The following is a 49,129-nucleotide window of genomic DNA, read 5'->3' as shown; positions in this document are numbered from 1 at the left end:
CTGACCACCAGCTCGACGCCCAGTAACCGCGTTACTCAGCACGCGCTGGCACCGCCCACCGACAACAGGGCAAACGTTGCCTGATGCGGCACTAGCAACACCAGGCCGGGGTCTCACCGCAAGATCGAAAGAGCGATCCCGTGGCTATCGAGCACCCTAGCTCTGCCCTGCGTGTCCCCGCCTCCTCGCGCCCGTATCCGATGGCCAATCCCGGCTACGGCAAGCGATCAGCCCCGGACCAACAGCCCCGTTGCGCTGGTGACTTCATGTTGCTGCCGATGCGTGAGCGGCACATCGCCGGGTTCATCGACCAGCTTCCCGACGGCGCGGCCATGGACGTCAAGGGGCTGGCCAAGCAGTTGCCGCTCTACGGGCAGCAGGCGGTCGGTTCGGCCCTGAAAGCCCTGTCCGTCGCCGGGTACCTGCGACGCGTGCGATGCCTGGTGACCGGTGAGGGTGGGCAAGTGCGCTGGGTCTTCCGCACGTTCTGGTCCCGCACCGCCCGCGACAACGAGTGGTGGAGCGCGCTCGTCGGTGCGGAGCGCTCGCAGCCGATGGTTGCCGAGCCCGTTGCCGTCCGGCCGGTGACTGACGTGGTGCCGCAGCAGCGGGCGCCGGAGCCGGTTCCGCCCGTGCTGGAGGGTGACTCGCCCGCGTACGCCGCCCTGGCGCGACTGGGCCGCGTCGATGCCCGTCTGGCACTTTCCGCCGCTGACTGTGCGGTCCTGGAGCCGCTGGCCGCCGCGTGGTTCACGCGCGGCGTGGATGCCGACTACCTCGTGCAGGCGCTCGTTGCCGGGCTACCCGCCGGGGTCGACTCGCCGGTCGGCCTCGTCCGCCGCCGTCTCGCGGACAAGCTACCGCCCCAGGTGGCCGCCGCCCCGGTGCCGCCCGCGCCCGGTGCGACCGTCCGGCGGGTGATGATGGAGTGCACCAAGTGCGGCGTGCCCGGCCGCGCCGAGGCGCTGCCCGACGGCCTCTGCCGCGCCTGTCGGCAGCCTGCCGAGGGGACGCCGGAGGCTTCCGTCGAACTGCCCGCCGAACGGGATGCGCGTACCTACGTCGCCGAGTTGCGTGACCTGCTCAAAGCGCCCTGATCGTCAGGTCAGCTCCTGGCCGCGAATGCGGCGAAGGCCGACCAGGTGGCGGGGGCGACGGTGAGGGTGGGGCCCTCGGGGGCCTTGGAGTCGCGGACGTGGATGGCGGAGGGCTGTGCGGCGACCTCGATGCAGGCGCCGCCCTGCTCGCTGCTGTAGCTCGACTTGAACCACTCAAGTGCGGTGCTCATCGCTCTCCTAGAAGCCGTTCCAGCAAGCCCTGAGATTCCTCGGTGTTGAGGGCCTGTGTTCGCAGCATCGCATATTTGCGCTCCAGGATGCTCACGTCGTCTGGGACCGAGATCAGCTGGCTGCCGCGCTGGGTTTCCGTGTAAGCGAGGCGTTGGTGGTCAGGGGTTTCCACAAGGATGAAAGGTCCCGAGAGGCCTGCGTGCGTGTATCGGCCCAGGGGCATGACCTGGATGGTGATTCCTGTGATCTCGGTGCACTCACGCACGTGTCGGAGGGTCTCCATGTAAACGTCGTCCCCGCCGAGACGGTCCCTGAGGATCGCCTCTGAGATGACGAAACTCGCCGTAGGAGGCTCCTGCTGGTGCAGGATCTCCAGACGTTCCATCCTGGCGGCGACCCGTCTGTCGACCTCCTCATCATCAAGAGCTGGGACGTCGGTGCGGAACACCGCACGTGCGTAGCTCTCCGTCTGAAGCAATCCTGGCAGTACCTGGTTCTCGAACCAGGACAGCGCCAGTGCCTCCCGCTCCAGGTCCATGTACTGCTCCGCCCACGCCGGGATCAGGTCCACCTCCGGCATATTGTCCACCGCCGTCTCCAGCGCCCCCTTCGTGTCCAGCAGCGCGTCCAGGCGCCGGGCCAGGTCGGGGAGGAGGGCGCGGCGGCCCTGTTCGATGGAGGCGATCGTCTCCACCTGTACGGCCGCCCGGTCCGCGAGCTGGGCCTGGGTCAGGCCCGCCGCGACGCGGAACAGGCCGACCAGCTTGCCGACGAGCTTCATGGCCGACGCGTTCCTGCGCTGCCGTTTCCTGGGGTGCATACGGTTCGGCCTCCCCGCCCTGGTGCGTACTCCACGCATCGGAGACCCGTACAACGGATCTGTACGTGCTCACCTACTGCTAACGATAGACACAGAGAGTGACGCTTGTCTCATGAACGAGACGACGCAACTCTCGCTGCTCCGTGAGCGCTTCTGCCGGCGTGAACGTCGCTCGGTGCCTGCGGTACGGGAGTTCGTGCGCGAGGCCGTGACCGACTGGGGGTTCGGGGCGCGGCTCGACGACGTGCTGCTGTGCGTGAGTGAGCTGGCGACCAACGCGCTGCTGCACGGGGTACCGCCGGGGCGCGGGTATCTGGTCCGGCTGCGCTTGGAGGGGGAGGGGCGGGTGCTGTCCGTGGAGGTGCACGACAGCGGGGGCGGGGTGCCTGCGGTGCTGCGGCCGGAGGGGGAGTCGGGGCGTGGGCTGCTGCTCGTCGACGCGCTCGCCGACCGGTGGGGCGTCGGGGAACGGGAGCCCGGCAAGGTCGTGTGGTGTGCGTTCACGCGGCCTCAGCGGCCGGGTGTGACGTCCTGATGGCTCAGGACACCAGGCCCTGGCGGTAGGCGTAGACGACCGCCTGGACGCGGTCGCGGAGGCCGAGCTTGGTGAGGATGCGTGAGACGAAGGTCTTGACCGTCTCCCGGCTGATCACGAGGGACGCGGCGATCTCGTTGTTGGAGAGGCCGTCCGCGATGAGGCGCAGGACCTCCAGCTCGCGGGGGGTCAGCGGGATGCCGGAGCTCTTGTCGTCGGTGGGCCGGATCCGGGCGGCGTACCGGCCGACCAGCTGGCGGGTCACGTCGGGGTCCAGGAGGGCCGCGCCGGCGGCGACGGTCCTGATGCCGTGGAGCAGCCGGTCCGGCGGGGCGTCCTTGAGGAGGAAGCCGCTGGCGCCGGCGCGCAGTGCCTCGTAGACGTACTCGTCGAGGTTGAACGTGGTCACCACGAGCACCTTGACGGGGTGGGGCACTCCGGCGCCGGCCAGCAGGCGGGTGGCCGCGATGCCGTCGAGGACCGGCATGCGGATGTCCATGACCACGACGTCCGGGCGCAGTTCCCCGGCGAGGTCGACAGCGGTCCGCCCGTCCCCGCACTCGCCCGCGACCTCGAGGTCGGGCTGCGCGTCGATGATCGTCGACAGGCCGGTGCGGATCAGGACCTGGTCGTCGCAGATGAGGACACGGATCGGCTCGGTCACGAGGGGCTCCCGGCGGGTATGCGGACCCGGACGGTGAAGCCGCCGTCCTTCTGCTTCTCCGCGCTGAAGTCGCCGCCGAGGACGTCGACCCGTTCGCGGAGGCCGGCCAGGCCGCGCCCGCTCCCGGAGAGTCCGGCCGTCCGCGAGCCGGAGCCGTCCGTGCCGACCTCCACGGTGATTTCCTTCTCGCCATGACGCACTCGGACCGAAGTGCGGCTGCCGTGAGCGTACTTGAGGGCGTTCGTCAGGGACTCCTGCACCACCCGGTAGGCCACGAGGTCGGCGCTGCCGGACGATTCGGCCGGTGTGCCCTCCTCGGTGAACTCCACGGGCTGCCCGGCCCGCCGGGTCTGCTCGACGAGGGTGAGGAGCCGGCCGGCGGCCGGTGTCCTCGGCTCGGTGCCGTGGTCGGGGTTGAGCAGGTCGAGCAGGTGCCGCAGATCGGTGATGGCCCGCCGCCCGGTGTCGGTGACGGCGGTCAGGCTCTGGTCGAGGCGGTCGGGTGCGGCGGTCAGATAGCGTGCCGCCTCGGCCTGGACGACCATGGCCGTCACGTGGTGGGTCACGACGTCGTGGAGTTCGCGGGCGATGCGGGCCCGTTCGGCGGTGCGGGTGTCCTCGGCGACGCGGTTGCGGCGCTCGGCCTCCAGGGCCCGGGTGTCGCGGAGCCATACCCCGACGGCCCAGGCGAGTGCCACGGCCAGGTAGAACGTCACGAACTCGCTCGGCGGGTAGCCAGGGCCGAGCCGGTGGAGTGCGACCGCCAGCGGGACGTACGCCGCGGAGATGGCGAGGGCGGTGGCTCGCCGGTGGTGTTCCAGGAGGGACGCCAGGCTGATCAGCGCGATGGGCAGCGCGGTGCCCGCGAGCGTGTGGTAGCCGCGGAGCTGGTCAAGGGCGAACCCGAGCGCCACCAGGGCGAAGCAGATGACAGGCCACCGCCTGCGCGCGGCGAGCGGGAGGCACTGGAGGGCGATCGCCACGATCGCCAGGGCGTCGAACGGGCGGGACGGGAGGCCGCCGAGCTCCGTGCCGTTGTTGCGGAAGCCCGGCAGGATCGACGCGGCGAGGAGCAGCAGGGCCAGCGGGGCGTACCAGAGTGCGGCGTCCGGCCGGCGCCACAGGTCCTGGATCCGCGCGAGTCCGGTCATCGGGGGAGTGTAGTGGGGGCGGCTTCCTTGGCGGCGCCGCGGCGTCGGGGCACCAGGTTGCCGCGCCGGTGGGCCAGCCACAGGAAGGCGAGGGTGATCAGGAATCCGAACGCCACCGAGTACACGCTGCCTTCGGGGCCGAAGGCGCCGCCGGTGACCCATTCCGGGCCCGACGTGACGGTGTCCAGGAGTCCCTGCGGGGTGTCGTTGCCGGAGACCTCGGTGCTGAAGATGCCGGCCGCCGCGAAGTTCCAGCCGAAGTGCAGGCCGATCGGGACCCACAGGTTGCGGGTCGCGGCGTAGGCGGCGGCGAGCATGCCACCGGCCTCGATCGCGATGGCGAGGGCGCCCCACAGGGTGGCGTCGGGGTTGAGCAGGTGGGAGGCGCCGAACAGCACCGCGGTCAGAGTCAGCGCGATCCAGGTGCCGGTGCGCTCCTCGATGATGCGGAACAGGACGCCGCGGAAGAGCAGTTCCTCCGTCACGGCTGCTGCCGCCATGAAGCCGACCAGCCCTATGGCGCCGGTGACCGAGCCCAGGCCGTTGATCTCGTAGTGCGCGTTGAAGTAGATGTTCGTGATGACGGCGCCGAACATCGCGACGCCGATCAGCAGTCCCCGGGCGATCGCGGCCTCGGCGCCCTTGCGGGCGACCTCGGTGGACGGGCGGTGCTCGGTCCTGCGGACCACCCATCCGTAGACGGGTACGGCGACCACGGCTGTCAGGAGTCCCAGGACGAGTTGGAGCCAGGGGTTGTCCTCCACGGCGGCGACGGCCTGACCGCCGATCATGGCGACCACCACGACGGCCAACAGCTGCCAGACGAACCTCATGAACGCTCCTTCTGCGGGTCCGCGGCCGGAGTGCCGCGGTGCCTCGAACGCTACGGATCCGGCGGTCCGCGATCGTCACCTCACGGTGGACACCTCGGCGTAGCTCGCGCGGGGGACAGGCACCACGAGGCGATCAATTCGGTTGAGGGCGCACCCGGCTACGGGGAGGATCGCCCGCATGTTCTCGCGCAGGAATCGCCGCCCCACGTCCCCCGAACTCGCCGCTGCCTGGGAGTGCCTCGACGGAGGTGATGTCCCCGGTGCGCTGAGCGAGTTGAGGCAGGCCCCGTCGGCGCCGCTGGGGGAGGTCGCCGTCGTCGTCGCTCGGGCCGCCGGGGCGGCGGGTTTCGACGACCTGCGCAAGGCCGCCAAGGAGCTCGCGGAGCACCCGGACCGGGTCCGGTCCCTGTACGACTACGGGTACGCGTGTGTGGAGCGCGGGGTGTCCTACCTGGCGATACCCGCCCTGCGGGAGGCCGTGCGGCTGGCGCCGGACTCGGCGGGGCTGCTGCGCGAGCTGGTCTCGGCGTACGAGCGCGAGGAGTGGCACCGGGAGGCGGTGGACGTGCTGCTCGCGCGCGAGGGCGGTCTCGCCGACTGGCCCGATCGCTACCTCCTGGTCTTCAACGCCGTGCTGGCGGGGGATCTGGAGCTGGCCCGGCTCCACCACGCGCGTCTGCCCGCTCCCGACGACGAGATGTGGCTGGGCGCACGGGACCGGCAGAACCTGGTGCTGGAGCGGGCGGCCGGTGCGGGGGCGGTGAGTCCGCTCGGTGGGACGGATCTGCGGGGCTGGCAGTACGTCATGGGTGGCACGGTGCTGGGCACCCTCTCCCCGTTCGGCTTCGACGCGGGGATGACGGGCCGGTACGCCTGGATCCAGGACAGCCACGAGCAGTGCCTGAACGGCCTGCTGAGGCTGAAGTCGGTGCTGGCGGCCGCCGGGGTCCAGCCGCGTTCGGTGTCGCTGCTGCCGGACCGGGGGAGCCGGATCCTGGGGCTGGCCGCCGCCGAGGTGCTGGGGCTCGTGACGGTGCCGTTCGAGGCAGGCCGGGAGGACACCGTCGTCATCGCCTACGACCTCGACGAGACCGGCCGTACCGAGCAGGGCGCGGAAGCCGTCCAGCAGCTCTTCCACCGGGCCCCGGGTCAGGTCCTGCACGAGCACGCGAGCTGCTGGACCGATCCGCCCGCCGTCACCGCCGACAGTGTCACCTTCCTCCACCAGTCGGTCGTGGCGCCGTGGGGTGAGCGGCTGCTGCCGGGCGCCGACGGCGCGGTGGAGACCGGGGAGCCCGACACGCGGCCGGAGGCGGAGATCGCGGCGGAAATCGTGGCGTCGGACCCGGAGCCGGACGGCGGCGACGGGCAGACGCCGCCCGACCCCGTCGAAGCGCTCACGGAGTTCGCCGCGGGGGTGCGCGGCACGTGGCTGGGGGGTGACCGGGCCCGGCTCCAGTCGTCCGGACCGGTGGGCAGCTCACGGTTCATGTGAGGGGCACCCGTCACGGCCAGCAAGTATGGCTAATGGTGGACAAGTTGCGGCGGAGAGTCGCGACTGCTTACGGTGCCGGCGCGCGCCTGCTTCCTCGCGCCCGTACCCGATGACCGATCCCGGTTACGGCAAGCGATCCGCTCCGGACCAGCAGCCGCGCCGCGCCGACGACTTCGTGTTGCTGCCGTTGCGGGAGCGCAGCATCGCCGGTTCGTCGACGAGCTGCCCGAGGGCGCCGCCATGGACGTCAAGGGTCTGGCCAAGCAGCTCCCGCTCTACGGACAGCAGGCCGTGGCCTCGGCGCTGGACGAGCAGTGTGGGCCCCGTGGTCTCAGGCCTGTTCCACGATCCGCTTGAGCGTCGCGAGGTCGGCGGAGACCGCGGTCTCGTCGCGGCGGAACTCCTCCGCGCTCACACCGGGCCGTCGGCGCAGCGTGAAGACGACCTCGCAGGCGGAGCCGTCCGCGATCACGCGTACCGGGTTGTACACGGTCTCGCCCGAGGGCAGGGTGACGTGGTGGTCGAGGACGCCGAGGTCGTTCCTGGGCGCGAAGTCGACCACGACACGGCCCATGGGGGAGTCGGCGATCCACTGCCCGTCGGTCTCCTCGATCGACGCCCCGAGCCCCGCCGCCCATTCGGGCAGGTGGGACGGCTCCGACGCGTAGGCGTAGACCTGGCCGGCGGGGCGGTCGATGCGGATGCTGATGTGGAGGGTTTCGGCGTCAGATGTGGTCATGGCAGCGACGCTACCCAGCCGGCCGTGCCGTCGTCCTGAACGGATCGGACGTCCGCACTCGGAGGCGCCCGGCCGGGGGCATCCCTCACGGTGGTTCGGGGGCCCGCCCCAATGCGGTGCCGCTCGCCGCTCGTGAGGCTGGACGGGTAGCTGTCCGGCCTCACTCGGGAGAAGCATGACCACCTCCGTACCACCACTGCCGTCCGCCGGGAACCGGTACCGCCGCCGGCTGAGGGCGCCGCTGGCCGCCCTCTGCTGCGCGCTCCTGCTCGGCGGGCCCGCTGCCGCCACCGCCGCCGCTGCCGGGCCGCCCCCTGCCCGTGCGCAGGCGCGGGGCACGCTGGTGTCCGCAGAGAAGCTGTACACGCTCGCCACGCCGGAGGCCGTGGTCGCCGAACTGGCCGCAGCCGGGTTCGGGGGCGACACCGTCCGGCACGGGGTGGTCGCGTACCGGCTGGTCTACCGGACGGTCGACGTGCACGGACGGCCCACGACGGCGAGCGGGCTGTTCGTGCTGCCGCTCGCCTCCGAACGGCGTTTACAGCCCGTCTCCTTCGCCCACGGGACGGGCGTCCACAAGGACGACTCACCGTCCATGCAGCGTGCCAGGTTCGTGTCGGCACCGGTCGTCGCGCACGCGGCGGCGGGTGCCGCCGGGGTGGCGCCCGACTACCTGGGGATGGGTACGGGCCCGGGGCTGCACCCCTGGATGGACATCGGTTCGGAGACCACGGCGTCCCTGGACATGCTGCGCGCCGCCCGCGCCTTCGCGCCCCGCACCGGCCATGCGCTGGAGCGCGACGTCCAGGTCACCGGCTTCTCGCAGGGCGCCTCCGCGGCCCTGGGGCTGGGGCGGGCCCTGGAAGCGGGTGAGGACCGGTGGTTCAGGCTGGGCGCGCTGGCACCGGTCAGCGGCGCGTACGACTTCGGCGGCACGGAGCTGCCCGCGCTGTTCGGGGGCGAATTGCACGCGAAGTCGGGTGTGGTCTACGCGGCGTACACGCTGGTGGCGTTCAACCGGCTCCACCCGGTCTACGACAGCCCCTACGAGGTCTTCGACAAGGACTACGCGCCCGAGGTCGAGGCGCTGTTCGACGGCACCCACACCGGGCAACAGCTCATGGGCGGCCTCCCGGCGACGGTGGACGCTCTGCTGACCGACCATGGCCGTGCCGTGCTGGAGCATCCGACCGGGGCGCTGGCGGGCGCGCTGCGCACCACCGACGCCGTGTGCACCGACTGGGTGCCGGACGCCCCGGTCCGGCTGTACATGGCGACCGGGGACGAGCAGGCCGTCACCGCCAACACCGAGGAATGCCGGTCGGCCCTGCGGCGGAACGGTGTGAGGGCCCCGGTCGTCGATGTCGGCGCAGTCGACCACCAGGAGTCGCGCCACTCGGGATCCAACGTCGCGGCCACGCCTGCGATCATCCGCTGGTTCGGCGCGCTGCGAGGGCGGTGACCGGCGGCACCGGCCGGCGGCGCTGATCGTGCTACGGACGCACCTGTCGGGCGTGGTCTGCCGCCGTCACCGGCGGAGGCCTTCGTCCAGCATGCGGATCAGCTCACCGACGCGTCCGCCGCCGGTCGGTGCCGCCGGATAGCGCGTGAGTACGTCCACGACGCCCGGCGTCGCGTGCCCCACCGCTCGCTCGACGTGGTCGGCGCCCACGGCCGGGTCGTCGTCGGCGAGCAGCTCGGCCGTCCTGGCGGCGTGCGCGGCTGCCCCGAGGATGTGCTTGACCTGGGTGGCCTTGGGCAGTGGATGCAGATAGGCGGCGCCCGCAGCTGCCATCGCCGCCCGCGCCGCCTCACGGCCGGCAGGGGTGTCCGCGCCCTTCGCCGCCTTGAGCGCCGCCCACGCCGTGTCGCGCAGGGCCTTTCCGCGCTTACCGCCCCGCGCGAACTCCCAGGCGGCGCCGATCGCTTCACGAGGGCGTGCATCGTCCGGTCGGTCGGCCTCGAAGACCTCCAGCACCGCCTCCGCGCACGCTGCGGCGAACGCCGTCACCTCGCGGAGGTCCTGCGTGCTCAGCTCGACCTCGACCGCTTCCTCCGCCACGGCTTCGCGGCTCAGCGCCGTGCGGCGTACGCGGCGAAGGACGACCAGGCGGCGGGGGCGACGGTGAAGACCGGGCCGTCGGGGTTCTTGGAGTCGCGGATGTGGATGGCGGTGGGGTGGGCGGCGACTTCGAGGCAGTTTCCGCCGTCGCTGCCGCTGTAGCTGGACTTGCGCCATGCGTAGGCGACTTCGGGGCAGGCACCGCCCTCGTCGCTGCCGTAGGTCGACTTGAACCACTCACGTGCGGTGCTCATTGCTCTCCTGGCAGCCGGTCTTCACGCATGCGCGGCCCGTACAAGAATTCTGTACCGGTTCGCCTACTACCTGAGGGTAGGCACAGAGAGTCACCACGTCACGTGAACGGCGCACCTGACGTCGGCGCGGGCCGTGACGCACCGGCGGGCCCGGCACCGTTGTCCGGTGCCGGGCCCGCCGGGTGGTCATCGCCCGGGTCGGGGTGCCTGGCCGGCACCCCGCCTCAGGGGTCAGGCGTGGGTGCCGGCCTTGCGGCGGCGTACGACGAACACCGCGCCCGCGCCGATCGCCATGGCCGCCCCGCTCGCGAGGGCGAGCTGCGACGTCGCGTCGGAGGAGCCCGTGGCGGCGAGGGTGCCGCCCGCCGGAGTGGCTGACGCGCCGGTCTGCGGCGTGAGGTTCGAGTTGTTCGGCTTGGTCGTGCCGACCGTGGCGTCCGGGGTCTTGCCGGGCTTGCTGCCTGCCGCGGCGATCATGAACTCGTAGCCCTCGAGGTCCGGGCTGCCGCCACAGGTGCCGTTGTCGTTCCAGTAGTCACCGGCGACGAAGGTGACGCCGTTGCCCGCGGGGGCCTTGGCGTCGACGGTCAGGCGCATCTTGATGTCGGCGTGGGCGCCGGCCTTCAGCGGGCTGATGCGGTCGATGTAGTTCTCGTTGTCGACGTTCTTCCACGTCTTGGACGAGCCCGAGGACCACTGCAGACGCACCAGGTCGTCGAGGCCCTTGAGCCCGCTCTTGTCGGTCGCGTGGACGTAGACGAACGGGTACACCTCGTCCATCGTCTTGCCGGTGCCGTTGGTCACCCGGAGCTTGAAGTCGGTCTTCGTGCCGGCGACGACGGTGGACGGCAGGCCGGTGACGACCGTGGTGAGCTTGGGCTCGGGGACGCACGTCTCGTCCTCGCCGCCGCCCTCGGCCTCCTCTTCCTTCGCCTTGGCCAGGGCCTCGTCGGCGGAGTTCTTGTCGGCGAGCGCCTGCTCCAGCGCCTTCCGGGCCTTGTGCAGCTCCTTTGCGGCGGCGACCCGGTAGTCGTCGAGCGCCTTCCCGGCCTTCTCGGCCTCGTCGTCGGCGGCGACCTTGGCGTCGTCAGCGGCCTTGGCGGCGGTCTTCGCCTCGGTGAGCGCGGACTCCGCCGCGCTCCTCTCCTCGTCGGTGGCCGCGTCCGTGAGGTCGTCGACCGCGGCCTGCGCGGCGACGACGGCCTCGTCGGCGGTGGTCTTCGCGGTGGCGGCCTCCGCCGCGGTGTCCCGGGCGGCCTTGGCGGTCACGGCCAGGGGGGCGGTGTCGGACGCGGCCGCTTCCATGGCCGCCTCGGCGGCCTCCTCGGCCGCCACGGCGTCGTCGTACACGGCCTGTGCCGCGGCGGCGGCCTTCTCCAGCTCCGCGACGGACGGCTTGTTCTGCGTCTGCGCCGCCGGCTTGTCGTCTGCGAACGCGGGGGTGACCGACAGCAGGACCACCGGCGTGGTGACTGCGGCGGCAACGGCTGTGGCAAGTATGCGGCGAATCTTCACAAGGGCCCTTCGAGGCACGGAACGAGAACAAGAAGAAGGGGTCGCAGCGGAAATGGGGCACGCAGATGCGACGTGAGGTGATCGTATGACCGGGGCGGCGATCGAGCGTCACGTTTTCTTCACACGTTCCCGCCTCTACCACACCCTCGTGGTGGACAGAGGTGGCGAAAGGGCGCAGTTGCCTTCCCCGTCCGCGCTTTCGCTGTGATCAATGCCACTGGGGGCGGGCCTGCGGCGTGCCTGACGTCCCGTCGCGGCCCTGCCCCCACCTGCGCCGCGCCGGTCAGTACATGAGGGCGTCGTCCATGTCGGTCCGCCAGTACGTCACGGCCAGGGTGCTGTCGACGTAGACCTCCTTGCCGAGCGGGACGTTCACCATCGGGCCCTCGGAACCGCCGTCGCGACCCTGGAGGCCGACGGTCAGTTCCTTGGTCGAGTAGCCGCCCGTGCCGCTGCCGTCGGCGGACGAGGTCCTGACGCCGGTGTACGCGGACTCGCCGGGGGCGAGGACGACGACGGACTGCGGCACGCTGTCCTCGACGACCTGGGGCACGGACTGCGCCTCCCCGAACCGGAGGAACGGGTAGGAGTAGGCGTAGCAGGACTTCGAACCGGTGTTGGTCACCGTGAGCAGCATGTGGTTGACGGGGCGCTGGACGCTCGTCATGGTGAGCTCCGTGTTCGCGCCGGTGCAGGTGGGCAGGGCCCCGTCCTTGGCGCCGCCGCTGCCGCGCTGTGCTCCCGCCGGCTTCGCGGCGGGCTTCGAGGTGGCGGAACCGGAATCCTTTGCGGTGCCCGAACCGGAGCCGGTGGTGCCCGTGTCTTCGGCCGTGGTCCCGGCCTTGTCCGTGGCCTCGTCCTTGCTCCTGTCCGCCACCGGGGCCGCGGAGGTGCCGGCGGCCGACGCCTGGGACTCCGAGCCGCCGGAGCCGTCGGCGGATTCCGGGCCGCCGCTCTGGCAGGCCGTCAGGGACAGGGCGGCGATCAGTGCGGCGGTGCCCAGGGCGGAGGTGCGGGCGGCGTGGCGGAAGCGAAGGTTACGCATGAGTGGATCTCCCCGTTCGAAGGTGGTGAGCGCCCGGAGCGCCGAGTTGGCGCCCTGCGGTGCGGGCGGGTGTACTGAGCGGTGACGCGTGGTCAGAGGCGTTACAGGAGTGCGATGACGACCGCGATGCAGGCGATCAGCACTCCCGTGGCCACCGCGTCGGTCAGGCTGATCTCAGGTCGGTTGCGCACGGCGGCTCCCGGGACGGGTGAGGGTGGGATGTACGGATCGCGGGGAACGCCGCGGTGTGTCCACAACCTTTCCGGCCCCGGAATCCGGCCGCAACGGCTGCCGGGGCATGCGGGACGCCGGAACGCTTTCGCACCCTCTGACCTGCGCGGACATCACCTCCCTGGAACGCCTTCCCGGGATGGAACGGAAGGGGAACGGTCGGGGTGGGCACAGAGATCCAGGACTTCGCGGCGCTGCTCAGGGGGCTGAAGGAGCGGTCCGGGCTCAGTTACGGGGCGCTCGCGCAGAAGCTGCACATGAGCACCTCGACCGTGCACCGGTACTGCAACGGGGACGCCGTCCCTCATGACTACGCGCCCGTCGAACGCTTCGCGCGGGTGTGCCGGGCGTCGGCCGACGAGTTGATGGCACTGCACCGGAAGTGGATCCTCGCCGACGAGGCGAAGCGGCGCGGGGCGAGGAAGCCGGAGGCGGGCGGTACCGGCGGCGATCCTGCCGCCGCCCCGCCCGTCCTCGCCGGCCCTGATCCCGTCGCACCGTCCCCGGCCGGACCCGAGCTGTCCGAGCCGTCGCCCGCCGTCCCGGAGGCGGCCGTGCCGGTGCCCGCCGCCCAGAAGGCCGCGGCACCTGATGGTGCCGAGCCTCATACGGAAGCGAGCCCTGGGGGCGAAGCGGAATCCGTGTCGGAGGACGTGACACCCGAGGGAAGCGATCCGGGGACCGCCCCCGGTCCCCGGCGCCCCACCACCAGGAGACTGAGGGTCCTGCTCACCGCCGTGGCCGTCGTGGCGCTCACCGTGCCGGTGGCCCTCGCCGTACGGGGGATCGGGGGCGACGGGCCGGCCGACGACAAGCAGTCGAACGCGGCGCCCAGTCATGCGCCCGTCGTGCCGAGCGGGCGGGCGAGCGCGAGCGGGAGCGGGAAGCCGAGCAGCAGCGGCAGCCCCTCCGCGACGGCCGGCCGCACCGCTTCCCCGAAGGCCGGCGGGGGCGGCGACAAGCCCACGACCTCGTCCTCGCCGCAGCGGCCGCGGAGCGGGGGCGTGCCCGTGAGCGCCACGATCAGCTCGTACAACTGGGAGTCGCCCTGCGGGCAGTACTACCTGCTCGACCAGGAGCCTGACGACGTCCCCCCACCGCCCCCGCCTCAGGACACCCGTGGCTGGGCGAGAGCGCTCGGGGGTGTGGACGGGGGCGACATGATGCTCGAACTCACCCTTCAGGGGACGACCGGGGAAGCGGTCGTGCTGAACGGGCTGCACGTGCGGGTGCTGGGGCGCGACGCGGCGCTCGCCCGGTCCGCGTACTCGATGGGCAGCGGCTGCGGAAGCGGGATCACGCCGCAGTCCTTCGAGATCGACCTCGACGACAGCCGGCCGCGTTCGAAGCCCGTCGCGGGGACCGACGGGGACACGGTCGTCCCCGCGAAGGACTTCCCCTACCGGGTGAGCTCCACCGACGTCGAGGTCTTCAACCTCGACGCGCACGTGGAGGGGCACGACGTCACCTGGTACCTGGAGCTGGAGTGGACCAGCGGCGGCCGGAGCGGGACCCTGCGCATCGACGACGGCGGTGAACCGTTCCGTACGAGCAGCCTCACCGCCCGGCCGAAGTACCAGTACCGCTCGGACACGGCCCAGTGGGTTCCGGAGGAGTACTGACCGAGTCCGGTACGGCGGGGCAGGGAGCAGCCTCGCAGGCGGACGCCCGTGCGGGACGGTGTCCCGCACGGGCGGTCCCCGTGCTGCGCGCGGACGCCGTGGCGGCGGCCGGGGGCGGAGTCAGAGGCGCTCGGGCGTCCTGATGCCGAGCAGCTTCATGCCCTGGTGCAGGGTGCGGGCGGTGAGCTCGACGAGGAACAGGCGGTTCTCGACGACCTCCGGCGCGTTCTCGTCGCTCAGGACCTGGCACTGGTCGTAGAACGTCGTGAGGTGCGAGGCCAGCTGGTAGAGGTACGCGGCCAGCTTGTGCGGCTCGTAGCCCGTGGCCACCTCCTCCAGGACCGCGCCGAACTGGTCCAGGTGCAGGCCCAGCGCCCGCTCGGCCGGGGCCAGCTCCAGCTCCGGGTGCGCGGCGGGCTTCGCCTCGCCCGCCTTGCGAAGGATGGAGCGGATCCGGGCGTAGGCGTACTGGAGGTACACCGACGTGTCGCCGTTGAGCGACACCATCTGGTCCAGGTCGAACTTGTAGTCCCGCACGGCGGAGGTCGACAGGTCGGCGTACTTCACGGCGCCGACACCGACGTACCGGCCGTTCTCGACGATCTCGTCCTCGGACAGGCCCACCTTCTCGGCCTTCTCCCGGACCACGGCGGTGGCCCGCTCGACGGCCTCGTCGAGGAGGTCCTCCAGCCGGACGGTGGTGCCCTCACGGGTCTTGAAGGGCTTGCCGTCCTTGCCGAGGACCGTGCCGAAGGCGAGCTGGTGCGCCGTGACGCCCTCGTTGAGCCAGCCGGCGCGGCGGGCGGTCTCGAAGACCATCTTGAAGTGCAGGGACTGCCGGGCGTCCACGACGTAGACCAGGGTGTCGGCCTTGAGCTGCTGCACCCGGTCGCGGATGGCGGAGAGGTCGGTGGCCGCGTAGCCGTAGCCGCCGTTGGTCTTCTTGACGATCAGCGGGACCGGGTTGCCGTCCGGACCCTTCACGTCGTCGAAGAACACGCACAGGGCACCTTCGGAGCGGACGGCGACGCCCGTCTCCTCCAGGATCCGGCAGGTCTCCTCGAGCATGTCGTTGTAACCGGACTCGCCGACGATGTCGGGGTCGGAGATGACCATGTCGAGCTTGTCGAAGACGGAGTAGAAGTAGATCTTCGACTCGTCGACGAATCGCTGCCAGTGCGCCAGCGTCTCGGGGTCGCCGGCCTGGAGGGCCACCACCCGGTCGCGGGAGCGGGCCTTGAACTCCTCGTCGGAGTCGAAGAGGACCCGCGACGCCTTGTAGACGCGGTTCAGCGACGACATGGCCGCCTCGCCGTCGGCCTGGTCGCTTTCGTGCTTCAGCTCGTCCGGGTGCTCGAAGAGGTACTGGATGAGCATGCCGAACTGCGTGCCCCAGTCGCCGATGTGGTGGCGCCGGACGACGTTCTCGCCGGTGAACTCGAGGATCTGGACGACCGCGTCACCGATGACCGCCGACCGCAGGTGGCCGACGTGCATCTCCTTGGCCACGTTCGGCTGGGCGTAGTCGACGACGGTCGTGCCCGCGGCGGACTTCAGCGGGACGCCGAGCCGGTCGCCGTCGGCGGCGCGGGCGGCGAGGGTCTCGACGATCGCCCGGTCGGTGAGGGTGATGTTCAGGAAGCCGGGGCCGGAGACCTCGATGTCCTTGATCAGCTCACCGGCCGGAAGGGCCGCCGTGACCTGGGAGGCCAGCTCGCGCGGATTGCCCTTGAGCTTCTTGGCGAGCGCGAGGATGCCGTTGGCCTGGAAGTCGGCCCGGTCGCTTCGGCGCAGCAGCGGGTCCGCGGTGCCGGCATCCGGCAGGGCTGCCGTCAGGGCGTCCGCCAGCTGCTGCTGGAGCGTGGAAGCGAGGGAAGGGACCGAAGCCATGAGCCGGCTGCCGTTTCCGTAGGAGACAAAGGATCACCCCAGTATCCCACGGGGCGTAAAGCCGTTTTCGCGCTGCGGTCGGTACCTGGGAGAATGGGGGTGCCCTTCGTGGGCGTCCCCTACGAGTCCTACACGAGAGAAGGACGTGCCGACCGTGGCTTCGAGTCAGAGCAGCACCGAGACCGACTGGGTCTCCCGCTTCGCGGACGATGTCATCGCCGAATCGGAGCGACGTGCGCCTGGCAAACCGGTCGTCGTCGCGTCCGGCCTGTCCCCGTCGGGCCCGATCCACCTGGGCAACCTCCGCGAGGTCATGACCCCGCACCTCGTCGCCGACGAGATCCGCCGCCGCGGGTACACCGTGCGCCACCTGATCTCCTGGGACGACTACGACCGCTACCGCAAGGTGCCGAACGGCGTCGAGGGCGTCGACGACTCCTGGCAGGCCCACATCGGCAAGCCGCTGACCTCGGTGCCCGCCCCGGCCGGGTCGGCGTACCCGAACTGGGCCGAGCACTTCAAGGCCGCGATGACCCAGGCGCTCGACGAACTGGGTGTCGAGTACGACGGCATCAGCCAGACCGAGCAGTACCTGGCGGGTACGTACCGCGAGCAGGTCCTGCACGCGATGAGGCACCGGGCGGACATCGACGCCGTCCTGGACCGCTACCGCACCAAGAAGGACGGCGCGGCGGGGGCGAAGGGCGGTAAGAAGCCGCAGCAGAAGAAGGCCGACGAGGCCGAGCTGGAAGCGGCCGAGGGCTCGGGCGCGGCGGACGAGGACGACGGCAGCTCCGGCTCCGCCGGCTACTTCCCGTACAAGCCGTACTGCGGCAACTGCGAGAAGGACCTCACCGTCGTCACGTCCTACGACGACGACACGACCGAGCTGAACTACACCTGCTCGGCCTGCGGCTTCGCCGAGACGGTCCGGCTCAACGAGTTCAACCGCGGCAAGCTCGTCTGGAAGGTCGACTGGCCGATGCGCTGGGCCTACGAGGGAGTGATCTTCGAGCCCAGCGGCGTGGACCACTCCTCGCCGGGCTCGTCCTTCGTGGTCGGCGGCCAGATCGTGCGCGAGGTCTTCGACGGCGTCCAGCCGATCGGGCCGATGTACGCGTTCGTCGGGATCTCCGGCATGGCGAAGATGTCCTCCAGCAAGGGCGGTGTGCCGACCCCGGCCGACGCGCTGAAGATCATGGAGGCGCCGCTGCTGCGCTGGCTGTACGCCCGCCGCAGGCCGAACCAGTCCTTCAAGATCGCCTTCGACCAGGAGATCCAGCGGCTCTACGACGAGTGGGACTCGCTGGCCCGCAAGGTGGCCGACGGCACGGTGCTGCCCGCCGACGCCGCCGCCTGGTCACGGGCCATCGGCACGGCCGCCGGGGAGCTGCCCAACACCCCCCGCCCGCTGCCGTACCGCACGCTCGCCTCGGTGGCCGACATCACCGCCGGTGCCGAGGACCAGACGCTGCGCATCCTCAGCGAGCTCGACCCTTCGAGCCCGCTGACCTCGCTCGACGAGGTGCGTCCCCGGCTCGACCGCGCCGAGAACTGGATCACCACCCAGGTCCCGGCCGAGGCCCGCACCATCGTCCGCGACGAGGCGGACAAGGAGCTGCTCGGCTCCCTGGACGAGCAGGGCCGCGAGTCGCTGCGGCTGCTGCTGGAAGGGCTCGACACGCACTGGTCGCTGGACGGCCTGACCACCCTCGTCTACGGGGTGCCGAAGGTGATGGAGGGCCTGGCGCCCGACGCCAAGCCGACGCCCGAGCTGAAGACGGCCCAGCGCTCCTTCTTCGCCCTGCTGTACCGGCTGCTCGTCGGCCGCGACACCGGGCCGCGCCTGCCCACGCTGCTCCTCGCGGTCGGGGCGGACCGGGTGCGGACGCTGCTCGGCGCCTAGCACCACGGAACATGAGGACGGGCGGGCCGCTCAGCGGCCCGCCCGTCCTCATGTTCCTCATGTCCGCCGTCGCCTCTACGCGATGTGGTCGGCGGCCATCTCGTTGTCGAAGCGCTGCTTGAAGCCGGGCAGCAGCTTGCGGAGCAGAGCGGCGCTGTGCGGGTGGCGGACGTTGTGGCCGTCCGAGAGGTGGATGTCGAGGACCTCGGCGCTCGGGTAGTCCTGGTGCTGATGCGTGTACGCCGTGAACACGTCGTACGCGATCTCCCCGAACTCGATCTCGGTCTGGGCCCATTCGGCCGGGTCGGCTTCCTGCTGGGCCGCGTCCTGTCGGACCGGCTCGGGGTGCTCCTGGAGCGGTCCCGCCTCCGGCTCAGCGGCGCGCGGGTGCGGGAAGGTGCCGATCGTGCCCACGTTGCCGAGCGGGCGGGTCCGGCCGGGGCCCGAGGGGATCATCACCGGGCTGGAATCCGTGCCCTCGTCGTACTCGGGGTCGTACCCGCCGTCGTACACCTCGTCCTTGGGCGCCGCGAACCACGGGCTGCCGTGCGCGCCGGGGCCCTCCTGCGGGAACTGCTGCTCGAACTCGTCCTGCTGGACGAACCGGTCCTGCTGGTCGTACTCGTCCTGCGGGTACTGGTGGGCCTGGTCCTGCCGGAGGTCGCGCTCCGGGCCGCCCTGTGTCCGCGGGGCGTACGGGAGTTGGGGGTGCTGCTGCTCGGCCTCCACGGCGGCCGGGGCCGGCGGCAGGAGGGCCGGTTCGATGCCTGCGGCGGCGAGGCCGGCCGGAGCGGTCTCGGCGAGCGGGACACCGTACTTCGCCAGGCGCAGCGGCATCATCGACTCGATGGGGGCCTTGCGGCGCCAGTTGCGGCCGAAGCGGGCCTGGAGGCGGGCCTGGTAGATCAGCCGGTCCTGTTCGAGCTTGATGACCTGCTCGTAACTGCGCAGCTCCCACAGCTTCATCCGGCGCCACAGCTTGAAGGTGGGGACGGGGGAGAGCAGCCAGCGGGTGAGGCGGACGCCTTCCATGTGCTTGTCGGCGGTGATGTCCGCGATCCGGCCCACGGCGTGCCGTGCGGCCTCGACGGCGACGACGAACAGGATGGGGATGACCGCGTGCATGCCGGTGCCCAGCGGGTCCGGCCAGGCGGCGGCGCCGTTGAAGGCGATCGTCGCCGCGGTCAGCAGCCACGCGGTCTGGCGCAGCAGCGGGAAGGGTATGCGCATCCACGTCAGCAGCAGGTCCAGCGCGAGCAGGACGCAGATCCCCGCGTCGATGCCGATCGGGAAGACGAGGGAGAACTTCCCGAAGCCCTTCTCCTCGGCGAGTTCACGTACGGCGGCGTACGAGCCCGCGAAACCGATCGCCGCGATGAGCACGGCGCCGGCGACGACGACCCCGATGAGTACGCGGTGCGTGCGTGTCAACTGCATGGCGGCCACCCGCGATCCCCTCCCGACTTCGACGAACCGGCTCCACTTCGGCATCCGGCGCGGGCACAGCCTGGCACATGCCGGGCGGGCGTGTTACGTGGGGAGGGGCCGAAGCCCGGTACTCGCGGGAGCACCGGGCTTCGTCAAGGCGTCTCTGGGCAGGGCAGTTCGTGCTCCTGCCCGTTCCGGTCACGACTTGGCGTCGGACTAGCCGGCGGTCTTGGCGGTCGCCTTGCGCGTCGTCTTGCTCGTCGTCTTGGTGGACGGCTTGTCAGCCGTCTTCGCCGACGGCTTGGCGGTCGTCTTGGAGGACGACTTGGGGGACGGGGAGACCGTCGACCCCTTCGCGTCGTCGTCGTCGGCGCCGACCGCGGAGACGGCTTCCTCGGCGGCCTTCTGCGCGCCCTTGAGGATGTCGGCGGCGGAGGGCGTCTTGGCTCCCGCGAACCCGGCCCCGTTGTAGGTGACGCTGACGACGACGTTGCCGGTGCGGGCGACGATCCTCGCGTACTCGAAGTCCTCGTCCGACTTGCTGAGGCCGTACGTGACGGAGGTGGCCTGCTCACCGAGTCCGGTGGCGGGCTTGGCGGAGGGCTTCTCGGCACCCTCGGTCGCCTGTGCCTTGGCGACCTGCTTCGTGTACTCGTCCGTCGCGCGCTTGGCGCCGCTGCCCAGGGACTGGTCCGACTCGAAGCGGGTGAAGCCGACGTCGAGCCAGCGGTACTGCGAGCCCTTGACGCCGTTGTCGTCCAGGCCGTTCCAGGCGCAGCCGCCGCGGGACTCGGTGTCGCTGGACTTGTCAGGGGTGCCGCCCTTGGTCTTGGCCTTCGGGACCAGGTCCTCGATCGTCTTCTTGGAGATCGAGGAGCAGGCGTCGGGCAGCGCGGAGAACTTCGCGGGCTCGACGGTCGGCTCGGCCTTCTTCGTGCTCGGCGCGGACGAGGAGCCCGAGTCCTTCGCGTCGCCGGAGTCCGACGAGCAGCCGGCGACGACGAGCATCACCGGTACGGCGGCGCAGGCGAGTATGCGGGACAGTCGCGGGGCTGATCGGTGCATGGTTCCTTCACTCGGACGGCACGGCGGTGTCGGTCGTGCGGGCGGTCGGGACAGCGGGTCGTACGTCGGTCGGGCGGTCGCATCGGTCGGTCGGGACAGCGGGTCGTACGTCGCGGTGCGACACCGTCGTGCATCACCGTCCGGTACGCGGGCCGGGGGACACGGTACGACGGACCGCGGCCGGATGCCGCCTCCGGCCGGTGGCCCGGGGTGTGCCGGGAGGCCCCGCCGAGGGCCGCGGGCGAACGGTTACGCGCTGAGGGTCTCGTCCAGTTTCCGTGCCAGGGCCTGGGCCTTCTCCTGCAGTTCCCTGCTGTCGGGAACGGAGGTGACGAGGGCGGGCTGCGCGGTGTAGACGACGGTCACGATGACGTTCGATGTGCGGAATACCACGCTCACGGTGCGGTGCTGCGCGGTGGAACCCGCCCGGGTGAGCACGTCGTCCAGGAACGCGGCGTCGCCGAGTTCGTCGAGCAGCCGCGGCCGGAGGTCCTCGTCGGGGCCGGAGCCGGTGGCGCCGTCGGAGGGGGCGCCGGAGGACGTGCCGCCGGGTGAGCCGGACGGTGTGCCGCCGGGTGAGCCGGAGGGTGTGCCGCCGGGTGAGCCGGAGGGTGTGCCGTCCGGCGACGCGGAGGACGAGCCGGTGGGCTTCTCGCTGGGGGTGACACCCCCCGACGTCGGGAGGTCGGCGGCCTCCTCCTTCTTCGCGTACACGTCCCTGGCGCGGTCGTCGTCGCTCACCGCGGGGTCGTACGACACGACGCGCTCGAAGTCGATGGACAGGTTCCGGGAGGCGTCAGGGGCGTCCGACTTCCAGCGGCAGCCGACCTTGCGGTCGGTGTCGTAGGTGACGGTCGCCGTGCCCTCGTACACCTTCTCCTGCTGCTCCTCGGGCAGCTCGGCGGCGCCCGGCAGCAGGTCCTTGAGGGTGGAGCGGGGTACGGCACGGCAGGATTCGGGCAGCGTCCGGTACTTCCCGGGAGGCGCGGCCGTGACCGTCGGGCTGCCGGGCTTGCTGTCGGCGGCGGGGTCGTCGGCGTCGGAGCCGGCGCTGCAGCCGGCGACGAGCGCCACGAGAAGCGCGACGCCGGGTACGTACGCCATGTGTCGCACGGTCCCAGGCTCCCTTCGGTACGAAAACGGGTTGCCGCTCGATGGCGGCCGATGGACACAATGTGTATCGCACGCGCCGCTGTGAATGCCGGTCGGCCGACCTTTATGCCGACCTCGGTACCGGTTTTGCGCTTTCAGTGTTTTTCGGGGGAATCGAGGGGTTATGTCGTATGTAGAGGTGCCGGGTGCGCAGGTTCCCATCCGTATGTGGGCGGATCCGGCGTCGGTCGAGCACGGCGCGATGCAGCAGCTGCGGAACGTGTCCACGCTGCCCTGGATCAAGGGTCTCGCCGTCATGCCGGACGTCCACTACGGCAAGGGTGCGACCGTCGGTTCGGTGATCGCGATGCACGGTGCGGTCTGCCCGGCCGCGGTGGGCGTGGACATCGGCTGCGGGATGTCGGCGGTGAAGACGTCGCTCACGGCCAACGACCTGCCGGGGGACCTCTCGCGACTCCGGTCGAAGATCGAGCAGGCCATTCCGGTGGGCCGGGGGATGCACGACGACACGGTCGACCCGGGGAAGCTCCACGGTTTCCCGACCAGCGGCTGGGACGACTTCTGGTCCCGTTTCGACGGGATTGCCGAGGCGGTCAAATTCCGTCAGGAGCGCGCCACGAAGCAGATGGGAACGCTCGGCTCGGGCAACCACTTCATCGAGTTCTGTCTCGATGAGGCCGGGGCGGTATGGCTGATGCTGCACTCCGGGTCCCGGAACATCGGCAAGGAGCTCGCCGACTTCCACATCGGGCAGGCCCAGAAGCTTCCGCACAACCAGGGCCTGGTCGACCGTGACCTGGCGGTCTTCATCGCCGACACCCCGCAGATGGCGGCCTACCGGAACGACTTGTTCTGGGCGCAGGAGTACGCCAAGTACAACCGCTCGATCATGATGGGCCTCTTCCAGGACGTGGTCCGGAAGGAGTTCAAAAAGGCCCGGGTCACCTTCGAGCCCGTCATCTCCTGCCACCACAACTACGTGGCGGAGGAGCGGTACGACGGCATGGACCTGCTGGTCACCCGTAAGGGTGCGATCCGCGCGGGCTCCGGGGAGTTCGGGATCATCCCCGGGTCCATGGGGACCGGCTCGTACATCGTGAAGGGCCTCGGGAACACCAAGTCGTTCAACTCCGCCTCGCACGGCGCGGGCAGGCGGATGAGCCGGAACGCGGCCAAGCGGAAGTTCTCGACGCAGGACCTGGAGGACCAGACGCGGGGCGTGGAGTGCCGCAAGGACTCCGGTGTGGTGGACGAGATCCCGGCGGCGTACAAGCCGATCGAGCAGGTCATCGACCAGCAGCGCGACCTGGTCGAGGTCGTCGCGAAGCTCAAGCAGCTGGTGTGCGTGAAGGGCTGAGGCCCGGCAGCCTCGGGGGAGCGGCAGGCCCTGGACCGATCGCGGTCCGGGGCCTGCGGCTGTGCGGAGGGGCCCCCGGCCGCTCTCAGGAGAGGCCGGAGGCCATGGCGCCGCCGCCGGTGGCGACACCACCGCTCGGCTTGGGGGCGGTGAAGGGCGGGGTGTCCTGCCGGCACGTCGTTCCGGTCGGCGGGAGGACTCCGTCGACGAAGTAACGGCTCTCGTGGTCCTGGACGCAGCTGCTGGGATTGAGCAGCGCGGTGTGTCCGTATCCCTCGTTGGTGAGCAGGCGGGCGTCGGCGAGCTCCTCGACCATGGCCCGCGAGTTCGGGTAGGCGGTGGAGGGGTCGTAGGTGGTGCCGACGACCAGGACGGGGTTCGCGGTCCGTCGGTCCCACGGGCCGGTGTAGCGGTCGGGGGAGGCGGGCCAGGTGGTGCACCCGGCGGTCGCCCAGGTCCAGAAGCGCCCGGCGTCGCCCGCGCGGGCGGCCGAGGCCTCTTCCAGGGAGGGGTAGGCACCAGCGTCACGCGGATTGGGGCTGTCGCCGCAGAGCACGGCCGCCGCCTGCTCCTCGCCCAGGTACGGATTCGGATCGGGGACCGGCGGTGCGGGCGGGAAGGGCGAGGGCTCCGGCGCGCCCCCCTGCCACAGCTCCTGAAGCCGGCCGGCGAGGTCGGCCCACCCGCTGACGAGGTAGAGGCTGTTCACCGTGTCGGCGACCGTACGGGCATACGTCCACGTGTCCACGGGCTCCTTCCGCAGCCGCTCGGTCAGCCGGTCGAACTTGTCCCGGGTCGCCTTCGGGGTACCGGCGGAGAAGCCGCAACGGGCGGTGGTGGTGGAACCGCACAGGTCGAGAAACGTGTCGAGTGTCGCCGCCGCGCTCCGGTCCGAGCCGACGCGGAGGAACGTCGTGAGCCGTGCGTCGTCGGACGCGTGGTTCGTCCAGGCCCGGGGGCCGATGTTGCTGTCGAGGGTCATGGCCCGGACCTTGCCGGGGAAGAGGTTGGCGTAGGTGGCACCCAGGATCGTGCCGTAGGAGATCCCGTAGTAGTTGAGCTGCGGCTCGCCCACCGAGCGGCGGAGCTGATCGAGGTCGCGGGCGGTGTCGGCGGTCGACACGTGACGCAGGAGCTCGGGGTCCTTCTTCTCGCAGCGGCGTACCAGATCCGCGTACGCGGCGGTGAAGTCCTTCTGCTCCTTCTCGCCCACCGGGAAGCCCACGGGCTTGCTCGCGTTCCAGCCGGCGGCTTCCTGCGGGCTCGTGAAGCAGTTCACGGCGGTGCTGCTGCCGATTCCGCGGGGGTCCCAGCTGACGATGTCGAACCGCTCCCGGACCTCGCGGGGGAAGAACTCGTAGTTCTGCGGCATCTGGACCGTCCCGGGCCCACCGGGGCCACCGGGGTTGAAGAACAGGGTTCCGACGCGCTGTCCGGGGCCGGTCGCCTTCCGTCTGACGACGGCCAGATCGATGCTGCGGCCGCCCGGGGCCGCGTAGTCCAGGGGCACCTTCGCGGTGGCGCAGTCGAACGGACTGCCCTGGATGCAGGGTCTCCATTCCAGCTGTGGGGCAGGCACAGCGGGTGTGGGCGCAGCGTCGGCCGCGACCGGTCCCTGCCCGGTCAGTGCGGTCGAGCAGGACATCACCGCGGCGATGACAGCGGCCTGACGCCGTCGGCCCACTATGAATCCGCGCAGGGGGTGTACAGGCATGTTCCGGCCTCTCTCGGTGACTGAGCGGCCGAGCCGGCCGACCACCCGGACCTCGGCACGCACCTGTGTCCACAACACAGCGCTCCACTACGGCGCGCGAGGCATGCGCGGCCGATCGGCCGACGCGGTCCGCCCTGAGAGGCGGCGCCGGGGGGAGAGGCAGCCGGGGCGGCCGTGTCCGCACGCACGCGAGCCCCGGACCCCTGCGGGACGGGATCCGGGGCTCGTCTCAGCCGGGAGCCGGGAGCCGGGAGCCGGGAGTCATTCGGCCGTCGGCTTCAGAGCGTGCGGTGGACCTTGGAGTTGGAGGCCTGGGCCCGCGGGCGGACGACCAGCAGGTCGATGTTGACGTGGCTGGGGCGGGTGACGGCCCAGGTGATCGTGTCGGCCACGTCGTCGGCGGAGAGCGGGGCGTCGACGCCCGCGTAGACCTTGGCGGCCTTTTCGGCGTCGCCGCGGAAGCGGGTGGTGGCGAACTCCTCGGTCTTGACCATGCCGGGCGCGACCTCGATCACGCGGACCGGTGAGCCGACGATCTCCAGCCGGAGGGTCTCCGCGAGGACGTGCTCGCCGTGCTTCGCGGCGACGTAACCGCCCCCGCCCTCGTACGTCGAGAGGCCGGCCGTCGAGGAGAGGATCACGACCGTGCCGTCGCCGCTAGCGGTGAGGGCGGGCAGCAGCGCCTGGGTGACGTTGAGCGTGCCGATGACATTGGTCTCGTACATCTGACGCCAGTCGGCGGGGTCGCCCGTGGCGACGGGGTCGGCGCCCAGCGCGCCGCCCGCGTTGTTGACCAGGACGGCCAGGGACCGGAACGCGGTGGCGAACTCGTCGACCGCAGCACGGTCGGTGACGTCCAGGGTGTACGCCGTCGCCTGGTGGCCCGCTGCGGTGAGCTCGGCGGCCAGGTCCTCTATACGGTCCTTGCGGCGTGCGGTGAGCACCACGCGGTATCCGGCGGCGGCCAGCTGCCTGGCGGTCGCGGCGCCGATGCCGCTGCTCGCACCGGTGATGACGGCGATGGGGGTGGCGGCCATGCGAACTCCTCGGACAGCTGATCGGTACGGGGCCAGGATAGGCGGGTGGTCCGGGGGCGGGTTCAGTGGTCGCGGGGGGCGTACATGATCAGCGCCATGCCGGCCAGGCAGACCAGCGCGCCGGTCACGTCCCAGCGGTCCGGGCGGTAGCCGTCGGCGACCATGCCCCAGGCGATCGAACCGGCGACGAACACTCCGCCGTACGCCGCGAGGATGCGGCCGAAGTCCCCGTCCGGCTGGAGCGTGGCCACGAATCCGTAGGCGCCGAGGGCGATGACGCCCGCGCCGATCCAGATCCAGCCGCGATGCTCACGCACCCCTTGCCAGACGAGCCACGCGCCCCCGATCTCGAAGAGCGCGGCGACGACGAAGAGGGCTACGGAACGGGCGACGAGCATGGGGCCAGCGTGTCATGCGGGGCGGGACGCGGGTGCCGGGGACGAGCGGCGCCCTTGACCTGCGCCTCGTGGGCCGGCCGGCCGAGCTCGTGGGCGGGCGGACATGGCGGGCACCGTGTGGAACGGCGGTGCGAGCGCTCGCAACCGGCAGAACCCTGCGCATGAGGTGCTGACCCTTCCGACGGGTGACGCCTACGTCTTCCGAGGCGGCCGAGGCGCCCGGCCGGGCGGGTCAGCCGCCGAGCGCCGTCCGCAGGGCGCCGGGGTCGGCGTGCTCGCCCGCCCAGGCGATGTAGCCGTCGGGGCGTATGAGCAGGGTGGTCGCGCGGTCCCCCGTCCAGTGCGCGTGGACGAGAGGGGACGGCCCGGTGGGGGCGGGGCCGTGCGGCGGTGTGACCAGGACGGGGGATCCCTCGCGCAGGAGCTCCAGCAGGCGCCCTTCGGCCAGTCGCAGGTCGGGGGCGCGGGTGCCTGTGAGGCGGTGGCTGCCCTTCGGCGCGGGGTAGGAGATCCCCACTCCGGAGATCCTCCCCATGACCTTGTCCGAGGCCGGCCGCACTGCGGACAGGGCACGGGTGACAGTCGCCCGTGCGAGCCGCTGCAACGGGGTCCTGGCCATGGCCAGGCGGATGAGGGCGCCGCTGGCACGCAGGACCTGGGAGCCGACCGGATGCCTCTCGGCGTGGTAACTGTCGAGCAGCGCTTCGGGGCGGGCGGAGTGCCCCCGCAGGACCGCGGCCAGCTTCCAGGAGAGGTTCGCCGCGTCCTGGAGTCCGGTGTTCATGCCCTGGCCGCCCGCGGGGGAGTGGACATGGGCGGCGTCTCCGGCGAGGAAGACCCGGCCGGTGCGGTAGGCGGGCACCTGGCGCTCGTCGCTGTGGAAGCGCGAGATCCAGCGGGCGTCGTGCATGCCGTGGTCGGTGCCGAGCGCGGTGCGGGCGATCTCGCGCAGCTCGTCGAGCTCCACCGGGTCGCCGTCCTCGGCCTGGTGGGTGCGGTTCCAGCCCATGACGCGGTACCAGCCGTCGCCGAAGGGGGCGATGAAGGCGAACGCGTCGCCCGCGCCGCCGACCCTGAGGAGCGAGGAGGGCGGCTCGGTGAGGCGGACGTCCGCCAGGACGATGGACCTGATCACGGACTCGCCCGGGAAGGGCAGCCCGAGGGCCTCGCGGACGGAGCTGCGCACCCCGTCGGTCCCCACGAGGTAGCGGGCCTCGATGGTGGAGCGGGTCCCGTCGCTGTCGCGTATCCCGGCGGTGACCGTGCCGTCCGCGGCGGACTGGCTCAGGCCGAGCAGCTCGGTCCCGTACCGGAAGTCCACGCCCGCCTTGAGCGCGCGGTCCCTCAGCAGGTGCTCCACCTCGTACTGCGGGGTGATGAGGAGGAAGGGGAAGCGGCTCCGCAGCCGGGTCAGGTCGAGCGAGAGCCGGCTGAAGAGGCTCATCCGGGTGAGCGGGGTGCCGGTCGCGATCAGCGCGTCGGCGAGACCCCGGGTGTCGAGCAGCTCCAGGGTGCGTGCGTGCACGGCGAAGGCGCGCGTCAGGGTGCCCGCCTCGTGCGGGCGGCGCTCGACGAGGGTGACCGACAGGCCTTGGGCGGCGAGGTCGCCCGCCAGGAGCAGGCCGGTGGGGCCCGCGCCCACGACCACGACGTCAGTGGGGACGGAGCGGCTGGATTCGGTGCTGGACGTGCCGGTCATTGCGGCCTCCGAGTGAGACATGCCAACGCTTGTTGGTCAACGCTTGTTGGCAAAGGTAGGCGGGCGTGCCTGGCTTGTCAACGGATGTTGGCCTACAGTTGTTGGCATGACAGCGAGCGCTCCCTCCGCCCCCCGCCGCTCGGACGCCACCAAGGCGGCGATCCTCGAAGCCGCGCGAGAGCGGTTCGCCGCCGACGGGTACGAGCGCGCCACCATCAGGGCCATCGCCCGCGACGCGAACATCGACCCGTCCATGGTGATGCGCTACTACGGATCCAAGGAGGGGCTGTTCGCCGCCGCCTCCGCGTTCGACCTGCGGCTGCCCGCCCTGGGGGCGCTCCCCGGCAAGCACGTGGGCGCGGTGCTCGTCGGGCACTTCCTGGACCGCTGGGAGCAGGACGACGTGCTGACGGGCCTGCTCAGGGTCGGGGTCACCAACGAGGCGGGGGCCGAGAGGATGCGGGCCGTCTTCGCCGAGCAGCTCGGGCCGGTCACGGCCGGTGTCTGTCCCGATCCCGCCGACGCGCCCCGCCGTGCGGCGCTCGTCGCGTCGCAGATCCTGGGTATGGCGCTCGCGCGGTACGTCCTGCGGTTCGAGCCCGCTGTCACGATGTCCCGGGAGGAGATCGTCGGCTGGCTCGCACCCACGGTCCAGCGCTATCTGACGGCCGAGCGGCCCTGAGGGCGGGCAGCGGTCGCCGGACCGCCGGCACCCCCGGCCCCCCCGCCGGAACGCGCGGCTTCCGAGGCGGTGGGCGCGGCTTCTCAGGCGGTAGGCGCCTGGCTCCCCGCCCCGCCGAATTCACGTACTGCTTCGGCCACGATCGCTTCGAGGTGGGCGTGGTGGGCGCCCCGCCAGTACACCCGGCCGCAGGCGGCGCACTGCGCGAACACGTCGTAGGACGCCTGCGTGCCCTGCTCCAGGCGGCCGCTCACGGAGTCCTTGTCCGCCTCCGCGAGCTGCCCGTTACAGGCGGTGCAGCGGGTCCACGGCGCGAGTGCGGGGGCGAAGCGGCCCAGGATGTCGCGGAGCTGCTCCTCGGGCCGGTCGCTGTAGACGTACGCCCCCGCCCAGATCTCCCTGCGCCGGAGCAGCCCGCGGTCCCGGGAGAGCATCACGCGCCGCTGCTCCGCCGAGAGCGTGGCGAGCGCGGGGTCGCCGATGTCCTCGCTCTCGTACGCGGCGTCCACGCCCAGGAGCCGCAACCGCCGGGCGAGCGTGCCCAGATGGACGTCGAGCAGGAAGCGCAGCGGGGCGCCAGGCACCTGCTGGGGGCGTCGTACCGCGCGTACCTCGACCACTTCGCCCGCGCCGGGGATGTGGGACACGGGCACGGGACGGCCGTCGACGACGAGCTGCCCGGCCTCGGTGAGCGGGATGCCGAGCGACTCCACGACGTGTCCGAGGGTCGACGAGCCGTCCGTGGTGACGGTCGTGCGCCCCAGCCGGCGGTCGTGGGCGACGAAGAGCCGCAGTTCCGGAGCTACTTCGAGGGTGATCTCGGGTCCGTTCACCTGGTCAGGATGCCATTGCGCGGGGCACGCCAGCGAGAGGTTTCCGGCCGTGGGTGTCATCGCTGCGTGAAGGCGGCCGGAGGCACGCCCACCGTGGCCGTGAAGTCCCTGACCAGGTGCGCCTGATCGCTGTAGCCGAGATCGGCGGCGAGTCGCGCCCAGTCGGGTTCCGGGTCCGCCCCGGCTCGCTGCAGTGCCTCGTGGATGCGGTGGCGGAGGATGACCCACTTGGGCCCGACCCCCACATAGGTGGAGAAGAGCCGCTGCAGCGAGCGTACGGACATGCCCCCGGCCCGGGCGAGGGCGTCCACCCGCAGCAGCGAGCGGTCCGTGCGGACGAGCTCGGCGAGCTCCGTCGCGAGCTCCGCCCCCGCGTCCGGCGGGGGCAGGAGCGGGAGCAGATACGCGTCCAGGGCCGCGACCCGGGCGTCCTCGTCGGCCGGACCGAGTACGGCCCGCGCCGCCGCGGAGGCCGGGGGCCCGTGCACGGGGGCTGCCAGCGCCTCGTCCGCGCGGACCCGGCGCCCCGTCCACTCCGACACGGGCCGGCCCGGGGCGAACGGACGGAAGGCGCCGGGCCGGAACTTCACGCCGCACACCCGCCCGCTGCCCTCCAGCCGCCGGCTGAACAGTCCCCGCACGACGCCGTAGACCTCGGCGGAGTCCGCGCGTTCCGTCTCGCTGTCCGACTCCGTTCGCTGGAAGACCAGATGGACGCTCGGGTGCGGCACCACGTGCGAGGTGTAGGGCTCCGAGAGGTCCCAGTCGATCAGCCAGTAGTGCTCCAGATGGGGCCGCAGCGCCGGGGCGGGGTCGCGGAGACGGAAGCGGACGTGGGTGAACAGGTCGGGGGCGTCGACGATGCCCCGTGTATCGCGTCCTGGTCCGGCCATGGCCGGATCCTAGGTCGGGCGACCGGCCGCGCTGTCGTGTTTCTTCAAGACGTCGCGCCCGGCCGGGTGGATCGTCGAAGGCATGAAGACGATCAGTGAACTCCTCGAGAAGGCAGCCGCACAGGCGGACCCCGTCGTGCGGGGCATCGACGACGGCCAGTTGGCGGGGCCCACGCCCTGCGGCGAGTACGACGTCCGGGCACTGCTGAACCATCTCTTCGTCGTGATCGAGAATTTCCAGGCCCTCGCGGTCAAGGGCTCGACCGATTTCAGCCGGACGGATGACGTCGTCACGGGGGACTGGCGCGGCCGGTTCGACGACGCGACGGCGCTGTTGGTGAAGGCATGGGCCGAGCCGGGAGCGGAGGAGGGAACCCCCGGAAAGATGGGGATGCCGGCCAGGACGGTGGGGCTCATGGTGCTGGGGGACCTGACCGTGCACGCCTGGGACCTGGCCAGGGCGACGGGCCAGGGGTTCGAGCCGGACCCTGCCGTGGTGGCGGAGCTGGGGCCGGGGCTCGAAGCGATGGCTCCGCAGGCGCGGGAGATGAAGGTGTTCGGCGAGCCGTTCCCCGTGGCGCCCGGCGCTACGGCTTTCGAGCGGGTGCTGGCCGTGACGGGCCGCGATCCGGGCTGGAGTCCGGCGCGCCGCTGACGGCCGTGTGCCCGGCGGGGAGCGGGGTGGCCGGGACGGCGTAGAGCCTGCCGAGGGCGGCGTAGGCGCTGTCGACGACGGCCTCGGCGAGGGCCACCGCCTCACGAGCGGCGAGCCGGGCCGCCCGGCGGGTGTACGGCGACGGCGGGTACCGGCGCAGGCGCCGGCAGTCGCAGACGGCGTACACCCCGCTCGCGACGACGACGGCCGGAACGGTCAGGGTCAGCAGCAGGTCGTCCATGCCGGGCCTCCTCGGGGGCGTGCTCCTCGTGCCCCTTGCATCGGCAGCCCCGACGGTGTGGCTGGAGATCATTCTTCGGCCAATGAATGGCCGAAGAATGATCACCGCAGCTGCCTGAGAGCGGCGCTTCCGCGGGAGGACCGTCCTCAGGGCCCGAGTCCGGGACGTGCCCCCAACAGCCGCGCCGCGCCCAGGAGCTGTCACGCGCCGAGCCCCCGGGCCGGTACGCCACCGGCCGCCCCCCGCCCCCGGTCCGGTACGCCCCAATCCCCGGGCCGGTACGCCGAGCCCCCGGCCGGTGCGCCACCGGCCGCCCCGCGCCCCCGGCGTCAGCCTTCCTCCGGCGGCCCGGCACGGTCCAGGCGCGCGTGCGCGGGGTCAGGGCGAACTCCTCGGCCCGTGCCGGCCGGGCCCGTACTTTCGCGACCTGTTCGGACGCGCGACCTTCGACTGGCACTCCATCGCGCCCAGGACGCTGAAGAGGACGCCCGCCACTGAGATCACCGTGATGGTGATCACAGTGATCTGCGTCGTCGTCACGGAGAGCCTTGCCGTCGGCGTCGTCGTGGGGTCGGTCACAGCGATGGTCGTCCTCACACGGCGGATCGCGCACCTCCCCGATGTCACGCCGGTCACCGACCGGGAGCGCGGCCGGGTCGTCCGCTCCCTCTTCGGCGAGCTCTTCCTCGCCTCGTCCCACGACCTCGTCGGCCGGTTCGACTACCGGGCGATGCGGGCGAGGCCGTCATCGACCCGAGCGCCGCGCACATCTGGGACGCGTCCGCGGTGGCGACGCCGGACGCCGTCACCCCGAAGTACGAACAGCGGGGCAGAGCGTCGAGATCAACGGGCTCAGCAAGCGGAGTGCCGACCTCCACGGCTCTCTCGGCGGCCGGCTCGGCGGGGGCGGCCGAGGTGCGCCGCCTGTGAATTTCCTCTCCGGGAAAGGCGGACGCAGCGCCCTCCGCGCCGCCCTGAACCGAGGGGGGTGGGTTGCCATTCCCTCCTCGACTGGGCAATGGTTGCCGAAGGGAAAGTAACTTTCGTCCAGTTGGAAGGTGGTGCGACTCGCTCCCGGCGGGTCCCCCCTCATGGCTCCTCCGAAGGAAGACATCGCCACGACAAAGCACCGACAGTTCACGTCCGGCCTGTGGGCGACAGCCCCGTGTCCCGCGATCGTCGTCGACAGGGCCGGAACGGTCGTCGACCTGAACCCCGCCGCCGACTCGCTCCTGGCCGGCGTGAGGCCTGGGGCCACCCTGCCGGAGTCGGTGCCCGCCTGGCTGGCACGTGCCCACCAGGAGTCGACGGCCTCCCTCGCCGGTCCGGGGGAAGCGGCGCTCCGCCCCGCGTTCCGGGGGCAGATCGGTGCGCGGAGCTTCGAGGCGCATCCGATCCCGCACCGGGACGGCGACACGGTCTGGTGGCTGGTCGACGACACCGGCCGGCGACGCGTGGAGGAGGAACTCGCCACGGAGCGGGAGCGGACCGAATTCCTCGCCGAGGCGTCGAACACCCTCCTGTCCTCGCTGAACACCGACCGCTGCATGCGGGCCACCGCCCAACTCGCCTCCCGGTACCTCGCGGAGGCCGCCGTCGTCCTCCTGCCCGCGTCGGGGCGGAAGCTGCCCCTGGCGTACGCCGTCGACGGCGGGGCCGCGGTGCGCACCACGGTGACGGCGGACCCCGCCCAGGTCCCCGGGCTGAGCGAGGCGTTGCAGGGCTTCCCGCCCGTCCCCTCCCGGTGGATCGACCCCGCCTCACTGCCGGGCTGGCTCCTGCCGGAGGGCTTCAGCGACACCGTCGGGTCGGCCGCGGTCACCCCGCTTCCGGGCCACGGCGTCCCGGCGGGCGTCCTGGTGCTGCTGCGCGGCACGGGTTCCACGGAGTTCAGCGAGAACGAGGAGGTCTTCGCCCGGCTGTTCGCCGCGCGGGCCGGCGCCGCGCTGTCCGCCGCGCGGCTGTACGCCGAGCAGAGCGACATCACCCGGACCCTGATGCGGGATCTGCTGCCGCCCACGCTGGAACGGGTGAACGGGGTCGAGTTCGCCGGTGGCTACCAGCCCGCCGCCGCGCAGGACCGGGTGGGCGGCGACTTCTACGACGTGCACCCGGGCAGCGCGGCCGGGGACGCGTCCCTGGCGGTCCTCGGCGACGTGTGCGGGAAGGGCCTGGACGCGGCCGTCCTCACCGGCAAGATCCGCAACACGCTCCAGGCACTGACGCCGATGGCGGGCGACCACCAACGGATGCTGCGGCTGCTCAACGGGGCGCTCCTCAACTCGCACCACACCCGCTTCGCGACGCTGGTGCTGGCCTCGGTCCGGCGCGAGCAGAGCCGGGTGCGCCTGCGTCTCACGTCGGCCGGCCATCCCGCCCCGCTGGTGATCCGCAACGACGGCCGGGTCGAGGAGATCGACACCCGGGGGACCCTGGTCGGGGCGCTGCCCCACATCGAGACCCGCACCGCGGAGACCGACCTCCTCCCCGGGGAGACGTGCCTGCTCTACACCGACGGCGTCACCGAGGCCCGCGGAGGCCCTCTCGGCGACGAGATGTTCGGCGAGGAACGGCTGATGAGGGCCGTGGCGGAGTGCGCGGGCATGCCGGGCACCGCCGTGGTCGAGCGCGTCCAGATGCTCGCGTCCCAGTGGCTGCACGACGGCAGGCACGACGACATGGCGCTCGTCGCGATCACCGCCCCCTTGACCACACATCTGAGTGCGGTGGACGGCCACACCCGGGGCAGGTACACCGCATGAGTACAGACACCCTCGCCGCGCCCCGGATCCGTGGTCTGCGGGACCAGCTGTGGGACGCGGTGACCGAGCGTGACGAACACGCCGCCGCAGCCGTGGTCTTCAGAGCCCTGGACGACGGAGTCGACCCGGAGACCGCGCTGCTGGACGTCATCGCACCCGTGCAGGCACGGGTCGGCACCGAGTGGGCGGCCAACCGCCTCGGCGTGGCGCAGGAGCACGCGGCCAGTGCCATCGCCGAGCGGGTCATCGCCGCGCTCGCCCACCACCCCGCCGTGCGCACCCCGCCGCGACTGGGCCGGGTCATCGTGGCCTGCGTGGACCAGGAGTGGCACGTGCTGCCTGCCCGTCTCCTGGCCGAGGTGCTCACCCTGCGCGGGTGGCAGGTCGACTTCCTCGGGGCCCAGGTGCCCACGCCGCACCTCATCGGGCACCTGCACAGCCACGGCGCCGACCTGGTCGCGCTGTCCTCCTCGATCCCCACCCGGCTGCCCACCGCGCACGCGGCGATCACCGCGTGCCAGGCCGCGGGAGTACCGGTCCTGGCGGGCGGGGCGGCGTTCGGTCCCGACGGCAGGTACGCACGCCTGCTCGGTGCCGACGCCTGGGCACCCGACGCGCGTGCCGCGGCGAGCCGCATCGCCGAGGGCATCCCCGATCCCGTGCGGTCCGCAGGCGGGCACCGGACGGACGGCCTGCCGCACCTCGCCGACCAGGAGTACACCCTCGTCGTCCGCAGCAGGCCGCAGCTCGTGCGGGCGGTGCTGGCCCAGCTCGAGAGCCGCTTCCCCCAGGCAGCGGGCTACACCGAGCAGCAACGCGAGCACACGGCGCAGGACATCGCCCACATCGTCGAATACCTGGGTGTGGCCCTCTACACGGACGACGAAGAGCTCTTCACGGACTTCCTCTCCTGGACCGCGGGCATCCTCGAGGCCCGGCGGGTCCCGGCCGTGTCCTTGCTGCCGGTTCTCGACGTCCTGGGGGCGGAGCTCAAGGACTTTCCCCGGTCCACCCGGCTGCTCAAGGGGGCGCGCACCGTCCTGGACGCCCACCTGGCGGCGGCCGGCCACCACCCCGGAGGCCAGGAATGACCGAGTTCCCCGGTCCGCCGCTCACGCTGGCGGCCGAATCCGTTCCCGGTGCCGTACGCCTGCGTCTCGTCGGCGACCTGGACTACGACACCGGCGATCAGCTCGTGGAACGGGCCCGGGAGTGCCTCGCCGGCCGCCCCGGCCCGCGCGATCTCTTCCTGGACTGCGAACGGCTGCGGCTGTGCGACTCGACGGGTCTCTCCAGCCTGCTGCTGATCCACCGCGCCACGACGTCCCAGGGAGTGGCACTGCACCTGGAGAACCCGCCCGGCTTCCTCCGCAAGATCCTGGACGTCACCGGGACCGGAGAGCTCTTCGTCCTCGACGGGGAGGAACGGCAGGCCGAGCAGGCCGAGGACGGGCCGCCGCCCGGCGCAGCCCGGCACCAGGCCGTGCCGCCGTCGGCGCCTTCCGGCTGAGGCGACCGCGCCCCGACGACGGCCGGAGGGCCCGGCAGTGGTCAGGAGCAGTGGTCTGGAGTGGCTGACCGGCGGTCAGGAGCGGCTGACCGGCGGTCAGGAGGCCCTCGGCGGCCTGCCGAGGGCGGCGTCGAGCGACGGATGGATCCGGAGCACCTGGTCGAGACCCGCGGTCCGCAGGAGCCGCGTCAGGGCCGGTCCAGGTGCGGCGATGCGCAGATCCGTCCGCTGGTGCACCTCGATGAGAAGGCTGAGGAAGGACGAGTCCGCGAAGGTCACCGCGGACGCCTCCAGCACGACGACCTCGTGCCCGGCCACGGCCTGCCACAGCGCGATGAAGAGCGGATCGACGCTGTCCGAGTCGATGTCACCCCGGGCCCGGACCGTCCAGCAGCCGCCGATCTCGCCTTCGGACGCCACCACGGGCGTGCCGGCCGGTGAGGAGTTGTCGAGGGGCTCGCGGACCATGCGGGAAATTATGCCAACGGTCCGCGGGTGAGCAGGGCCGGGCGGGGACGGAGCTGCCGGCCGGGCGCCGCTCAGGCGAGGGCGACCAGCGCGACGATGTGCTTGCCACCGGGGAGATACGTGACGGACACCCGCTTCGCCAGCCTGCGCACCAGCAGCCAGCCGTACCCGCCCACCGTGACGACGCCCGGGGCACGCTCCGCCGTGACCGGCGCCCGCGTACTGGCATCGGCGACGGTGAGGAGGAGGCCGTCGTCGGTGATCTCCGCCGTGAACCCGGTGAGGCCGCCGCCGTGCCGGACGGCGTTCGTCACCAGCTCCGAGGTCACGAGCAGGGCGTCGGCGACGACGACATCGGCCGGCCCTTCCCCGGCCAGCCCGCAGAACTCTGCTTCCAGGAGCCGGGTGACGACGTCCCGCGCGGCGGCCGCGTTCCTCGGAACGCCGGGCAGGTGACCGGCGTCCTCCGGTCGCTTCATGGCGTACGGGCCGGCGGCCTCCACCGGCCCATCGGCCGGACGCACGCCGTCCCACAGCACTTCTCGTTCCCCGTCCATTACCTTCTGCGCCTGCCCGACCGGGCCCGGATCACACGCGCCGACGGGGCACCGGCTGCCGGCCGGCGCGGCCCGCGGCCGGTCAGCATGAGAGCGCCGCGTCCACCGTGTCGGCGAACGTGAAGGCGCCGAGCGTGCCCGAGACCTCGAAGAGCCGGCGCACACCCGTTCCCAGTGGCCCGGCCAGAACCAGCCGCACCCCGGCCTCGTCGTGGCGGCGCTGGGCGTTCAGCAAGGCGTGCAGCCCCGTCGAGTCGGCGAACTCCAGCAGGGACAGATCGGCCACGGTCAGCCGCCCGCCACGCCCGGCGGCCTCCTCCAGCGCCTCGACCAGCCCGGAAGGGCCGGACCATCCGTCCAGGCTCCCCCGGACACGGACCAGGACGACACCGTCGTCCGTGGCCTCCACGACCACACGCAGTTCATCCGCCGTCATGCGCCATATGGTGCTACACCGGCGCTGAGGTGTGGAGCCCGCCTGCCCTTTCGCCCTTGCCGGGCCTCCGGATCAGGGCCACACCAGGCAGTACGCCTGGTGTCCCGCGTCGTGCAGCCGGTGCGAGAAGTCCTGCCACTCGTGGAGCAGTTGGTAGACGTTGAAGGCGTCCCGCGGGCCGCCGCGGTCCGGGACCGTGGACCAGATGAAGGCCGCCGCACCGACCGATTCCTCGCCGACGTCCCGCAGCGGGTCGACCACGGTCATCGGCAGCTTGACCACCGCGTAGTCGGGGTGGAGCACGACCAGCTCCAGCGGGGGGACCTTGTGCAGGGGTATGCCCTGTATCCCGGTGAGGACCATGGCCGCCACCGTCTCGGGCTTGATCTTGCTGAACATGCCGCCCATGCCCAGCTCGTCGCCGCCCAGCTCCTCAGGACGCATGGAGATGGGCACGCGCGCGGCGGTGGCCCCGTCAGGGGCACCGAAGTACTTGTAGGTCACCCCCACCCGTCCACTGCTCCTGCTCCCGGAACCATCGGCACCATCCGCCCGGTCGTCCCGCACCCGCTCGGCCCGGTCGTCCCGTACTCGCTCGGCCTCACGCCGGTGCCGCCCTCGCCGGGCAGGCTCGGGCCCCAGGTCGTCGGTCCCTTCGCCCACTCCGCCACCGCGATGCATATCTCATCCACCCGACTACTTCTTAGGAGACACAGCCCCGCCGCGCAACCCGATCATCGTCAGTGACCTCCCCCACGGGCGTGCGGTGAAACACCTGTCCGCAAGACCGTCGACGCCTCTGACACCATGGCATGTGTGAGCTTTCCCTATGACGCCCCAGTTTCGCAGACGCGAGGAGACTGACGCCCTTTCGTTGTACGAGCCTCATACGGGGAGAGCGCGCTCCCTGCTCACCGGCGGCCGGGAATTCCGGCCAGGCCCCCCGAACCCCGAATCGCAGATCAGGACCAAAGTGGCGTATTCATACGAAGCCCCAGTTTCGCAGACGCTTTTCGACCGTGCGTCCCTCGTGACGCCCGGCGGCGTGAACTCCCCCGTGCGTGCCTTCCGGGCTGTGGGCGGTACGCCCCGGTTCATGGTGTCCGGTACGGGTCCGTACCTCACCGACGCCGACGGCCGTGAGTACGTCGACCTCGTGTGTTCGTGGGGGCCGATGATCCTCGGCCACGCGCACCCCGAGGTCATCGCGGCCGTCCAGGACGCGGTGGCCCGGGGTACCTCGTTCGGTACGCCGGGTGAGGGCGAGGTCGCGCTCGCCGAGGAGATCGTCGCCCGGATCGAGCCCGTGGAGCAGGTGCGGCTCGTGTCGTCCGGCACCGAGGCGACCATGTCCGCGATCCGGCTCGCCCGCGGATTCACCGGGCGTGCCAAGGTCGTGAAGTTCGCCGGGTGCTACCACGGCCACGTCGACGCCCTGCTGGCCGCGGCCGGCTCCGGGGTCGCCACCTTCGGCCTTCCCGACACGCCCGGCGTGACCGGTGCCCAGGCGGGCGACACGATCGTGCTGCCGTACAACGACCTGGACGCCGTGCGCGCGGCCTTCGCCGCGCAGCCGGGCGAGATCGCCTGTGTGATCACCGAGGCCTCCCCGGGCAACATGGGCGTCGTGCCGCCGCTGGACGGCTTCAACGCCGGCCTGAAGGAGATCTGCGCGGCCAACGGCGCGCTGTACATCTCCGACGAGGTGATGACCGGCTTCCGTACGTCGAAGGCCGGCTGGTACGGCATCGACGGGGTGCGGCCCGACCTGATGACCTTCGGCAAGGTCATGGGCGGCGGCTTCCCGGCCGCGGCCTTCGGCGGCCGTGCCGACGTGATGGCCCACCTGGCCCCGGCCGGCCCCGTCTACCAGGCGGGCACCCTCTCGGGGAACCCCGTCGCCACCGCCGCGGGCCTCGCCCAGCTGCGGCTGCTCGACGACGCGGCGTACGCGAAGGTCGACGCGGTCTCCGCGGAGCTGCGCTCCCTGGTCGGCGAGGCGTTCACCAAGGAGGGCGTCGCGCACACGGTGTCGGCGGCGAGCAACATGTTCTCCGTCTTCTTCACCGACGAGCCGGTACGGAACTACGAGGACGCGAAGAAGCAGGAGGCCTTCCGCTTCACCGCGTTCTTCCACTCGATGCTGGAGCAGGGCGTGTATCTGCCGCCGTCCGCCTTCGAGTCCTGGTTCGTGTCCACCGCACACGACGCGCGGGCTCTCGAGCGGATCGCCGCGGCGCTGCCCGCCGCCGCCCGCGCCGCATCGGAGGCCACCGCATGAGCGAGCACAGCGACAAGGACATCACCGTCGTCCACCTGATGCGCCACGGAGAGGTGCACAACCCGGACGGTGTCCTCTACGGGCGCCGTGCCGGTTACAGCCTCTCCGACCTCGGCCGCCGGATGGCCGACCGGGTCGCGGAGCACCTGGAGAAGCGCGACATCACCCACGTCGTCGCCTCCCCGCTGGAGCGCGCCCAGGAGACGGCCACTCCCATCGCCAAGTCCCACAGCGTGGAGCTGGCCACCGACGGGCGGCTCATCGAGGCCGCCAACGTCTTCGAGGGGAAGACCTTCGGGGTCGGTGACGGCGCGCTGCGCAAGCCCGGGAACTGGAAGCACCTGACCAACCCGTTCAAGCCGTCCTGGGGCGAGCCGTACGTCGAGCAGGTCGTACGGATGATGGGCGCCCTGGACGCGGCGCGTGACGCGGCCCGCGGGCACGAGGCGGTCTGTGTCAGCCACCAGCTGCCGATCTGGATCGTGCGGAGCTTCGTGGAGCGGCGCAGGCTGTGGCACGACCCGCGCAAGCGGGAGTGCACCCTGGCCTCGCTGACGAGCTTCACGTACCAGGGCGACACGATCGTCTCCGTCGGTTACACGGAGCCGGCCCGGGACCTGGTGCCGGCGCATCTGCTCGCGGGCGCGAAGCCGGTGAAGGGGAAGTCCAAGGCGTTCGGGGCGTAGAGGCCCCTGCCCCGCGCGTACCGCCGGTCTGTATGTCATGTGCAGTACCTGTAAGGGTCCGTTCACGTGACAACTTTTATGATTATCGGCGGAACCGACGTGTTGCATTCCTCATCTAAGCCATCGCCAGTTTGTATGGCCTTGAGGTAATACGACCGCAGATGGGGACGCTATGCGTGAAATCAACCGGAGGGGCCTGCTGGGGGCCGGACTCGGAGCCGCAGCCGCACTGTCGATGACGGGCTGCGGCTCCCTCGGTTCTTCCAGCGGTGGTCGCCAGGAGCCCGAGAAAGGGTCCCACGGCGGTAAAGGGACACACGGGAACGGCGGAGGCCCTCCAGGAAAACAGGTCAGGCTGATCGGTGACGGCTCCACGGCCGACACCGGAAAGCAGCCGAATCAGCCGACCGCCCCGGTCCCGCTCGAAGCCGGACAGACACCGCCGCAGTTCGTGATCTTTTCCTGGGACGGGGCGGGCGAGGTCGGCAACGGGCTCTTCCCGCGATTCCTCGAACTCGCCGAGGAACACGACGCGGCGATGACCTTCTTCCTCTCCGGGCTCTATGTGCTGCCCGAGTCGAAGAAGTCCCTCTACCGGCCGCCCAACAACCCCCGGGGCGCCTCGGACATCGGCTATCTCACCGACGACCACGTCAAGCAGACCCTGAAGTACGTCCGCCAGGCATGGCTCGACGGCCATGAGATCGGAACCCACTTCAACGGGCACTTCTGCGGTGGTTCCGGATCGGTCGGCGACTGGACGCCCGCGCAATGGCAGAGCGAGATCGACCAGGCGGTCTCGTTCGTCACCGAATGGCGGACGAACACCGGCTGGCAGGATCTCGACCCGCTGCCCTTCGACTACCGCAAGGAACTCGTCGGAGGCCGTACGCCCTGCCTGCTCGGCCAGGACAATCTCCTCCCTACGGCGAAACAGCTGGGCTGGCGCTATGACGCGAGCTCACCCGGCGGCACCCAGATGTGGCCCGAGAAGCGCCAGGGCGTCTGGGACCTGCCGCTCCAGGGAATTCCGTTCCCCGGCCATACCTTCGAAGTCCTCTCGATGGACTACAACATCCTCGCCAACCAGTCGAAGAACTCGACCAACGGGATGCCCTCGCGTTATCCGGGGTGGCGCACCCAGGCCACCCAGGCGTACATCGCCGGATTCGACCGCGCCTACGAGACGAACCGCGCGCCCTTCTACATCGGTAACCACTTCGAGGAGTGGAACGGCGGCATCTATATGGACGCCGTGGAGGACGCGCTCAAACACATCGCGGGCAAGCCGGATGTGCGCCTCGTCTCCTTCCGGCAGTTCGCCGACTGGCTCGACGTACAGGATCCGGCCGTGCTCGCGAAGCTTCGTACGCTCCAGGTCGGTCAAGCTCCAGACGGCGGCTGGAACGCCTTCTTTAAACAGGCCTGACAAGGGGCTTTACGGGCACCGAGGGGGGTGCGCAAGATCCCCGGAACTGCCATGCGAAACTTTTCACATGAGCTCTGGCCGCGCACCCCGACGCCGCTTCACCCTGCTCGCCGCCACGGCAGTGGCCGGTGCCCTGACCCTGTCCGCGTGCAGTGGTGACGGCACCAAGGCGGGCGGCGGCGGCAACACGAACTTCGTGACCGGCAGCGGTGGCATCTCCACCGTCGCCAAGGGCGAGCGCACCGAGGCACCGAAGCTCGACGGCGCGACCCTGGACGGCGAGAACCTCGACGTCGCCGACTACAAGGGCAAGGTCGTCGTCCTGAACTTCTGGGGATCGTGGTGCGGCCCCTGCCGCGCCGAGGCCAAGCACTTCGAGAAGGTCGCCCAGGAGACGAAGGGCGACGGTGTCCAGTTCGTCGGCGTGAACACCCGGGACAGCCAGAAGAGCCTCGCCATCAGCTTCGAGGAGGACTTCGGTGTCACCTACCCGAGCCTCTACGACCCGACCGGCAAGCTGCTCCTGCGCTTCCCCAAGGGCACGCTCAACCCGCAGGCCATCCCCTCCACCGTGGTGATAGACCGTGACGGGAAGCTCGCCTCCCGCTCGCTCGCGGCGCTCGACGCGGACAAGCTGCGCGAGATGATCGACCCGCTGGTCGCCGAGAAGTGACCGCGGTGCTGGAACTCGCCGCGAGCAACGAGACGGTCCTCAGCGGAGCCCTCATAGTGGCGCTGCCCATCGCGCTGCTCGGCGGACTCGTCTCCTTCTTCTCCCCGTGCGTCCTGCCCCTGGTCCCCGGCTACCTCAGCTACGTCACCGGGGTCAGCGGCACCGACCTGGCGGAGGCCCGACGCGGCAGGACCGTCGCGGGGGCCTCCCTCTTCGTCCTGGGCTTCACCGCCGTGTTCGTGTCCGGCGGCGCCCTCTTCGGCTTCTTCGGCGGGACCCTCCAGGAGTACAGCGGCACCCTGTCCAAGGTCCTCGGCGGCCTGATGATCCTCATGGGGATCTTCTTCATGGGCCTCATGCCCTGGATGACGCAGCGCGAGTTCCGCATCCACAAACGGCCGGTGACCGGGCTGGCAGGGGCGCCCCTGCTCGGCGCGCTCTTCGGTGTCGGCTGGACACCCTGTCTCGGCCCCACGCTCGCCTCCGTCAACACGCTCGCCTTCGACCAGGCGACCGCGGGCCGCGGGGCGATCCTGTCCGTGGCGTACTGTCTCGGCCTCGGCGTCCCCTTCGTCCTGGCGGCGATCGCCTTCCGCCGGGCACTCGGCGCGTTCGGCTGGGTCAAGCGCCACTACGCATGGGTCATGCGGATCGGCGGCGGCATGATGATCGTGACCGGGCTGCTCCTGCTGACGGGCGCCTGGGACGCGCTCATCCAGCAGACACAGAGCTGGTCCAACGGCTTCACTGTAGGGATCTGAGTCCATGAGCAACACGAACACCACGGAGGAGCGCGACCTCGGCCAGGCCGGGGAACAGCTCTCCACCGCCCCGCGCGAGGAGTCCGCGTCCTCCGTGCCCGCGATGGGTGTCATCGGCTGGGCCCGGTGGTTCTGGCGGCAGCTCACCTCGATGCGGGTCGCCCTGATCCTGCTCTTCCTGCTGTCGCTCGGCGCGATCCCCGGCTCGCTGATCCCGCAGAACAGCGTGGACGAGCTGAAGGTGCAGACCTTCAAGGACGCCCACACCGTGGTCTCCCCGGTCTACGAGAAGCTGCAGTTCTTCGACGTCTACAGCTCCGTGTGGTTCTCCGCGATCTACATCCTGCTGTTCGTCTCGCTGATCGGCTGCATCGTCCCGCGCACCGGCCAGTTCGTCGGCCAGCTGCGCGGCCGCCCGCCGGGCGCACCGAAGACGCTGACCAGGCTGCCCGCCTACACGACCTGGCGCACCGGTGCCGAGCCCGAGGAGGTCCGCGAGGCCGCCCTGCGCATCCTGCGCAAGCGGCGCTTCCGCTCGCACACGGCCGGTGACGCGGTCGCCGCCGAGAAGGGCTATCTGCGCGAGACCGGGAACCTGCTCTTCCACATCGCGCTGATCGTCATGCTCGTCGCGTTCGCCGGCGGGCAGCTCTTCAAGTCCGAGGGCGGCAAGCTGATCGTCGAGGGCGACGGCTTCGCCAACACGATCACCCAGTACGACGACTTCAAGTCCGGCTCGCTCTTCGACAACGACGACCTCGCGCCCTTCAGCTTCGACCTGGAGGACTTCGTCGGCACGTACGAGCGCAACGGGCCGCAGCGGGGCACCCCCCGGACCTACGAAGCCCGGGTGACGTACTCCGAGGGCGCGGACGGTGCGCCGAAGAAGAAGGTCATCGAGGTGAACAAGCCGCTCGTCGTCGACGGGACCAAGGTCTACCTCAACGCCCACGGCTACGCGCCGGTCATCTCCGTCAAGGACGGCAAGGGCAAGGAGGTCTACCGGACCGCCGTGCCCCTGCTGCCCATCGACAACAACGTCACCTCGACCGGCGCCATCAAGGTGATGGACGGATACAAGGACGCCGCCGGCAAGAAGGAACAGCTCGGCTTCCAGGCCTTCTTCGTCCCGACGTTCGCCGGTGACGGCCAGGGCACGATGTTCTCCCAGTACCCCGGAGCCGACTACCCGGTCCTCGCGCTCAACGGCTACTACGGCAGCCTCGGCGTCGACTCCGGACTGCCGCAGAACGTCTACCAGCTCGACACGTCCAAGATGAAGGAATTCAAGGACGGCAACGGCGACAAGCTCAAGAAGCGGCTGCGCCCCGGCGAGACCATGAAGCTCCCCGACGGCGCGGGCTCGATCACCTTCGAGAGCGTCGAGGAGTGGGCGAGCTTCCAGATCTCCCGTCAGCCCGCCGCCGGCTGGGCGCTGGGCGGCGCGATCGCGGCCATCTTCGGGCTCGCCGGGTCGCTGTTCATCCAGCGCCGCCGGGTGTGGGTCCGGGCCGTGCGCGGCGCGGACGGCGTCACCGTCGTCGAGATGGCGGGCCTGGGCCGCAGCGAGTCCGCGAAGCTGCCCGAGGAGCTGGGCGACCTGGCCGTCGCGCTCCACACCGTGGCGCCCACCGCGCCCGACCCCGCACCTGACCCCGCGCCCGAGACCGAGCCCGGACAACCTGCCGAAGCACCTGCCGAAGGGGCTGAGAAGTGAATCTCGCCGCCGCAACCAACGAGAACCTGGCACACACCAGCAATGTGCTGATCTATTCGTCGATGGCCGTCTACACCCTGGCCTTCTTCGCACACATCGCGGAGTGGGTGTTCGGCAGCCGCAGCAAGGTCGGCCGCACGGCCGCCGCGCTGACCGGTACGGGCTCCGACGCCGCGGTGGAGGTGCGGGTCGCGCAGAAGGGCGGCAGCACCGCCGTGCTGGAGCGCCCCCAGGTCGTCACGCGCTCGGCGGCGGGGACCCGGGACGTCCCCGACGGCCCCGGCGCCGCGGGCGGCACCTTCAAGGGCGACCTCTGGGGGCGGATCGCGGTCTCCCTGACCGTCGTCGCCTTCGCCGTCCAGGCGGGCGGAGTCGTCGCGCGCGCCCTGTCGGTGCAGCGGGCCCCCTGGGGCAACATGTACGAGTTCTCGATCACCTTCTCCACGGTGGCGGTCGGGGCCTACCTGATCCTCCTGGCGCTGCGGAAGAACGTCCGCTGGATCGGCCTGCTGCTGGTCACCACGGTCCTGCTGGACCTCGGCATCGCGACCACCACGCTCTACACCGACAGCGACCAGCTCGTCCCCGCGCTGCACTCCTACTGGCTGTGGATCCACGTCTCCACCGCCATCATCTGCGGCGCGGTCTTCTACCTCGGCGCCGTCGGCACGCTGCTCTACCTGTTCCGCGACAGCTACGAGAACAAGATCGCGAACGGTGGCACGCCCGGGAAGTTCGCCACCTCGGTCCTGGAGCGGCTGCCCGCCGCGAAGACCCTGGACACCTTCTCGTACCGCATCAACGCCGCCGTCTTCCCGCTGTGGACGTTCACGATCATCGCGGGCGCGATCTGGGCGGGCGACGCCTGGGGCCGCTACTGGGGCTGGGACCCCAAGGAGGTCTGGTCCTTCATCACCTGGGTCGCCTACGCCTGCTACCTGCACGCCCGCGCGACGGCCGGCTGGAAGGGACGCAAGGCGGCCTACCTGGCGCTGATCGCCTTCGGGTGCTGGCTCTTCAACTACTACGGCGTGAACATCTTCGTCACCGGCAAGCACTCCTACGCGGGGGTCTGAGCCCGCGGGCCGACCACGACTGCCCGTGCCCCCGACCGGGGCGCGGGCAGTCGCCGTGTCCGGGTCACGGTTACGAGGACGGCGTCAGGCACGTCGACTCCGGCGGCTTCCCCTCCGGCCAGGCCAGCGCCGCGAACCGCTGGTGGGGCGGGTCGGCCGCCAGCTCCACCAGCGGCACCGCCTTGTTGTGCGGGTTGCCGTGGTTGTCCAGGCAGATCCAGCCGCTGGCCCCGTTCACCCGCTGTTGGGAACCCTTCGTCAGGGGCCACTGGGTGCCGACCTCCTCCAGGGCCGGCAACTGCTTCCCGTCCGTCGCCCGCCGGACCGCAGCCACCGCCAGGGTCATCGCGTCATGGGCGATGATCACCTGGCCGTCCGTCAGGTCGTCCTTCGCTGTCGGCCCGATGGGCCCGGCCGGCTTCTTCTCCAGCCTGGCCAGCAGATCGGTGAACGCCTGGTAGTCCTTCTCCGAACCCCCCGTGAGCTCTCCGCCCTTCTCCTTCTTCGTCGCCGCCGCCGTCGCGGGCCAGGTGTCCGGGTGCGCCAGTGCGGCGTAGCGGACGGTCACCTTGCGCCGCAGCGCGTCCCGGTCGAGCTTCTTGTCGCTCCCGAGGTACGAGCCCTCGTCGCCGGTGAGGACGAGGAAGGCCCGGTTCTGACAGCCGCGCGCACCCAGGGCGTTGATGAACTGGCGCAACTGCACATGGCGGCCGGCGAAGTACACCGTCTCCGCGTCCGTGTCACAGATCAGGTGAGTGATCTGCTCGAAGGTGTTGGCCGTGAACCCCTCGTCGTTCGGGTCCTCACGCGAGGTGAAGAGCTGCGGCTCGTACCGGGAGCCCTCCAGCAGGGTGTTGAACGCCGACTTCAGGGTGTCCGTGTAGTGGTCGCCCTTCCGGGTGTCCTGCACCAGCAGCGCCTTGTCCGCCCGCACCCCGCCGATCGAGGTGAGGGCGCGTGCCTCGTCGTTGTTGGTCGGCGAGACCCGGGCCAGCCCGGGGAACGGATTGTCATCGGGCCCCGGCCCGTTGGCGATGTCGTCAGCGGTGATCGTGGAGCCCACGACCGGAATCCCGGCGCCGGTCAGCGCCTTCACCGCCTCCTTGGTATGGGTGCTGCTGATCGCGACGCCCGACACCGCGCGCAGCCGGTCAGGGGCGTCCGTCATCTTCTTCAGCCGGTCCACCACCGGCTGCCACCGCACGCTGTTGGTGCCGGTGTTGGCGAGGACCACGCGGATGTGCGGAACCTTTCCGTTCGCGTCGTGGTTGGCCGCGTACTGGGCGGCGTACGCCCCCTGGAGCTCGTGCAGCACCTTCGTCCGCATGGACGACTCGGTCGAGGTCAGCGGGAGCAGCAGGGCCACCGTCACATAGCTGTCCGCCTTCAGCGACTTGTTCTCCCGGCCGATCGCCGCGGCGACGGCCGTCAGCTGGGAGCGTCCGAAGTCGTAGCCGGTTCCGGACACCCCGATGCACTCGTCGCTGCCCTCGGGCCGTGCGACGCCCGCGGCGCAGGAGCGGTCCTCGGGTGTGGTGAGCCGGTCCACGCCGTACCAGCCGGCCGTGACCAGCAGGGCGCCCACCACGACCGACGTGAGGATCTTCTGCCGAGTGGTCCACCACAGCCGGTAGCGCAGCGGGTTACGCATCGGGACCACCGGCCCGGCGGCCGTACGGTCCGCTTCCGTCCGGTCCGGGTTCGCCGGGCGGCATGGAGAGCGCCCGCCAGTCCCGGAGGTCGCGGGGCCAGTGCGTGGCCGCGTCCCAGAGCTCCGCGTGTCCCGTCGGATGCCTGCCGGACAACTGCCGCAGTTCGTGCGCCATCTTGTCGATCACCTCTTCGTCCGGCAGGGCCAGTGGATCGGACAGCAGCCATACGGCGTGGAGCAACCGCCTCAGCTGCAGGTGGAGTTCGGCCGCCCGCTCGTCGAGCCCGGCGAGCGCGGCCCGTTCCTCGTCGGTCGTCACGGCGCGGCCGAGTGCGACGGCCCGTCGTGGATCGGGGCCGGTGCCGCCCGGCGGGCGGGGGAAGGGCGCCGAGGCGATGAACCGCAGGGCGTCGATCCACTGCGTCACGTCCGGGTGCGCGAACTGCACGCGCAGTTGCGTCACGCAGGCCTCCGTCCCGCCCAGCACCATGTCCTGGTACAGCCGGTGCGGCCCACTGCCACCGGCCGCCGCGTACGCCGAACGGAGCGTCTCGTGCACCGCGCGCCACACCGCGTAGTACGGCGGGTCGTCGTCCTGGAAGCGCAGCCGGTGGAGCAGCAGGGCCCGCAGCAGCGGGTCGGCGACGAAGTGCTCCGGTCCCACCTGCCAGTCCTCCGCGCGCAGCAGGTCCCGCACCCGCAGGGCCACATCGCCGTCCAGCGACTGCCCGCGCAGCCGTGTGGTGGCCAGCAGCCGGGCCGAGCCCTCGCCGTGCGCGGCGGCCAGCACGCTCAGTACATCCAGTCGCTGCCCGGGCAGCAGCCTTTCCAGCAGCTCCTCGGCGACCCGCACCGGCGACCGGTCCTCCCGCAGTGCCACCGTGCTGTCCAGCAGCGCCCCCGGCACCAGGGATCCGGGGTCCGGCGCCTGGCCCGCGGCCTGTGCCAGCAGTTCCACCCCGAGCGGGCGGCCGCCCGTCAGCCGGTGCACCCCGCGCGCCAGTCCGGCGGGGGTGCGGCCCCGCGGATCGTGCCGGTCGAGCGCCGACCGCACATGGGCCGCGTCCAGGGAGGTGAGGCCGACGGCCAGGATCCCGGAGGTCACCTCCGTGCCCCGCGCCCAGTGCGACGCGTGCGCCACCTCGGGCAGCCGTCGGCGGACCGCGTGGCTCAGCCCCGCGTGGTCCCGGACCCGGGAGGACGCGAAGACCGCGATCTGGTCCCGCTCACCGTCCGTGCGCCGCCGCAGCAGTGGCTCGACCAGATGCCGGCCGAGCGCCGTGTGCGCGTTGTCGAGGAGCAGGACCGGACGGCCCCGCCGGGCACCGCGCGCCACCCCTCGGTAGGCCTGCACGAGATCCGCGACCAGGGCGAGCACCAGGCGGTCCTCGGCGCGGCGGCGCAGGTCCCCGCCGCGCTCGAAGTCGACCGCGAGCTGCCGCAGGCCGACGCGTCCGTTGCCGCCCGCGTGCGCGTAGGTGCCGTACCACTGGGCCGAACGCCTCTGGGACCGGCTGAACGTCTCCTCCAGGACCGTCTCCACGGTCGCCTCGGCGACCAGGCCGGCCACGGGCGCCACGGAGTCGAAAGCCGCCGCCGCCAGTTTCGTCAGCACCTTGGTGACCCAGCCCGTCGCGGCGTCGCTCCGTGAGTCCAGCGTGGCCAGTACCGGGCCGAGCGACTGCAGATCGCGCTGGGCACGCGATTCGTCCTCCTGCCGCCAGGACACCGAGGCCACGGCCACCAGGCCCAGGCTCAGCCGGGGGAACTGCACGGGGCGGGCCGCGTGCACCCGCGCGGTGAGCTGGGTGGCCAGTTCCGGCAGCACCGCTGTCACCGGGGTCCAGCCGGGGCCGGGGTCGGCGGGCGGCAGCACGGCCTCGCAGTCCACGAGGGCGATCGGGGTGATCTCCCGGTACAGATGGCGGAGCTGCTTGAGCACGGCCGTCTTGCCCA

46 protein-coding genes and 2 pseudogenes (1 of these 48 cut by a window edge) are annotated in these 49,129 nt (G+C 71.4%); 21 read left to right on the top strand and 27 right to left on the bottom strand.

Features of this window, described 5'->3' with window-relative positions:
* Positions 1–140: 140 nt before the first annotated feature.
* Positions 141–1,097 (top strand): MarR family transcriptional regulator, encoded by a 957-nt coding sequence (locus tag ACIRJR_RS31745; protein ID WP_403787023.1) that lies wholly within the window; start codon positions 141–143, stop codon positions 1,095–1,097.
* 8 nt (positions 1,098–1,105) lie between these two features.
* Here ACIRJR_RS31745 and ACIRJR_RS31740 read toward each other — a convergent pair whose 3' ends face one another.
* Both ACIRJR_RS31740 and ACIRJR_RS31735 read right to left on the bottom strand, forming a co-directional pair.
* Positions 1,106–1,288 (bottom strand): DUF397 domain-containing protein, encoded by a 183-nt coding sequence (locus ACIRJR_RS31740; RefSeq protein ID WP_403787021.1) that lies wholly within the window; start codon positions 1,286–1,288, stop codon positions 1,106–1,108.
* Positions 1,285–2,070, bottom strand: coding sequence for a Scr1 family TA system antitoxin-like transcriptional regulator (locus ACIRJR_RS31735; RefSeq protein ID WP_403787019.1), 786 nt, complete (start codon positions 2,068–2,070; stop codon positions 1,285–1,287). Before ACIRJR_RS31735 ends, ACIRJR_RS31740 begins: the two co-directional genes overlap by 4 nt.
* Before the next feature lie 151 nt (positions 2,071–2,221).
* Between ACIRJR_RS31735 and ACIRJR_RS31730 the strand changes: the two genes are divergently transcribed.
* Positions 2,222–2,644, top strand: coding sequence for an ATP-binding protein (locus tag ACIRJR_RS31730; RefSeq protein WP_403787017.1), 423 nt, complete (start codon positions 2,222–2,224; stop codon positions 2,642–2,644).
* Between the two features lie 4 nt (positions 2,645–2,648).
* Here ACIRJR_RS31730 and ACIRJR_RS31725 read toward each other — a convergent pair whose 3' ends face one another.
* Genes ACIRJR_RS31725 through ACIRJR_RS31715 form a run of 3 tightly spaced genes read right to left on the bottom strand, consistent with a single transcriptional unit; the run spans position 2,649 to position 5,292 of the window.
* On the bottom strand, positions 2,649–3,308 hold the full coding sequence (locus tag ACIRJR_RS31725; protein ID WP_403787015.1) for a response regulator: 660 nt from the start codon (positions 3,306–3,308) through the stop codon (positions 2,649–2,651).
* Complete coding sequence (locus tag ACIRJR_RS31720; RefSeq protein WP_403787013.1) at positions 3,305–4,459, bottom strand: sensor histidine kinase; 1,155 nt, start codon at positions 4,457–4,459, stop codon at positions 3,305–3,307. The genes ACIRJR_RS31725 and ACIRJR_RS31720 overlap by 4 nt, the downstream gene beginning before the upstream one ends.
* Positions 4,456–5,292, bottom strand: coding sequence for a lysostaphin resistance A-like protein (locus tag ACIRJR_RS31715; protein WP_403787011.1), 837 nt, complete (start codon positions 5,290–5,292; stop codon positions 4,456–4,458). Before ACIRJR_RS31715 ends, ACIRJR_RS31720 begins: the two co-directional genes overlap by 4 nt.
* 178 nt (positions 5,293–5,470) lie before the next feature.
* Between ACIRJR_RS31715 and ACIRJR_RS31710 the strand changes: the two genes are divergently transcribed.
* Positions 5,471–6,787 carry a hypothetical protein gene (locus ACIRJR_RS31710; RefSeq protein WP_403787009.1) on the top strand — a complete coding sequence of 439 codons (1,317 nt, stop codon included), beginning with the start codon at positions 5,471–5,473 and terminating at the stop codon, positions 6,785–6,787.
* Positions 6,788–6,896: 109 nt separating this feature from the next.
* Positions 6,897–7,093: pseudogene (locus tag ACIRJR_RS31705) on the top strand (MarR family transcriptional regulator); the annotation flags it as partial.
* A gap of 25 nt (positions 7,094–7,118) precedes the next feature.
* On the opposite strand, the gene ACIRJR_RS31700 reads toward ACIRJR_RS31705, so the two are convergent.
* Complete coding sequence (locus tag ACIRJR_RS31700) at positions 7,119–7,526, bottom strand: SRPBCC family protein (RefSeq protein ID WP_403787007.1); 408 nt, start codon at positions 7,524–7,526, stop codon at positions 7,119–7,121.
* Positions 7,527–7,701: 175 nt separating this feature from the next.
* Here ACIRJR_RS31700 and ACIRJR_RS31695 point away from each other — a divergent pair, with 175 nt between their 5' ends.
* Positions 7,702–8,988, top strand: a complete 1,287-nt coding sequence (locus ACIRJR_RS31695; RefSeq protein ID WP_403787005.1) for a lipase — start codon at positions 7,702–7,704, stop codon at positions 8,986–8,988.
* Between the two features lie 66 nt (positions 8,989–9,054).
* Here ACIRJR_RS31695 and ACIRJR_RS31690 read toward each other — a convergent pair whose 3' ends face one another.
* The 4 genes from ACIRJR_RS31690 to ACIRJR_RS31675 all read right to left on the bottom strand — a co-directional run bounded on the left by ACIRJR_RS31690 (position 9,055) and on the right by ACIRJR_RS31675 (position 12,402).
* Entirely contained in the window at positions 9,055–9,588 is a 534-nt protein-coding gene (locus tag ACIRJR_RS31690) for a putative immunity protein (protein WP_403787003.1), read from the bottom strand.
* Positions 9,589–9,599: 11 nt separating this feature from the next.
* Entirely contained in the window at positions 9,600–9,842 is a 243-nt protein-coding gene (locus ACIRJR_RS31685) for a DUF397 domain-containing protein (protein WP_403787001.1), read from the bottom strand.
* A gap of 231 nt (positions 9,843–10,073) precedes the next feature.
* Positions 10,074–11,357 carry a peptidase gene (locus ACIRJR_RS31680; protein WP_403787000.1) on the bottom strand — a complete coding sequence of 428 codons (1,284 nt, stop codon included), beginning with the start codon at positions 11,355–11,357 and terminating at the stop codon, positions 10,074–10,076.
* 283 nt (positions 11,358–11,640) lie between these two features.
* The gene (locus tag ACIRJR_RS31675; RefSeq protein WP_403786998.1) at positions 11,641–12,402 is read right to left on the bottom strand and encodes a DUF4232 domain-containing protein; all 762 of its coding nucleotides are present in this window, start codon (positions 12,400–12,402) and stop codon (positions 11,641–11,643) included.
* A gap of 395 nt (positions 12,403–12,797) precedes the next feature.
* Here ACIRJR_RS31675 and ACIRJR_RS31670 point away from each other — a divergent pair, with 395 nt between their 5' ends.
* Positions 12,798–14,255 (top strand): helix-turn-helix domain-containing protein, encoded by a 1,458-nt coding sequence (locus ACIRJR_RS31670; protein ID WP_403786996.1) that lies wholly within the window; start codon positions 12,798–12,800, stop codon positions 14,253–14,255.
* A 120-nt stretch (positions 14,256–14,375) separates the two neighbouring features.
* Here ACIRJR_RS31670 and argS read toward each other — a convergent pair whose 3' ends face one another.
* A complete protein-coding gene (gene argS, locus ACIRJR_RS31665; RefSeq protein ID WP_403786994.1) occupies positions 14,376–16,145 on the bottom strand; it encodes an arginine--tRNA ligase in 1,770 nt (589 codons plus the stop codon).
* A gap of 145 nt (positions 16,146–16,290) precedes the next feature.
* Here argS and lysS point away from each other — a divergent pair, with 145 nt between their 5' ends.
* Entirely contained in the window at positions 16,291–18,051 is a 1,761-nt protein-coding gene (gene lysS, locus ACIRJR_RS31660) for a lysine--tRNA ligase (RefSeq protein ID WP_403786992.1), read from the top strand.
* A 75-nt stretch (positions 18,052–18,126) separates the two neighbouring features.
* Here the strand turns inward: lysS and ACIRJR_RS31655 are convergent, their stop codons facing one another.
* The 3 genes from ACIRJR_RS31655 to ACIRJR_RS31645 form a co-directional block, all read right to left on the bottom strand.
* The gene (locus ACIRJR_RS31655; protein ID WP_403786990.1) at positions 18,127–19,497 is read right to left on the bottom strand and encodes a DUF2637 domain-containing protein; all 1,371 of its coding nucleotides are present in this window, start codon (positions 19,495–19,497) and stop codon (positions 18,127–18,129) included.
* 198 nt (positions 19,498–19,695) lie between these two features.
* Positions 19,696–20,544: a DUF3558 domain-containing protein gene (locus ACIRJR_RS31650; protein ID WP_403786988.1), complete on the bottom strand. Its 849-nt coding sequence runs from the start codon at positions 20,542–20,544 to the stop codon at positions 19,696–19,698.
* Between the two features lie 249 nt (positions 20,545–20,793).
* On the bottom strand, positions 20,794–21,648 hold the full coding sequence (locus ACIRJR_RS31645; protein ID WP_403786986.1) for a DUF3558 domain-containing protein: 855 nt from the start codon (positions 21,646–21,648) through the stop codon (positions 20,794–20,796).
* Between the two features lie 172 nt (positions 21,649–21,820).
* Between ACIRJR_RS31645 and ACIRJR_RS31640 the strand changes: the two genes are divergently transcribed.
* Positions 21,821–23,014, top strand: a complete 1,194-nt coding sequence (locus ACIRJR_RS31640) for an RtcB family protein (RefSeq protein ID WP_403786984.1) — start codon at positions 21,821–21,823, stop codon at positions 23,012–23,014.
* Between the two features lie 85 nt (positions 23,015–23,099).
* Here ACIRJR_RS31640 and ACIRJR_RS31635 read toward each other — a convergent pair whose 3' ends face one another.
* The 4 genes from ACIRJR_RS31635 to ACIRJR_RS31620 form a co-directional block, all read right to left on the bottom strand.
* The gene (locus ACIRJR_RS31635; protein WP_403786982.1) at positions 23,100–24,728 is read right to left on the bottom strand and encodes an alpha/beta hydrolase; all 1,629 of its coding nucleotides are present in this window, start codon (positions 24,726–24,728) and stop codon (positions 23,100–23,102) included.
* A gap of 278 nt (positions 24,729–25,006) precedes the next feature.
* Complete coding sequence (locus ACIRJR_RS31630) at positions 25,007–25,765, bottom strand: SDR family NAD(P)-dependent oxidoreductase (RefSeq protein ID WP_403786980.1); 759 nt, start codon at positions 25,763–25,765, stop codon at positions 25,007–25,009.
* A 62-nt stretch (positions 25,766–25,827) separates the two neighbouring features.
* The gene (locus ACIRJR_RS31625) at positions 25,828–26,163 is read right to left on the bottom strand and encodes a YnfA family protein (protein WP_376376208.1); all 336 of its coding nucleotides are present in this window, start codon (positions 26,161–26,163) and stop codon (positions 25,828–25,830) included.
* A 232-nt stretch (positions 26,164–26,395) separates the two neighbouring features.
* A complete protein-coding gene (locus ACIRJR_RS31620) occupies positions 26,396–27,862 on the bottom strand; it encodes an FAD-dependent oxidoreductase (RefSeq protein WP_403786978.1) in 1,467 nt (488 codons plus the stop codon).
* Between the two features lie 106 nt (positions 27,863–27,968).
* On the opposite strand from ACIRJR_RS31620, the gene ACIRJR_RS31615 reads away from it, so the two are divergent.
* A complete protein-coding gene (locus tag ACIRJR_RS31615) occupies positions 27,969–28,544 on the top strand; it encodes a TetR family transcriptional regulator (RefSeq protein WP_403786976.1) in 576 nt (191 codons plus the stop codon).
* A gap of 83 nt (positions 28,545–28,627) precedes the next feature.
* On the opposite strand, the gene ACIRJR_RS31610 is transcribed toward ACIRJR_RS31615, so the two are convergent.
* Together ACIRJR_RS31610 and ACIRJR_RS31605 are read right to left on the bottom strand one after the other, a co-directional pair.
* Positions 28,628–29,377 carry a Mut7-C RNAse domain-containing protein gene (locus tag ACIRJR_RS31610; protein ID WP_403786974.1) on the bottom strand — a complete coding sequence of 250 codons (750 nt, stop codon included), beginning with the start codon at positions 29,375–29,377 and terminating at the stop codon, positions 28,628–28,630.
* A gap of 56 nt (positions 29,378–29,433) precedes the next feature.
* Complete coding sequence (locus tag ACIRJR_RS31605) at positions 29,434–30,270, bottom strand: DUF6597 domain-containing transcriptional factor (RefSeq protein ID WP_403786972.1); 837 nt, start codon at positions 30,268–30,270, stop codon at positions 29,434–29,436.
* Between the two features lie 82 nt (positions 30,271–30,352).
* Here ACIRJR_RS31605 and ACIRJR_RS31600 point away from each other — a divergent pair, with 82 nt between their 5' ends.
* Complete coding sequence (locus ACIRJR_RS31600; protein WP_403786970.1) at positions 30,353–30,925, top strand: TIGR03086 family metal-binding protein; 573 nt, start codon at positions 30,353–30,355, stop codon at positions 30,923–30,925.
* On the opposite strand, the gene ACIRJR_RS31595 is transcribed toward ACIRJR_RS31600, so the two are convergent.
* Complete coding sequence (locus ACIRJR_RS31595) at positions 30,858–31,166, bottom strand: hypothetical protein (RefSeq protein ID WP_403786968.1); 309 nt, start codon at positions 31,164–31,166, stop codon at positions 30,858–30,860. The genes ACIRJR_RS31600 and ACIRJR_RS31595 overlap by 68 nt on opposite strands.
* A gap of 439 nt (positions 31,167–31,605) precedes the next feature.
* Between ACIRJR_RS31595 and ACIRJR_RS31590 the strand changes: the two are divergent.
* The 4 genes and pseudogenes from ACIRJR_RS31590 to ACIRJR_RS31575 all read left to right on the top strand — a co-directional run.
* Positions 31,606–32,074: pseudogene (locus tag ACIRJR_RS31590) on the top strand (sodium-independent anion transporter); the annotation flags it as partial.
* A 183-nt stretch (positions 32,075–32,257) separates the two neighbouring features.
* Positions 32,258–33,928, top strand: coding sequence for a SpoIIE family protein phosphatase (locus ACIRJR_RS31585; RefSeq protein WP_403786966.1), 1,671 nt, complete (start codon positions 32,258–32,260; stop codon positions 33,926–33,928).
* Complete coding sequence (locus ACIRJR_RS31580; protein WP_403786964.1) at positions 33,925–35,019, top strand: B12-binding domain-containing protein; 1,095 nt, start codon at positions 33,925–33,927, stop codon at positions 35,017–35,019. Before ACIRJR_RS31585 ends, ACIRJR_RS31580 begins: the two co-directional genes overlap by 4 nt.
* A complete protein-coding gene (locus tag ACIRJR_RS31575; RefSeq protein WP_403786962.1) occupies positions 35,016–35,438 on the top strand; it encodes an STAS domain-containing protein in 423 nt (140 codons plus the stop codon). Before ACIRJR_RS31580 ends, ACIRJR_RS31575 begins: the two co-directional genes overlap by 4 nt.
* A 96-nt stretch (positions 35,439–35,534) precedes the next feature.
* Here the strand turns inward: ACIRJR_RS31575 and ACIRJR_RS31570 are convergent, their stop codons facing one another.
* From ACIRJR_RS31570 to ACIRJR_RS31555, 4 genes are all read right to left on the bottom strand, one after another.
* Positions 35,535–35,906, bottom strand: a complete 372-nt coding sequence (locus ACIRJR_RS31570; RefSeq protein WP_403786960.1) for an STAS domain-containing protein — start codon at positions 35,904–35,906, stop codon at positions 35,535–35,537.
* 71 nt (positions 35,907–35,977) lie between these two features.
* Positions 35,978–36,463, bottom strand: coding sequence for an ATP-binding protein (locus ACIRJR_RS31565; protein WP_403786958.1), 486 nt, complete (start codon positions 36,461–36,463; stop codon positions 35,978–35,980).
* 82 nt (positions 36,464–36,545) lie between these two features.
* Positions 36,546–36,899: an STAS domain-containing protein gene (locus tag ACIRJR_RS31560; protein WP_403786956.1), complete on the bottom strand. Its 354-nt coding sequence runs from the start codon at positions 36,897–36,899 to the stop codon at positions 36,546–36,548.
* A gap of 72 nt (positions 36,900–36,971) precedes the next feature.
* Positions 36,972–37,580: a hypothetical protein gene (locus ACIRJR_RS31555; protein WP_403786954.1), complete on the bottom strand. Its 609-nt coding sequence runs from the start codon at positions 37,578–37,580 to the stop codon at positions 36,972–36,974.
* Between the two features lie 292 nt (positions 37,581–37,872).
* On the opposite strand from ACIRJR_RS31555, the gene hemL reads away from it, so the two are divergent.
* From hemL to ccsB, 7 genes are all read left to right on the top strand, one after another.
* Positions 37,873–39,180 (top strand): glutamate-1-semialdehyde 2,1-aminomutase, encoded by a 1,308-nt coding sequence (hemL, locus tag ACIRJR_RS31550; protein WP_403786952.1) that lies wholly within the window; start codon positions 37,873–37,875, stop codon positions 39,178–39,180.
* Positions 39,177–39,866, top strand: a complete 690-nt coding sequence (locus tag ACIRJR_RS31545; RefSeq protein WP_403786950.1) for a histidine phosphatase family protein — start codon at positions 39,177–39,179, stop codon at positions 39,864–39,866. The genes hemL and ACIRJR_RS31545 overlap by 4 nt, the downstream gene beginning before the upstream one ends.
* Before the next feature lie 172 nt (positions 39,867–40,038).
* Positions 40,039–41,295 (top strand): hypothetical protein, encoded by a 1,257-nt coding sequence (locus ACIRJR_RS31540; protein ID WP_403786948.1) that lies wholly within the window; start codon positions 40,039–40,041, stop codon positions 41,293–41,295.
* A 67-nt stretch (positions 41,296–41,362) separates the two neighbouring features.
* Positions 41,363–41,968 carry a TlpA family protein disulfide reductase gene (locus ACIRJR_RS31535; protein ID WP_403786946.1) on the top strand — a complete coding sequence of 202 codons (606 nt, stop codon included), beginning with the start codon at positions 41,363–41,365 and terminating at the stop codon, positions 41,966–41,968.
* Positions 41,965–42,729, top strand: coding sequence for a cytochrome c biogenesis CcdA family protein (locus ACIRJR_RS31530; protein WP_403786944.1), 765 nt, complete (start codon positions 41,965–41,967; stop codon positions 42,727–42,729). The genes ACIRJR_RS31535 and ACIRJR_RS31530 overlap by 4 nt, the downstream gene beginning before the upstream one ends.
* Positions 42,730–42,733: 4 nt before the next feature.
* Positions 42,734–44,446, top strand: coding sequence for a cytochrome c biogenesis protein ResB (locus ACIRJR_RS31525; RefSeq protein ID WP_403786942.1), 1,713 nt, complete (start codon positions 42,734–42,736; stop codon positions 44,444–44,446).
* On the top strand, positions 44,443–45,522 hold the full coding sequence (gene ccsB, locus ACIRJR_RS31520; protein WP_403786940.1) for a c-type cytochrome biogenesis protein CcsB: 1,080 nt from the start codon (positions 44,443–44,445) through the stop codon (positions 45,520–45,522). Before ACIRJR_RS31525 ends, ccsB begins: the two co-directional genes overlap by 4 nt.
* A 70-nt stretch (positions 45,523–45,592) precedes the next feature.
* On the opposite strand, the gene ACIRJR_RS31515 is transcribed toward ccsB, so the two are convergent.
* Both ACIRJR_RS31515 and ACIRJR_RS31510 read right to left on the bottom strand, forming a co-directional pair.
* Positions 45,593–47,173 carry an ABC transporter substrate-binding protein gene (locus ACIRJR_RS31515; protein WP_403786938.1) on the bottom strand — a complete coding sequence of 527 codons (1,581 nt, stop codon included), beginning with the start codon at positions 47,171–47,173 and terminating at the stop codon, positions 45,593–45,595.
* On the bottom strand, positions 47,166–49,129 hold the 3' portion of the coding sequence (locus tag ACIRJR_RS31510) for a hypothetical protein (RefSeq protein ID WP_403786936.1). The gene runs 151 nt beyond the window's last position; 1,964 of the gene's 2,115 nt are visible here — the last part of the coding sequence; its start codon lies off the right edge, out of view — the gene reads right to left on this strand; it ends in the stop codon at positions 47,166–47,168. The genes ACIRJR_RS31515 and ACIRJR_RS31510 overlap by 8 nt, the downstream gene beginning before the upstream one ends.

This window comes from Streptomyces sp. NPDC102402 (assembly GCF_044765765.1).
Classification (GTDB): Bacteria; Actinomycetota; Actinomycetes; order Streptomycetales; family Streptomycetaceae; genus Streptomyces.
The sequence above is the reverse complement of the archived record's forward strand: the minus strand, read 5'-3'. Positions and strand labels throughout refer to the sequence as shown.

Coding starts and splice junctions, on each gene's coding strand:
- ACIRJR_RS31740 (WP_403787021.1), bottom strand. CDS start 1,288: ATGAGCACCGCACTTGAGTGGTTCAAGTCGAGCTACAGCAGCGAGCAG.
- ACIRJR_RS31735 (WP_403787019.1), bottom strand. CDS start 2,070: ATGAAGCTCGTCGGCAAGCTGGTCGGCCTGTTCCGCGTCGCGGCGGGC.
- ACIRJR_RS31730 (WP_403787017.1), top strand. CDS start 2,222: ATGAACGAGACGACGCAACTCTCGCTGCTCCGTGAGCGCTTCTGCCGG.
- ACIRJR_RS31720 (WP_403787013.1), bottom strand. CDS start 4,459: ATGACCGGACTCGCGCGGATCCAGGACCTGTGGCGCCGGCCGGACGCC.
- ACIRJR_RS31715 (WP_403787011.1), bottom strand. CDS start 5,292: ATGAGGTTCGTCTGGCAGCTGTTGGCCGTCGTGGTGGTCGCCATGATC.
- ACIRJR_RS31710 (WP_403787009.1), top strand. CDS start 5,471: ATGTTCTCGCGCAGGAATCGCCGCCCCACGTCCCCCGAACTCGCCGCT.
- ACIRJR_RS31700 (WP_403787007.1), bottom strand. CDS start 7,526: ATGACCACATCTGACGCCGAAACCCTCCACATCAGCATCCGCATCGAC.
- ACIRJR_RS31695 (WP_403787005.1), top strand. CDS start 7,702: ATGACCACCTCCGTACCACCACTGCCGTCCGCCGGGAACCGGTACCGC.
- ACIRJR_RS31685 (WP_403787001.1), bottom strand. CDS start 9,842: ATGAGCACCGCACGTGAGTGGTTCAAGTCGACCTACGGCAGCGACGAG.
- ACIRJR_RS31675 (WP_403786998.1), bottom strand. CDS start 12,402: ATGCGTAACCTTCGCTTCCGCCACGCCGCCCGCACCTCCGCCCTGGGC.
- argS (WP_403786994.1), bottom strand. CDS start 16,145: ATGGCTTCGGTCCCTTCCCTCGCTTCCACGCTCCAGCAGCAGCTGGCG.
- ACIRJR_RS31650 (WP_403786988.1), bottom strand. CDS start 20,544: ATGCACCGATCAGCCCCGCGACTGTCCCGCATACTCGCCTGCGCCGCC.
- ACIRJR_RS31645 (WP_403786986.1), bottom strand. CDS start 21,648: ATGGCGTACGTACCCGGCGTCGCGCTTCTCGTGGCGCTCGTCGCCGGC.
- ACIRJR_RS31640 (WP_403786984.1), top strand. CDS start 21,821: ATGTCGTATGTAGAGGTGCCGGGTGCGCAGGTTCCCATCCGTATGTGG.
- ACIRJR_RS31635 (WP_403786982.1), bottom strand. CDS start 24,728: ATGCCTGTACACCCCCTGCGCGGATTCATAGTGGGCCGACGGCGTCAG.
- ACIRJR_RS31630 (WP_403786980.1), bottom strand. CDS start 25,765: ATGGCCGCCACCCCCATCGCCGTCATCACCGGTGCGAGCAGCGGCATC.
- ACIRJR_RS31625 (WP_376376208.1), bottom strand. CDS start 26,163: ATGCTCGTCGCCCGTTCCGTAGCCCTCTTCGTCGTCGCCGCGCTCTTC.
- ACIRJR_RS31620 (WP_403786978.1), bottom strand. CDS start 27,862: ATGACCGGCACGTCCAGCACCGAATCCAGCCGCTCCGTCCCCACTGAC.
- ACIRJR_RS31615 (WP_403786976.1), top strand. CDS start 27,969: ATGACAGCGAGCGCTCCCTCCGCCCCCCGCCGCTCGGACGCCACCAAG.
- ACIRJR_RS31605 (WP_403786972.1), bottom strand. CDS start 30,270: ATGGCCGGACCAGGACGCGATACACGGGGCATCGTCGACGCCCCCGAC.
- ACIRJR_RS31600 (WP_403786970.1), top strand. CDS start 30,353: ATGAAGACGATCAGTGAACTCCTCGAGAAGGCAGCCGCACAGGCGGAC.
- ACIRJR_RS31595 (WP_403786968.1), bottom strand. CDS start 31,166: ATGGACGACCTGCTGCTGACCCTGACCGTTCCGGCCGTCGTCGTCGCG.
- ACIRJR_RS31585 (WP_403786966.1), top strand. CDS start 32,258: ATGGCTCCTCCGAAGGAAGACATCGCCACGACAAAGCACCGACAGTTC.
- ACIRJR_RS31580 (WP_403786964.1), top strand. CDS start 33,925: ATGAGTACAGACACCCTCGCCGCGCCCCGGATCCGTGGTCTGCGGGAC.
- ACIRJR_RS31575 (WP_403786962.1), top strand. CDS start 35,016: ATGACCGAGTTCCCCGGTCCGCCGCTCACGCTGGCGGCCGAATCCGTT.
- ACIRJR_RS31570 (WP_403786960.1), bottom strand. CDS start 35,906: ATGGTCCGCGAGCCCCTCGACAACTCCTCACCGGCCGGCACGCCCGTG.
- ACIRJR_RS31565 (WP_403786958.1), bottom strand. CDS start 36,463: ATGGACGGGGAACGAGAAGTGCTGTGGGACGGCGTGCGTCCGGCCGAT.
- ACIRJR_RS31560 (WP_403786956.1), bottom strand. CDS start 36,899: ATGACGGCGGATGAACTGCGTGTGGTCGTGGAGGCCACGGACGACGGT.
- ACIRJR_RS31555 (WP_403786954.1), bottom strand. CDS start 37,580: ATGCATCGCGGTGGCGGAGTGGGCGAAGGGACCGACGACCTGGGGCCC.
- ACIRJR_RS31545 (WP_403786950.1), top strand. CDS start 39,177: ATGAGCGAGCACAGCGACAAGGACATCACCGTCGTCCACCTGATGCGC.
- ACIRJR_RS31540 (WP_403786948.1), top strand. CDS start 40,039: ATGCGTGAAATCAACCGGAGGGGCCTGCTGGGGGCCGGACTCGGAGCC.
- ACIRJR_RS31535 (WP_403786946.1), top strand. CDS start 41,363: ATGAGCTCTGGCCGCGCACCCCGACGCCGCTTCACCCTGCTCGCCGCC.
- ACIRJR_RS31525 (WP_403786942.1), top strand. CDS start 42,734: ATGAGCAACACGAACACCACGGAGGAGCGCGACCTCGGCCAGGCCGGG.
- ACIRJR_RS31515 (WP_403786938.1), bottom strand. CDS start 47,173: ATGCGTAACCCGCTGCGCTACCGGCTGTGGTGGACCACTCGGCAGAAG.